The sequence below is a fragment of the Streptomyces sp. NBC_00414 genome (genome assembly GCF_036038375.1).
Lineage (GTDB): Bacteria > Actinomycetota > Actinomycetes > Streptomycetales > Streptomycetaceae > Streptomyces.
Map to the genome: position 1 here is coordinate 3,040,818 of NZ_CP107935.1, position 57,671 is coordinate 3,098,488.

48 protein-coding genes (2 of these 48 cut by a window edge) are annotated in these 57,671 nt (G+C 70.6%); 16 read left to right on the top strand and 32 right to left on the bottom strand.

Annotated features, from left to right (window positions below):
* Together OHS59_RS12985 and OHS59_RS12990 are read right to left on the bottom strand one after the other, a co-directional pair.
* Nucleotides 1–568 carry the start of an IucA/IucC family protein gene (locus OHS59_RS12985; protein WP_443061430.1) on the bottom strand. The gene continues 1,439 nt to the left of window position 1, outside the view, so the window shows 568 of its 2,007 coding nt (coding positions 1–568); it begins with the start codon at nt 566–568; the stop codon falls past the left edge of the window.
* A gap of 189 nt (nt 569–757) precedes the next feature.
* Complete coding sequence (locus OHS59_RS12990; protein WP_443061431.1) at nt 758–2,365, bottom strand: diaminobutyrate--2-oxoglutarate transaminase family protein; 1,608 nt, start codon at nt 2,363–2,365, stop codon at nt 758–760.
* A 337-nt stretch (nt 2,366–2,702) separates the two neighbouring features.
* Between OHS59_RS12990 and OHS59_RS12995 the strand changes: the two genes are divergently transcribed.
* Nucleotides 2,703–3,932, top strand: a complete 1,230-nt coding sequence (locus OHS59_RS12995) for a trypsin-like serine peptidase (protein WP_328493571.1) — start codon at nt 2,703–2,705, stop codon at nt 3,930–3,932.
* A gap of 204 nt (nt 3,933–4,136) precedes the next feature.
* Complete coding sequence (locus OHS59_RS13000) at nt 4,137–5,336, top strand: trypsin-like serine peptidase (protein ID WP_328493572.1); 1,200 nt, start codon at nt 4,137–4,139, stop codon at nt 5,334–5,336.
* Nucleotides 5,337–5,428: 92 nt separating this feature from the next.
* On the opposite strand, the gene hflX is transcribed toward OHS59_RS13000, so the two are convergent.
* The 6 genes from hflX to miaA all read right to left on the bottom strand — a co-directional run bounded on the left by hflX (nt 5,429) and on the right by miaA (nt 13,824).
* Complete coding sequence (hflX, locus tag OHS59_RS13005) at nt 5,429–6,922, bottom strand: GTPase HflX (RefSeq protein WP_328493573.1); 1,494 nt, start codon at nt 6,920–6,922, stop codon at nt 5,429–5,431.
* 189 nt (nt 6,923–7,111) lie between these two features.
* Entirely contained in the window at nt 7,112–8,644 is a 1,533-nt protein-coding gene (locus tag OHS59_RS13010; RefSeq protein ID WP_328493574.1) for a M1 family metallopeptidase, read from the bottom strand.
* Nucleotides 8,645–8,951: 307 nt separating this feature from the next.
* A complete protein-coding gene (locus OHS59_RS13015) occupies nt 8,952–11,093 on the bottom strand; it encodes a RelA/SpoT family protein (RefSeq protein WP_328493575.1) in 2,142 nt (713 codons plus the stop codon).
* 169 nt (nt 11,094–11,262) lie between these two features.
* Complete coding sequence (gene dapF / locus OHS59_RS13020) at nt 11,263–12,132, bottom strand: diaminopimelate epimerase (RefSeq protein ID WP_328493576.1); 870 nt, start codon at nt 12,130–12,132, stop codon at nt 11,263–11,265.
* Nucleotides 12,133–12,255: 123 nt separating this feature from the next.
* Entirely contained in the window at nt 12,256–12,777 is a 522-nt protein-coding gene (locus OHS59_RS13025; RefSeq protein ID WP_328499182.1) for a hypothetical protein, read from the bottom strand.
* A gap of 108 nt (nt 12,778–12,885) precedes the next feature.
* Entirely contained in the window at nt 12,886–13,824 is a 939-nt protein-coding gene (miaA, locus tag OHS59_RS13030) for a tRNA (adenosine(37)-N6)-dimethylallyltransferase MiaA (RefSeq protein WP_328493577.1), read from the bottom strand.
* Between the two features lie 276 nt (nt 13,825–14,100).
* On the opposite strand from miaA, the gene OHS59_RS13035 reads away from it, so the two are divergent.
* Complete coding sequence (locus OHS59_RS13035) at nt 14,101–14,445, top strand: hypothetical protein (RefSeq protein ID WP_328493578.1); 345 nt, start codon at nt 14,101–14,103, stop codon at nt 14,443–14,445.
* A gap of 228 nt (nt 14,446–14,673) precedes the next feature.
* On the opposite strand, the gene OHS59_RS13040 is transcribed toward OHS59_RS13035, so the two are convergent.
* From OHS59_RS13040 to miaB, 3 genes are read right to left on the bottom strand one after another with little or no spacing between them, the layout of a single operon-like run.
* Entirely contained in the window at nt 14,674–15,399 is a 726-nt protein-coding gene (locus OHS59_RS13040) for a class III extradiol dioxygenase subunit B-like domain-containing protein (RefSeq protein ID WP_328493579.1), read from the bottom strand.
* A 34-nt stretch (nt 15,400–15,433) separates the two neighbouring features.
* Entirely contained in the window at nt 15,434–15,703 is a 270-nt protein-coding gene (locus tag OHS59_RS13045; protein WP_328493580.1) for a hypothetical protein, read from the bottom strand.
* Nucleotides 15,704–15,738: 35 nt separating this feature from the next.
* Complete coding sequence (gene miaB, locus OHS59_RS13050; RefSeq protein ID WP_328493581.1) at nt 15,739–17,259, bottom strand: tRNA (N6-isopentenyl adenosine(37)-C2)-methylthiotransferase MiaB; 1,521 nt, start codon at nt 17,257–17,259, stop codon at nt 15,739–15,741.
* A gap of 110 nt (nt 17,260–17,369) precedes the next feature.
* On the opposite strand from miaB, the gene OHS59_RS13055 reads away from it, so the two are divergent.
* On the top strand, nt 17,370–18,368 hold the full coding sequence (locus OHS59_RS13055) for a TAXI family TRAP transporter solute-binding subunit (protein ID WP_328493582.1): 999 nt from the start codon (nt 17,370–17,372) through the stop codon (nt 18,366–18,368).
* Nucleotides 18,369–18,494: 126 nt separating this feature from the next.
* Here the strand turns inward: OHS59_RS13055 and OHS59_RS13060 are convergent, their stop codons facing one another.
* The gene (locus tag OHS59_RS13060) at nt 18,495–19,901 is read right to left on the bottom strand and encodes a sensor histidine kinase (RefSeq protein WP_328493583.1); all 1,407 of its coding nucleotides are present in this window, start codon (nt 19,899–19,901) and stop codon (nt 18,495–18,497) included.
* Nucleotides 19,902–19,910: 9 nt separating this feature from the next.
* Complete coding sequence (locus tag OHS59_RS13065; RefSeq protein WP_328493584.1) at nt 19,911–20,597, bottom strand: response regulator transcription factor; 687 nt, start codon at nt 20,595–20,597, stop codon at nt 19,911–19,913.
* A 302-nt stretch (nt 20,598–20,899) separates the two neighbouring features.
* Here OHS59_RS13065 and OHS59_RS13070 point away from each other — a divergent pair, with 302 nt between their 5' ends.
* The 8 genes from OHS59_RS13070 (at nt 20,900) to OHS59_RS13105 (ending at nt 27,285) form a co-directional block, all read left to right on the top strand.
* On the top strand, nt 20,900–21,676 hold the full coding sequence (locus OHS59_RS13070; protein ID WP_328493585.1) for an amino acid ABC transporter ATP-binding protein: 777 nt from the start codon (nt 20,900–20,902) through the stop codon (nt 21,674–21,676).
* A 58-nt stretch (nt 21,677–21,734) separates the two neighbouring features.
* The gene (locus OHS59_RS13075) at nt 21,735–22,580 is read left to right on the top strand and encodes a glutamate ABC transporter substrate-binding protein (RefSeq protein ID WP_328493586.1); all 846 of its coding nucleotides are present in this window, start codon (nt 21,735–21,737) and stop codon (nt 22,578–22,580) included.
* A gap of 89 nt (nt 22,581–22,669) precedes the next feature.
* Nucleotides 22,670–23,335 (top strand): amino acid ABC transporter permease, encoded by a 666-nt coding sequence (locus OHS59_RS13080; RefSeq protein WP_328493587.1) that lies wholly within the window; start codon nt 22,670–22,672, stop codon nt 23,333–23,335.
* Nucleotides 23,332–24,225 (top strand): amino acid ABC transporter permease, encoded by an 894-nt coding sequence (locus tag OHS59_RS13085; protein ID WP_328493588.1) that lies wholly within the window; start codon nt 23,332–23,334, stop codon nt 24,223–24,225. Before OHS59_RS13080 ends, OHS59_RS13085 begins: the two co-directional genes overlap by 4 nt.
* A gap of 203 nt (nt 24,226–24,428) precedes the next feature.
* Nucleotides 24,429–26,024 carry an FAD-dependent monooxygenase gene (locus OHS59_RS13090; RefSeq protein WP_328493589.1) on the top strand — a complete coding sequence of 532 codons (1,596 nt, stop codon included), beginning with the start codon at nt 24,429–24,431 and terminating at the stop codon, nt 26,022–26,024.
* 104 nt (nt 26,025–26,128) lie between these two features.
* Complete coding sequence (locus OHS59_RS13095; protein ID WP_328499183.1) at nt 26,129–26,200, top strand: putative leader peptide; 72 nt, start codon at nt 26,129–26,131, stop codon at nt 26,198–26,200.
* A gap of 78 nt (nt 26,201–26,278) precedes the next feature.
* Nucleotides 26,279–26,830 (top strand): cysteine dioxygenase, encoded by a 552-nt coding sequence (locus OHS59_RS13100; protein WP_328493590.1) that lies wholly within the window; start codon nt 26,279–26,281, stop codon nt 26,828–26,830.
* A gap of 35 nt (nt 26,831–26,865) precedes the next feature.
* Nucleotides 26,866–27,285, top strand: a complete 420-nt coding sequence (locus OHS59_RS13105; RefSeq protein ID WP_328493591.1) for a rhodanese-like domain-containing protein — start codon at nt 26,866–26,868, stop codon at nt 27,283–27,285.
* A 103-nt stretch (nt 27,286–27,388) separates the two neighbouring features.
* Here OHS59_RS13105 and OHS59_RS13110 read toward each other — a convergent pair whose 3' ends face one another.
* The 6 genes from OHS59_RS13110 to OHS59_RS13135 all read right to left on the bottom strand — a co-directional run bounded on the left by OHS59_RS13110 (nt 27,389) and on the right by OHS59_RS13135 (nt 34,708).
* Complete coding sequence (locus tag OHS59_RS13110; RefSeq protein WP_328493592.1) at nt 27,389–29,920, bottom strand: ABC transporter permease; 2,532 nt, start codon at nt 29,918–29,920, stop codon at nt 27,389–27,391.
* Entirely contained in the window at nt 29,917–30,621 is a 705-nt protein-coding gene (locus OHS59_RS13115; RefSeq protein WP_328493593.1) for an ArsR/SmtB family transcription factor, read from the bottom strand. The genes OHS59_RS13110 and OHS59_RS13115 overlap by 4 nt, the downstream gene beginning before the upstream one ends.
* A 298-nt stretch (nt 30,622–30,919) precedes the next feature.
* Nucleotides 30,920–31,783, bottom strand: coding sequence for a recombination regulator RecX (gene recX, locus OHS59_RS13120; RefSeq protein WP_328493594.1), 864 nt, complete (start codon nt 31,781–31,783; stop codon nt 30,920–30,922).
* A gap of 3 nt (nt 31,784–31,786) precedes the next feature.
* On the bottom strand, nt 31,787–32,917 hold the full coding sequence (gene recA, locus OHS59_RS13125) for a recombinase RecA (protein ID WP_328493595.1): 1,131 nt from the start codon (nt 32,915–32,917) through the stop codon (nt 31,787–31,789).
* Between the two features lie 272 nt (nt 32,918–33,189).
* On the bottom strand, nt 33,190–34,452 hold the full coding sequence (locus tag OHS59_RS13130; RefSeq protein WP_328493596.1) for an AI-2E family transporter: 1,263 nt from the start codon (nt 34,450–34,452) through the stop codon (nt 33,190–33,192).
* Nucleotides 34,453–34,513: 61 nt separating this feature from the next.
* The gene (locus tag OHS59_RS13135; protein ID WP_328493597.1) at nt 34,514–34,708 is read right to left on the bottom strand and encodes a DUF3046 domain-containing protein; all 195 of its coding nucleotides are present in this window, start codon (nt 34,706–34,708) and stop codon (nt 34,514–34,516) included.
* A gap of 80 nt (nt 34,709–34,788) precedes the next feature.
* Between OHS59_RS13135 and OHS59_RS13140 the strand changes: the two genes are divergently transcribed.
* Nucleotides 34,789–35,733, top strand: a complete 945-nt coding sequence (locus tag OHS59_RS13140; protein WP_328493598.1) for a hypothetical protein — start codon at nt 34,789–34,791, stop codon at nt 35,731–35,733.
* Between the two features lie 113 nt (nt 35,734–35,846).
* On the opposite strand, the gene OHS59_RS13145 is transcribed toward OHS59_RS13140, so the two are convergent.
* From OHS59_RS13145 to OHS59_RS13155, 3 genes are read right to left on the bottom strand one after another with little or no spacing between them, the layout of a single operon-like run.
* Entirely contained in the window at nt 35,847–36,155 is a 309-nt protein-coding gene (locus OHS59_RS13145; RefSeq protein WP_328493599.1) for an AzlD domain-containing protein, read from the bottom strand.
* Nucleotides 36,152–36,922, bottom strand: a complete 771-nt coding sequence (locus OHS59_RS13150; RefSeq protein ID WP_328493600.1) for an AzlC family ABC transporter permease — start codon at nt 36,920–36,922, stop codon at nt 36,152–36,154. The genes OHS59_RS13145 and OHS59_RS13150 overlap by 4 nt, the downstream gene beginning before the upstream one ends.
* Entirely contained in the window at nt 36,841–37,788 is a 948-nt protein-coding gene (locus tag OHS59_RS13155; protein ID WP_328493601.1) for an AraC family transcriptional regulator, read from the bottom strand. Before OHS59_RS13155 ends, OHS59_RS13150 begins: the two co-directional genes overlap by 82 nt.
* Before the next feature lie 358 nt (nt 37,789–38,146).
* Here OHS59_RS13155 and OHS59_RS13160 point away from each other — a divergent pair, with 358 nt between their 5' ends.
* From OHS59_RS13160 to OHS59_RS13170, 3 genes are all read left to right on the top strand, one after another.
* Nucleotides 38,147–43,099, top strand: coding sequence for an ATP-dependent helicase (locus OHS59_RS13160; protein WP_328493602.1), 4,953 nt, complete (start codon nt 38,147–38,149; stop codon nt 43,097–43,099).
* 156 nt (nt 43,100–43,255) lie between these two features.
* Complete coding sequence (locus tag OHS59_RS13165; protein WP_328493603.1) at nt 43,256–44,092, top strand: Fpg/Nei family DNA glycosylase; 837 nt, start codon at nt 43,256–43,258, stop codon at nt 44,090–44,092.
* 108 nt (nt 44,093–44,200) lie between these two features.
* Nucleotides 44,201–44,965, top strand: coding sequence for an SDR family NAD(P)-dependent oxidoreductase (locus OHS59_RS13170; RefSeq protein ID WP_328493604.1), 765 nt, complete (start codon nt 44,201–44,203; stop codon nt 44,963–44,965).
* Nucleotides 44,966–45,138: 173 nt separating this feature from the next.
* Here OHS59_RS13170 and OHS59_RS13175 read toward each other — a convergent pair whose 3' ends face one another.
* The 10 genes from OHS59_RS13175 to OHS59_RS13220 all read right to left on the bottom strand — a co-directional run.
* The gene (locus OHS59_RS13175; RefSeq protein WP_328499184.1) at nt 45,139–45,414 is read right to left on the bottom strand and encodes a hypothetical protein; all 276 of its coding nucleotides are present in this window, start codon (nt 45,412–45,414) and stop codon (nt 45,139–45,141) included.
* A 164-nt stretch (nt 45,415–45,578) separates the two neighbouring features.
* A complete protein-coding gene (locus tag OHS59_RS13180; protein WP_328493605.1) occupies nt 45,579–46,049 on the bottom strand; it encodes a Dps family protein in 471 nt (156 codons plus the stop codon).
* Between the two features lie 284 nt (nt 46,050–46,333).
* Nucleotides 46,334–46,708 carry a helix-turn-helix domain-containing protein gene (locus OHS59_RS13185; RefSeq protein ID WP_248777125.1) on the bottom strand — a complete coding sequence of 125 codons (375 nt, stop codon included), beginning with the start codon at nt 46,706–46,708 and terminating at the stop codon, nt 46,334–46,336.
* 109 nt (nt 46,709–46,817) lie between these two features.
* Nucleotides 46,818–47,363 carry a CinA family protein gene (locus OHS59_RS13190; protein ID WP_328493606.1) on the bottom strand — a complete coding sequence of 182 codons (546 nt, stop codon included), beginning with the start codon at nt 47,361–47,363 and terminating at the stop codon, nt 46,818–46,820.
* Nucleotides 47,360–48,169, bottom strand: a complete 810-nt coding sequence (gene pgsA, locus OHS59_RS13195) for a CDP-diacylglycerol--glycerol-3-phosphate 3-phosphatidyltransferase (protein WP_328493607.1) — start codon at nt 48,167–48,169, stop codon at nt 47,360–47,362. The genes OHS59_RS13190 and pgsA overlap by 4 nt, the downstream gene beginning before the upstream one ends.
* Nucleotides 48,166–49,647: a 30S ribosomal protein S12 methylthiotransferase RimO gene (gene rimO, locus OHS59_RS13200; protein WP_328493608.1), complete on the bottom strand. Its 1,482-nt coding sequence runs from the start codon at nt 49,645–49,647 to the stop codon at nt 48,166–48,168. Before rimO ends, pgsA begins: the two co-directional genes overlap by 4 nt.
* A 207-nt stretch (nt 49,648–49,854) precedes the next feature.
* Nucleotides 49,855–50,712 (bottom strand): helix-turn-helix domain-containing protein, encoded by an 858-nt coding sequence (locus OHS59_RS13205; RefSeq protein WP_328493609.1) that lies wholly within the window; start codon nt 50,710–50,712, stop codon nt 49,855–49,857.
* Between the two features lie 356 nt (nt 50,713–51,068).
* Nucleotides 51,069–53,831, bottom strand: a complete 2,763-nt coding sequence (locus tag OHS59_RS13210) for a DNA translocase FtsK (protein ID WP_328493610.1) — start codon at nt 53,829–53,831, stop codon at nt 51,069–51,071.
* Between the two features lie 209 nt (nt 53,832–54,040).
* The gene (locus OHS59_RS13215; RefSeq protein WP_107022506.1) at nt 54,041–54,727 is read right to left on the bottom strand and encodes a response regulator; all 687 of its coding nucleotides are present in this window, start codon (nt 54,725–54,727) and stop codon (nt 54,041–54,043) included.
* 315 nt (nt 54,728–55,042) lie between these two features.
* A protein-coding gene (locus OHS59_RS13220) for a HAMP domain-containing protein (protein WP_328493611.1) crosses the window boundary here: on the bottom strand, nt 55,043–57,671 show its end. It continues 2,858 nt past the right edge of the window; the window shows 2,629 of its 5,487 coding nt (coding positions 2,859–5,487); its start codon lies off the right edge, out of view — the gene reads right to left on this strand; the stop codon is at nt 55,043–55,045.

The window sequence follows — 57,671 nt, forward strand, 5'->3', positions numbered from 1 at the left end:
CCGCGACCCGGCCGACCAGGTCACCGCCGTCGATCGGGGCCTGGGGCCCGACGGCCGCCCCCGGGGCGACGGAGGTGGTCGCCTCAGTGGACACGTGCGCCGGGGCGGAGCCGGCGGGCGCTGTCGGGGGCCCCTGCATCGGGGTCTCGCGGCCCAGTAGGGCGGCGAGCGTGACGGCGTCGGTGGGAGGTGCCTGGTCCGGGGCGCCGGAGAGATGGGGAGGGCCCAGCCGGTGCCACCCCGTGGGGGACCAGTACTGGACCGGGACGACAAGGGCCGTGCCACTGGCCGGGAGGGGAATGCGCAGGGCGCCGTCGGCAGGAGCGGCGAGGTCGTGCTCGCGTACCCAGCAGCGCAGCAGGTTCTCCACGGCCGCGGCCTGGGCGGCGGTGTGCGGGTCGGGGTGTTCCAGCAGATCGGTGGTGGCGCCGAACAGCGCTTCGGATTTCCCGGACCCTCCCTTCTGCCGGGGGACCGATTCGGCCTCCTGCCCTTGCGAGACCTGCGTGCGGCGGGCTGCTCGCTCGTGGGCGTGGGGGCTGCCGTCGGGTGCGGGGCTAGCGTTCAAGAGGGTTCCTCGGGGGTGGTTCAGGTTCGTACGGCGACGAAACGCGGCTGTTCCGGCATAGGTGGTACCTGTTCGTTTCCTGGTCGGGGCGGGGAGGCGGTGGGTGCGGCCCGGTGATGCCTGGCGGTTGCGGCCGGGGAGACGTCCACCTCCGGACCCCGGCCCAGGCCCTCCAACGAGCAGGCCGCCCTACCCGGCGCGCTCGCCCTGTTCGACATGCTCGGTCCGCTCCGGGTGCTCAGTCCGGTCGGGATACGCGGTGCGCTCGGTCCGTACGAGGTGCTCGGACGGCGGTCGTCGGGCGTCCGTGACGCGTGGGCCGGTGGGCGCCTTCGCCCTCTCCGCTGTCGCCTCCGTCGCCGGCACCACCTGCGTCGCCGCCACCTCCGCCACCGCGTCCGCGAGCCGGTCGAGCACCGCCGTCGCCTGCTCGTCGGTGATCGTGAGCGGTGGGAGCAGCCGCACCACGCTGGAGTGCCGACCGCCCAGTTCCACGATCAGTCCGCGCCGCAGGCATTCGCGCTGGACCGCGGCCGCCGGCGCGGGCGCGGCGGGAGGAGGTCCTCCGGGATCCGCGGACGGCTTCTCGGGGTCCACGAACTCGACGCCGATCATCAGGCCTCGGCCACGCACCTCCCCGACGCAGCCGAAGTCGGTCTCCAGGGTCCGGAGTTGGGTGATCATGCGGTCGCCCAGCGCGGCGGCGCGCTCGGCGAGTCCGTTCTCCCGGACGTACGCGAGGGTCGCGGCGCCCGCGGCCATGGCGAGTTGGTTGCCGCGGAACGTGCCGGCGTGGGCGCCCGGTTCCCATACGTCGAGGTCGTCGCGGTAGACGACGACGGCCAGCGGCAGACTGCCGCCGATGGCCTTGGACAGGACCATCACGTCGGGTGTGACGCCGCTGTGCCCGACCGCCCAGAAGGTGCCGGTCCGCCCGACCCCCGTCTGCACCTCGTCGGCGATCAGCGGAATGGAGCGTGCCTCGGTGATCTCCCGCATCCGCCGCATCCAGTCGTCGCGGGCCGGAATCACTCCGCCCTCGCCCTGCACCGGTTCGAGGATCATGCCCGCGGGTCTCGGCACCCCGGATCTCGGGTCGTCGAGGACGGACCGCGTCCAGCGCGCGGCGAGTTCGGCCCCATGGCCGCCCCCGACGCCGAACGGGCAGCGGTAGTCCTGCGGATAGGGCAGGCGCGTCACCCGTACGTCGGGGGCGCCTCCGGATACCGCGAGCGCCCCCGCGGTCATCCCGTGGTAGGCGCCGGTGAAGGCGAGAATCCCGCTGCGGCCGGTCGCGGTGCGCACCAGTTTCAGCGCGGCCTCCACGGCGTCCGTACCGGCGGGACCGCAGAACTGCACGCGCGCGCGGTCGGCGAGGCCGGGCGGCAGGGTGCGGAACAGTTCGGTGGTGAAGGCGTCCTTGACGGGTGTGGCCAGGTCGAGGACGTGCAGCGGGGCCCCCGAGTCGAGGACCTTCCGGATGGCCTCCAGGACGACCGGGTGGTTGTGGCCGAGGGCCAGCGTGCCCGCGCCCGAGAGGCAGTCGAGATAGCGGCTTCCGTCGGCGCCCTCGATCGTCAGTCCGCGCGCCCGCACGGGGACGATCGGCAGGGCGCGCGCGTAGGTGCGCGCCGCCGACTCGCGCGCCGACTGCCGCCGCAGGATGCCCTCTTGCGCCGCGCGCGCTCGCGCGTTCTCGTGCGCCGTGCGCGCCGTCCCGTTCTCATGCCGCGTGCGCGCGCCCGCCGCTTCCTGCGTCGCGGGCGCCGCCTCGGGCGCGGACTCCGTCACAGCCACGTCTGTCGTCCTCCCGCTGTCCACGCTGTCCAGGGGCGAGTTGCCGGTCCGCCCGATGGGAGGCGGCAGAGGGATGAACGCAGCCGGAACGTCCCCCGTACGTACCAACGACGAGGACCGCGCGGGGCAACGGCGGACTTGAGATCCACGCCGTGACGGAACCGTTGCGGGCCCGTCGGAAGTCCCCCACAGCAACGGCATAGTCTGTGGTGCCGTTCGGCGGTCCTCGCTGATCAGCGCCCGCGGTCCACATCGGGTACGTACGGGTCCCCGGATCCGTGCGAAGTCCCATGTGGCAGCACAGAGTTGTTCGTTCACCTCCAGGGGGAGTCACACCATGCGACCGATACGCCCGCTCTTCACCGCCCGTCGAGGGGGGAGCCCGCGCCGCAGAACCTCCCCCGTGTTCGCCGCGGTCGGGCTGGCCACCGTGCTCGCGCTGACCGCCACCGCATGCGACTCCGGTGGGGACGCCGACGCCGCCGCCCAGACATCGGCCGCCTCGGTCGGCGACGGCAAGATCCAGATCCCGGACGACATCAAGGACCGGCTCAAGGAGCGCGGGATCGACATCGACAAGTGGAAGGGCGGTGAGTGGAAGAACTGGGACAAGGACGACTGGCTGCGCGAGGCAGGCGACTACATCAACCCGATCATCAAGGACCTGTGGGACCCGGACCGTATGCGCGAGGCCGAGGACCCGGACCAGGGCAAGGGTGTCGACGAGAACGACCTGTCGGGTGACCAGGGCGTGACCGACCCCGAGCCGGCGCCCGTGGAGGCGCAGGCCGTTCCGGCGGGTTACCACGAGAACGTGCCCGAGGCGGGCAAGGTGTTCTTCGACTCCCCCGAGGGCACGATGGTCTGCTCGGCGACCGTGGTCGAGGACCCGGCCCACCCGGGCAAGTCCAACCTCGTGTGGACCGCGGGCCACTGTGTGCACGCCGGCGCGAAGGGCGGCTGGTACCGCAACATCGCCTTCGTGCCCTCGTACAACGACAGCGCCATGTCGGCCACCGAGATCGCGGGCGCGACCAAGGAGCAGGTAGCTCCGTACGGTGTCTGGTGGGGCAACTGGGCGCAGACCTCGGACCAGTGGATCGAGCAGGGCGGCCCGACGGGCGGCGACGGTGCCTCGCACGACTTCGCCGTCATCCATGTGACGCCGGAGAAGGGCGGGGACGGCAAGTCCCTGGAGGAGACGGTCGGTTCGGCGCTCCCGGTCGATTTCAACGCCCCGGCCGTGTCCGAGGTCGGGGACATCACCGCGACCGGTTACCCGGCGGCGAAGCCGTTCGACGGGGAGACCATGTACCAGTGCACGGACAAGCCGGGCCGGCTCTCGATCGTCAGGTCCAACCCGACGATGTACCGCATCGGATGCACCATGACCGGTGGTTCCTCGGGCGGCGGCTGGGTCGCCACGGGCTCGGACGGCGCTCCCGCGCTGGTCTCCAACACCTCGATCGGCCCGGTGACCGCGGGCTGGCTGGCGGGTCCGCACCTGGGCTCGGAGGCCAAGGGGATCTACGACGCGGTGAGCAAGAAGTACGCGGCGCAGCGGTAGCGGCAGGGGGACGGACGGCGGCAGGGTGGGCCTCACGGAAATTTTCACCGCTCGGCCGCCGTTCGTCCCCGACTCCCCGGGCATAGTGGGATGTCGCGGTGGCACGGGCACCGCGGAGCGCCTCATCGGTGTTCTCCGCGGCCGACCCGTATGTGCCTGAGCCGCATGAGAGAGAAGCACGTTCTATCGGGGGTAGACAACACCATGCGTTCCACACGTCCGTCCTTCGCGGAAAGTCGCGGGCGGGGCCGCTTCATCGCCGCCGCCGGACTCGCCGCGGCCCTGGCACTGACCGGCACCGCCTGTGACTCGGAGGACGACAAGGCCGCCGACAAGCCGGCTGCCACGGGTTCCGAGTCCTCCGGTTCCGACAAGATCGAAATTCCGGCCGACATCGCCGACAGGCTCAAGGAGCACGGCATCGATGTCGACGACTGGAAGGACGGCGAGTGGAAGAACTGGGACAGGGACAAGTGGCTCAGTGAGGCCCAGGACTTCGTCAACCCGGTGATCGAGGGCCTCTGGAAGCCCGAGCGGATGACGTCCGCCGAGGACCCGGCCAAGACGATCTCCACGAAGGACGCGGCGGCCGAGCAGGGCGTCAGCGACCCGGCGCCCGCCCCGGTCACCGCGGCGCGTGAGAAGACTCCGTACCACGACAACGCCGCCCCGGTCGGGAAGGTCTTCTTCGACTCCCCCGAGGGCTCGATGGTCTGCTCCGGGACGGTCGTGAAGGATCCGCGCAACCCGGGCAAGTCCAACCTCGTGTGGACCGCGGGCCACTGTGTGCACGCCGGCGGTGGCGGCGGCTGGTACCGCAACATCGCCTTCGTGCCCGCCTACAACGACCTCGGCAAGACCGAGGCCGAGCTGGGCGACGCCACGCAGGAGGAGATCGCCCCGTACGGCCAGTTCTGGGCGGACTGGGCCTCGACCTCCGACGAATGGATCGCGGGCGGCTCTGAGTCGGGCGGCGAGGGTGCCCCGTACGACTACGCGGTACTGCACGTGAAGCCGGAGTCCGGCTCCAAGTCCCTTGAGGAGACGGTCGGCACCGCGCTGGACGTCGACTTCTCCACGCCCGCCGTCGCGAACGCGGGCACGATGGGAGCCTGGGGCTACCCGGCCGCGCAACCGTTCGACGGTCTGATCATGCACAGGTGCGTCGACCGGCCGGGCCGGCTCTCGCTCAGCCCGGCGCTGCCGACCATGTACCGCATCGGGTGCACGATGACCGGTGGTTCGTCCGGCGGCGGCTGGTTCCGCGTCGTCGACGGCAGGACCGTGCTCGTCTCGAACACGTCGATCGGCCCGACCGACAGCACCTGGCTGGCGGGCCCGCAGCTGGGCAAGGGCGCGAAGGCCATCTACGACAACATGAGCGAGGAGTACGGCGCCAAGTAGCCGCCGTACCTGCCCGCACCGCACGCGTCAGCACGTACGACGAAGGCCCGCCCCCTGCGAGAGGGGGCGGGCCTTCTGTCGGCTTGCGGTGATCAGGCCGCGGGAGCCGGGACGTACGGAGCGAGCTCCGCCGCCAGTTCCTCGTGCACCCGCACCTTCAGCAGGGTGCCCTCCGGGGTGTGCTCCTCGGAGAGGACCTCACCGTCGGAGTGGGCCCGCGCGACGAGCCGGCCGAGCGTGTAGGGCACGAGGGCCTCCAGCTCGACCGAGGGGTGCGGCAGTTCGACGTCGATGAGCGCGAGCAGCTCCGCGATGCCCTGGCCGGTACGGGCCGAGACCGCGATGGAACGCTTCTCGTTGCGCATCAGCCGCTGGAGCACCAGCGGGTCGGCCGCGTCCGCCTTGTTGATCACCACGATCTCGGGCACCTTGGTGGCGCCCACGTCACGGACGACCTCGCGCACGGCGGCCAGCTGCTCCTCCGGCGCCGGGTGCGAACCGTCCACCACGTGCAGGATCAGGTCGGAGTCGCCGACCTCCTCCATCGTGGAGCGGAACGCCTCGACGAGGTGGTGCGGCAGATGCCGTACGAAGCCGACGGTGTCCGCCAGCGTGTACAGCCGCCCGCTCGGGGTCTCGGCCCGGCGCACGGTCGGGTCGAGGGTCGCGAACAGCGAGTTCTCGACGAGTACGCCCGCGCCCGTGAGGCGGTTGAGCAGCGAGGACTTGCCGGCATTGGTGTAGCCGGCGATCGCGACCGAGGGCACCTTGTTGCGACGGCGCTCCTGGCGCTTGATGTCGCGGCCGGTCTTCATGTCCGCGATCTCCCGGCGCATCTTCGCCATCTTCTCGCGGATACGGCGCCGGTCCGTCTCGATCTTGGTCTCACCGGGACCACGGGTGGCGAGACCGCCGCCCGCGCCGCCGCCCATCTGACGGGACAGCGACTGACCCCAGCCGCGGAGCCTCGGCAGCATGTACTGCATCTGCGCGAGAGCGACCTGCGCCTTGCCCTCCCGGGACTTGGCGTGCTGGGCGAAGATGTCGAGGATCAGGGCCGTACGGTCGATGACCTTGACCTTGACGACGTCTTCGAGGTGGATGAGCTGGCCCGGCGAGAGCTCACCGTCACAGATGACGGTGTCCGCGCCGGTTTCGAGCACGATGTCCCGCAGCTCGTTGGCCTTGCCGGAACCGATGTACGTGGCCGCGTCCGGCTTGTCCCGGCGCTGGATGACTCCGTCGAGCACGAGCGCTCCCGCGGTCTCCGCGAGGGCGGCCAGCTCGGCCAGTGAGTTGTCCGCGTCGGTCGCGGTCCCTGAGGTCCACACACCGACGAGGACCACCCGCTCCAGACGGAGCTGTCGGTACTCGACCTCGGTGACGTCCTCAAGCTCGGTGGAGAGTCCCGCGACGCGGCGCAGGGCCGCACGCTCGGAACGGTCGAGCTGGTCGCCGTCCCGCTCTCCGTCGACCTCGTGGCTCCAGGCGACGTCCTCTTCCATCAGGGCATCGGCCCGAAGACCGTCGGGGTGGTTCTGCTCAACGCTCTGGGTGTCCTGGGAAGGGGAAGAAGAGGAGGTCATTGGGTCCTTACGTCGATGGGTTACCGAGGTGACGGACTCCGCCCGTCACTCAGCAGAACGTCCGGGGCCGCCGGGAGATTCCCGCCCGGGGCCAAAGGGCCGTGCCGCCGACCTGAAGTGTCGTCGACGTGAAGATGTTCGCACGGCACGCCCCGTCTCGTCACTCGAATTCCCGGGCCTTGCCGGGGGCTACCGGGCGCGCTTCGCGCTCTTCCCGGCGGGCGCCGAACTGCGCCAGTCGGGGTGTCCCGGCATGGGCGGGGTCTTCTCCGCGTAGAGCCATTCCTTGAAGAAGCCGCTCAGGTCGCGGCCGGCGATGCCCGTGGCGAGGCGCTCGAAGTCCGCCGTGTCGGCGACACCGTCGTGGTGGGTGCTCACCCAGGCGCGCTCCAGCCGCTCGAAGGCGGGCCGGCCGATCTCCTCGCGCAGCGCGTACAGGACGAGGGCGCTGCCGTCGTAGACGTTCGGCCGGAAGATGCTGAGCTTCTCGCCGGGCTCGGCCGCCTTCGGGGCGGCGGGCGGGCCGCCGGCCCTGCGCCAGGTGTCGGACGACCGGTAGGCGGCCTTCATCCGGGCCTCCATGGGCCGGTCGGCCTTCTCCTCGGCGTGGAGGGCCTCGTACCAGGTGGCGTGTCCTTCGTTGAGCCACAGGTCGGACCAGGTGCGCGGGGAGACGCTGTCGCCGAACCACTGGTGGGCCAGCTCGTGCACCATGATCGACTCGACGTACCACTTCGGGTACTCGGACCGGGTGAAGAGCTCCCTCTCGAAGAGGGACAGGGTCTGTGTCTCCAGTTCGAATCCGGTACGTGCCTCGGCGATGAGCAGCCCGTACGTCTCGAAGGGGTAGTCGCCGACCTTCTCCTGCATCCAGGCGATCTGGTCGGGCGTCTTCGCGAGCCACGGTTCCAGCACCTTGCGGTCCTTGGTGGGCACCACGTCGCGTACGGGCAGGCCGTCGGGGCCGTTCCGGCGCACCACGGAGGAGCGGCCGATGGACACCTGGGCCAGTTCGGTGGCCATGGGGTGCTCGGTGCGGTAGGTCCAGGTGGTGCCCGCGGCGCGGCGGGTCTGTCCTACGGGGAGACCGTTGGCGACGGCCGTGTAGCCGTCGGGGGCGGTGACCCGGATGGTGAACATCGCCTTGTCCGAGGGGTGGTCGTTGCCGGGGAAGACGCGGTGTCCGGCGTCGGCCTGGTTGGCCATCGCGAGCCCGTCCTTGGTGGGCACCCAGCCGCTCTGCTGGTCCTTCGTGGAGACCGGGTTGCTGTCGTGGCGCACGGTGATCCGCACCGGGATGCCCGGCGGCAGGGATTCGTCGGGTGTGACGACCAGGTCCTCGCCGGCGCTCCGGAACTCCGCGGGCTCACCGTCCACCTCGACGGATCGCACCGTTCCGTGCGAGTAGTCAAGATTGATCTGCTCCAGCCAGTCCGTCGTGCGGGCGTCGATGACGGTGACGGCCGGCAGGGGCTCGGTGTTGCTGCCGGAATAGGTGAAGGCCAGGTCGTACGCCGTGACGTCGTACCCGGGGTTGCCCAGGTGGGGGAAGAGGCGGTCGCCGATACCGAGCGGTGAGGGGGCGGGGGCGCTCGCGGCGATGAGGCAGACGGACGCGGCGGAGGCGATGAGTGCGGTCCTGAGCCGTCGTCGCCGGGAGGCGTCGGGGCCGGGGGGCCCGGTGTGGGGGGTTGCGGGGGGCGTTGTGCGGGTGCGCAGCATGGACCACGGCTATCAGCGCGTGGGGGGTCGGCGGTGCCGACTCGCATGGGGGCCACTCGGACGGCCCCTTCGTGTGACTATTTGGGGCCACCAGTCCCCTGGCCGGGGGCGGTTGGTTGTCGGGTGCGGGTTCGTCGTGGCTGGTCGCGCCGTTCCCCGCGCCCCTTGAAGGCAACCGATTGCGCCGTTCCCCGCGCCCCTAAAGACGAAAGACTGCGCCGTTCCCCGCGCCCCTAAAGACAAAAGATTGCGCCGTTCCCCGCGCCCCTAGGGCCTACGGCCCATGGGTGCGAGGGGTGATGGGGCTCTACGGAGTCGTCGACTGGTGGTGGGCTCGGCTTACGTCGAAGACTCCCGGGACGTTGCGCATCGCTCGCATGAGGGCGGGGAGGTGTGCGGCGTCCGGGAGCTGGAGCGTGTACGTGTGGCGTACGCGCTGCTGGCTGGGCGGTTCGACGGTCGCCGAGACGATGGCGACGCCCTCAAGGGCGATGGCTTCGGTGAGGTCGGCGAGCAGATGGGGCCGGCCGAAGGACTCGGCGAAGAGCGTGACGCGGCACTCGCTGGTGTCACCCCAGCGCACGTCGACCTCCGCGCGCCCCGCGCTCTTCATACGCTCCACCGCGGCGCACTCGACGCGGTGCACGGTCACCACTCCCCCGCGTACGGAGAACCCGGTGATCGCGTCGGGCGGTACGGGCGTACAACAGCCCGCGACGCGTACGGTCGCGCCGGGCCGGTCGACGACGACGTCCGCGGCGGCCGGACGGGCGGCGGGCCCGTCCGCGGACGGGCGGCGGGTCTCGGCGGGGGCCTCGGACGCGGTGTCCGACGCCGGGTGCGCGGCCAGCCAGCGGGTGATGGCGATCCGCGCGACGGGCGTGTGCGCGTGCTCCAGCCACTCCCTGGAGGGCTCCGAGGCCGGGTCCTGGCCCATCAGCAGCTGGACCGTGTCGCCGTCCTTCAGGACCGTGCTCAGCCTCGCCAGGCGGCCGTTGACCCGGACGCCGATACAGGCGTGCGCGTCCTCGCCGTACTGGGCGTAGGCGGCGTCCACACAGCTGGCGCCCGCGGGCAGCCCGAGCGTGCCCCCGTCGGGGCGGAAGACGGTGATCTCCCGGTCCTGGGCGAGGTCGTCGCGGAGCGTGGACCAGAACGTGTCGGGGTCCGGCGCGGCCTCCTGCCAGTCGAGGAGACGGGACAGCCAGCCGGGACGGGTGGGGTCGGCGCGCTCCCCGTCGGCGGGACGGGAGCCGTCGCCGTCGGTCTGCTCCTCGGCGGGATCCGCGGGAGTGGCGTACGGATTGCCGAGCGCGATGACACCGGCCTCGGCGACCTTGTGCATCTGGTGCGTACGGATGAGGACCTCGGCGACCTGCCCGTCGGGGCGGGCCACGGCGGTGTGCAGCGACTGGTACAGGTTGAACTTGGGAACGGCGATGAAGTCCTTGAACTCCGAGACCACCGGGGTGAGGCAGGTGTGCAGTTCGCCGAGGACCCCGTAACAGTCGGCGTCCTCGTTGACGAGGACCAGCAGGCGGCCGAAGTCGGCGCCGCGCATCTCGCCGCGCTTGCGCGAGACGCGGTGCACGGACACGAAGTGCCGTGGCCTGATGAGGACTTCGGCCTGCAGGCCGGCCTCGCGCAGGACCCCGCGCACCTCTTCGGCGATCTCGGCCAGGGGGTCGTCGGTGCGCGAGGAGTTCTTGACGATGAGCTCGCGGGTGTGGGCGTACTCCTCGGGGCGCAGGATCGCGAAGACGAGATCCTCCAGCTCGGTCTTGAGCGCCTGGACGCCCAGGCGCTCGGCGAGCGGGATCAGGACGTCCTTGGTGACCTTGGCGATGCGCTCCTGCTTCTCGGGACGCATGACTCCGAGGGTGCGCATGTTGTGCAGCCGGTCGGCGAGCTTGATCGACATCACGCGCACGTCACTGCCGGTGGCGACGAGCATCTTGCGGAAGGTCTCGGGCTCGGCCGCCGCCCCGTAGTCGACCTTCTCCAGCTTCGTCACGCCGTCGACGAGATAGCGGACCTCCTCGCCGAACTCCTCGCGCACCTGGTCGAGCGTCACCTCCGTGTCCTCGACGGTGTCGTGGAGCAGGGAGGCGGTCAACGTCGTGGTCTCCGCGCCGAGTTCGGCGAGGATCAGCGTCACGGCGAGCGGGTGCGTGATGTACGGCTCGCCGCTCTTGCGCATCTGGCCGCGGTGCGAGGACTCGGCGAGGACGTAGGCGCGGCGCAGCGGGTCCAGGTCGGCGTCGGGGTAGTGGGCCCGGTGGGCCTCGACCACATGGCCGATCGCGTCGGGCAGCCGGTCGCGGGCCGTGGGCCCCAGGAGAGCGGCCCGGCCGAGGCGCCGCAGATCGATCCGGGGGCGGCCCCGCCTGCGCTGTACCGCGGGCGTGATGGGGCCGGGCGTCGCGGGGTTCGTGGCCTCCGCACTCATGGGCACCTCCGGCTGCGTTGACCGGCGGACGGGGCGCCCCATGGCGTACGCGGCTCTGGGGATGGCGTCGTTCCCCCGTCCGGGCCGGTCCTTGATGCTACCGAGCCCATCACGCCCGACCGACCGCCTCTCGCCGAGCGTGAAACGGATCACCCATTCGAGCGAAGGTTCAGGGGGTCGTGTTTTCGAGCCATTCGGTGTCGATCTCACCCTCTGCGACGATCACCGCGGGCCCGGTCATCTCGATCTCGCCGTCGGGGCGCTCGGTGATCACGAGCCGGCCACCGGGCACATCGACGGTGTATGTGGCCGGGGTGCCGGTCACAGTGGGGTCGGCGCCGTCCCTGCGTGCCGCCGCCACGGCCACGGCACACGCGCCCGTGCCGCACGAGCGGGTCTCGCCCGAGCCCCGCTCGTGGACACGCAGAGCAACGTGATGAAGGCCACGGTCGACGACGAACTCGACGTTCACGCCGTCCGGGTACGCGGACAGTGGGCTGAACGGCGGTGGGGTGTACAGATTTCCGGCGTGGTCGAGATCCTCCACGAAAGCGACGGCGTGGGGATTGCCCATGTTCACGTTGCGCGCGGGCCAGCTGCGCTCGCCGACGGTCACGGTGACGTCGCCCTCGGGGAGGATCGCCCTGCCCATGCCGACGGTGACGTCGCCCTCCTTGGCGAGGTGGACGCTCTTCACGCCCGCGCGTGTGGCGACCGTGATGTCACCTTCGGCCACATGTCCGGCGCGCTGGAGGTAGCGGGCGAACACACGCACTCCGTTGCCGCACATCTCCGCGATCGAGCCGTCGCCGTTGCGGTAGTCCATGAACCATTCCGCTTCGGCCGCCATCGACCGGGCCTCGGGATGCGCGGCGGACCGTACGACGTGCAGCAGGCCGTCCCCGCCGATGCCCGCGCGGCGGTCGCACAGGGCGGCGGCGGTGGCCGGGGGCAGGTCGACGGTGTTCTCGGGATCCGGAATGATCACGAAGTCGTTCTCGGTCCCGTGCCCCTTGAGGAAGGCGATCCGCGTGCTCATCGTTCGATCGTAAGGGGTCGGTACGACGGTCCGGCGAGCGTGTCGGGGCGACAGCCCGGCCGCCGATCCGGCGGGCCGACCGTACGGGGGCACGACGCGCACCGCGCGGGCCCTCGGAGCGCCTCAGCGCAGGCGGGCCACGCGCCACACGGCGAGCACCACGACCGCGCCGACGAGGACGGCGTACGCGATCGCGACGCGCCAGTCGGGGCGGCGGCCGGAACCGCGCTGCGGCAGCCCGGGCCACGTGTAACCCACGCGGCGGGCGGCCATCATTCCCCAGCCGGCGGCGCAGGAGCAGATCAGCAGGCCGAGCATGGCGATCATGGCTCCGCTGTCGCCGAAGTCGAAGGCCAGCGGGAAGGCGAACATCAGGGAGCCGAGGGCGGCGAGGCTCACGATGGGAGCGAGCTGCCAGATGCGCATGCGGCGCTGCGGACGCAGCTCCACCTCGACCTCGGGCCCCGGGAACATCTCATCGGGCTCGGGACCGTCCGCGGTGACACCGCCGCTGATCTCGTCGGGGCCGTCCGGGCTCAGCCGGTCCCCGTCGGGGTCCTGCTGGTCCTGTGCGGCGTCGTGCACCCCACTGGTGACGGTGCTCTGCTCCGCGCCTGGTGCGGTGTCACGAGGGCCGGCCTCCATCGCCACGCGCCCTCCCCACTCGGACTCCACTTGGTCGATCGAAGCTCGATGATGGCACGGCCTCAGAGGCCCGGATGACGGCCGGAGCGTCCCGATGCCAGGACGTGATCAGGCTGTGACCGGTCGTTCGACCAACGCCAGCGCGAGCTGCGGAAGTTCTGTGAGATCCGCCGCGGCCCCACTGAGCCAATGCACCCGTGGATCGCGTCTGAACCAGGAATCCTGACGGCGCGCGAAGCGCTTGGTGGCACGTACGGTCTCGGCCCGTGCCTCGTCGTCGGTGCACTCCCCGGAGAGCGCCGTGAGCATCTGCTGGTAGCCGAGCGCGCGCGACGCCGTACGCCCTTCGCGCAACCCCTGCGCCTCCAGTGCGCTCACTTCCTCGCCGAGGCCGCCCTCCCACATGCGGTCCACGCGGCGGGCGATGCGCTCGTCGAGCTCGGGGCGCGCCACGTCGACGCCGATCTGCAGGGTGTCGTAGACGGAGTCGTGGCCCGGGAGGTTGGCGGTGAAGGGTCTGCCGGTGATCTCGATGACTTCGAGGGCCCGGACGATACGGCGGCCGTTGCTCGGCAGGATCGCGTGGGCGGCCTCGGGGTCGGCGACGGCCAGCCGGGCGTGCAGGGCGCCGGAGCCCCGCAGGGTGAGCTCCTCCTCAAGACGGGCTCGTACCTCGGGATCCGTACCGGGGAATTCGAGGTTGTCGACGGCACCGCGGACGTACAGACCCGAACCGCCGACGAGGACGGGCCAGCGGCCCTCCGCGAGCAGCGCGTCGATGCGGGCGCGCGCGAGCCGCTGGTACTCGGCGACGCTCGCCGTCACCGTCACGTCCCAGATGTCGAGGAGGTGATGGGGAACACCGCCGCGCTCCTCGGGCGTCAGCTTGGCGGTGCCGATGTCCATCCCCCGGTAGAGCTGCATCGAGTCTGCGTTGACGACCTCACCACCGAGACGCTGGGCCAGGTGGACGCCGAGATCGGACTTTCCGGCCGCGGTGGGACCCACGACGGCGATGACCCGCGGAGCGGGAGCTGCTCTACTCACCGTCACAGTCTCGCAAACCTCGGGGCCACTTCTCGAACGAGCTACGTGACGGCACAGGTCCGGGGTCGTTGCCTGTTGCGAGGTTCCAGCCGCCGGTTTCGAGGACCGGTGACCCCGGGCGACGCAATGGGACGCACCGGGCGACGCGGAATTTCGCCCACACGAGCAGGTTATGGAGACGAAATGGGCGTTTTTGCATGGCTTCTTGGCAAAGAGAGGTCTGAGTCCAAAGGATCGGAGTCCGCGGGGGCTTCCGCGGAGGCGTCGGCCGCCGAGGTGCGGAGCGACGGCCTGAAGGCCGATTCCGAAGCGGGGACGCGGGCGGGGGCCGGATCGGCGACGGAGTCGACGTCGGAGTCGGAGTCCGGGGAAGCGGCGGCCGCAGCGGCGGCCGCGACCGGAGCCGAGGCCGTCGACACCTCCGCCGACGTCGACGCCGGGCCGGGCGACGGGTCCGAGGCCGCCCCCTCGACCGCGACCGCGGATGCCACCGCGGATGCGGCTGCGTCGAAGGAGTCCGCCGGATCCGGTGAGGCCGGGTCGGAGGCCGTCGAGATCCCCAAGCAGCAGTCCAGCGAGAAGGCGGCCGACAGCGAGGTCGGCGAGGGCGCACGCAAGTGACGGGTGGCGTGACGCCGCTGTCGCCCCCGCCGGCGCCGTCCTCGGTGTCCTGAGCGACCACACTTCGGCGGACCGGCCCGGAGCGATTGCGGCTCCGGGCCGTCCGCCGTGTTCTCACGGACGTGGGCGGCCGGCGCGGGCCGCGATGCGGGTCACCAGGGGTCGTTCGTCGGCGCGGGTCCGTCGTGGCTGATCGCGCCGTTCCCCGCGGCCCTTGAGGGGGCCGGGCTACGACCAGGTCGCCACCATGTAGCCGACGCCGTACGGCGCGTCCTCGTACAGCAGGGTGCCGGTGAGGCCGGCTCCCTGTGCCGCGCCCGCGAGCACCTGCCAGGGTGCGCGGCCGGAGGCCTTGAGTTCGTACGCCGGCTCGGCGTCCAGGGCCTTGAGGGCGGCCACGTCCGCCGTGCCCAGGGCCCGCGCGACCTCCGCGTCGAAGCCCGCCGCCCGCTCGTCGAGGTAGCCCGGCGCCTTGAGCGTGCGGCACGCGCTGGAGTCGCCCATCACCAGCAGCGCCACCCTCCTCGCGCGGGCGGCGATCTGCTCCCCGGCTTCGATACACCGCTCGGCGGCGAGCGGTTCCCCCACGCCGAGGCCCTCGACGGGGGCGTGGGACCAGTCCGTACGGCCGAGCAGCCAGGCGGCGACCGCCAGCGAGGGCGGCAGGACGGGTCCGGAGGGCACGGAGGTGGACTCGGTCCCGTTCCCGCCGAGCCGCACGTCGAGGTCGACGCCGAAGCCGCGGAACGAACCGCGGGCGCCCTCGGGATGCGGTCCGCGCCCGCTCTCCCCGGCGGGTCCCACGACCACCAGCAGGTCCGGGCGGGCGGCGGCCAGTACCCCCAGGGCGTCCGTACAGGCGGCACGTGCCGCGTCCAGTTCGGGCGCGGCCCCCGCGGCCACGTCGGGCACGAGCAGGGGCGGGCAGGGGCACACGGCGGCGGCGACAAGCATGATCGGCAGCGTAACCCCGCGCGGCGGCCGGGTGTCAGTCCTCGATCAGCACGTCGGTGAGGTCGATGACGGTGAGGACCAGAACGACCAGTTTGCCGTCGCTGATCACGTACTCGACGAACAGGTTGCGCGACAACGCGATCTCACGTGTCGACTCGTCGCCGCGAACGGAGTGGGAGAGCTTGTGCCGCGGCTCGGTCACCAGTATGGCCAGGCCACGCTCCAGCACGTCACGCCGGTCGGCGGGCAGGCTGTCACGTACCTGGGCAGCCTCTTCGGTGAACGCAACTCTGTAGGGCAACACGTGATGCTCCTTCCCGCCCGTAATGTGCCAGGCCGTCAGTCCACACCGCAACCACTGCCCGTGGCGACCGGCAGCGGCTCCGGGACGCCGATCTGCGGCAGTCCCAGCATGACGCCGACGGGCTTCGCGGCCTCGGCCGCGTTGCGCTTCTCCCAGGCGTCCCCCGCGCGGGTGCGGCGCACGTCCAGGGCGGCGCCTTCGGCGAGAAGGTGGTGCGGAGCGGCGTACGTGATCTCGACGGTGACGACGTCGCCGGGACGCACCTCGGCGTCGGGCTTGGTGAAGTGCACCAGGCGGTTGTCGGGGGCGCGCCCGGAGAGGCGGTGCGTGGCGCCGTCCTTGCGGCCCTCGCCCTCGGCGACCATGAGCTCCAGCGTGCGGCCGACCTGCTTCTTGTTCTCGTCCCAGGAGATCTCCTCCTGGAGGGCCGACAGGCGCATGTAGCGCTCCTGCACGACCTCCTTGGGGATCTGCCCCTCCATGGTGGCCGCGGGGGTCCCGGGCCGCTTGGAGTACTGGAACGTGAACGCCTGCGCGAAGCGGGCCTCGCGGACCGCGTGGAGGGTCTGCTCGAAGTCCTCCTCGGTCTCGCCGGGGAAGCCCACGATGATGTCGGTGGTGATCGCGGCGTGCGGGATCGAGGCACGGACCTTGTCGATGATCCCGAGGTACCGGTCCTGGCGGTACGAGCGGCGCATCGCCTTCAGGACGGTGTCCGAACCGGACTGCATCGGCATGTGCAGCTGCGGCATGACGTTCGGGGTCTCGGCCATCGCGGCGATGACGTCGTCCGTGAAGTCGCGCGGGTGCGGCGAGGTGAAGCGCACGCGCTCCAGGCCGTCGATCTTCCCGCAGGCCCGCAGGAGCTTGCTGAAGGCCTCACGGTCGCCGATGTCGGACCCGTAGGCGTTGACGTTCTGCCCGAGCAGGGTGATCTCGGAGACGCCCTCGCCGACGAGGGCCTCGATCTCGGCGAGGATGTCGCCGGTCCTGCGGTCCTTCTCCTTGCCGCGCAGCGCCGGGACGATGCAGAAGGTGCACGTGTTGTTGCAGCCGACGGAGATGGAGACCCAGGCCGCGTACGCGCTCTCGCGTCGGGTCGGCAGCGTCGAAGGGAACGCCTCCAGGGACTCGGCGATCTCGACCTGCGCCTCCTCCTGGACGCGGGCGCGCTCCAGGAGGACGGGGAGCTTGCCGATGTTGTGCGTCCCGAAGACGACGTCCACCCAGGGCGCCCTCTTCACGATGGTGTCGCGGTCCTTCTGGGCGAGGCAGCCGCCGACGGCGATCTGCATGCCGGGACGCTTCGTCTTCATCGGCGCGAGCCTGCCGAGGTTCCCGTAGAGACGGTTGTCGGCGTTCTCCCGCACCGCGCACGTGTTGAAGACGACGACGTCGGCGTCACCGTCGGAGCCTTCGGGAGCGCGTACGTAGCCGGCGTCCTCCAGCAGCCCGGAGAGCCGCTCGGAGTCGTGGACGTTCATCTGACATCCGTAAGTGCGCACTTCATACGTTCTGGTCAGGTCCACTGCCCGGCTCCGGTCGCTGCTGCTCATGTGACAAGGGTAGGCGGTGCCCGGAGTACGTCCCGCCCCATGGGGCCCCTGGCGCACCCCCTGGGCCCGGTCCTGGTCATCCGGACCCGTGAGCTGGCAGGATCGCGCACATGTTCCAGGCACTCCCCCGTATCGGCAGACGCCGGGCCCTGCAGGGTTCGGCCGCCGCCTTCGTGGCCTTCGGGCTGCTCCTGTGGTGGCTGCTGCCCCTGGGCGAGAGCTCGCCGGGCGGCAGGGTCGTCATCAGCACGGGGACACCGACCGGCGTGTACCAGCTGTACGGAGATCTGCTGAAGGAGGAGCTCGCCAAGGACATGCCGCGCCTGGACGTGGACCTGCGCCAGAGCGAGGGCTCGCAGGAGAACGTGCGGCGGGTGGCCACCGGCGAGGCCGACTTCACCATCGCGGCGGCCGACGCGGTCGAGAAGTACCAGAACGACCGCGCTCCCGGCGCGGACCTGCTGCGCGGCTGCGCGCGGCTCTACGACGACTACGTGCACGTGGTCGTCCCCCGTAGCTCCACCGTGGACTCCATCGCGGCGCTGAAGGGCAAGCGGGTGGCGGTGGGGCCGACGGGTTCCGGGGTGCGCCTGATCGCGGAGCACGTGCTGGCGGCGGCCGACCTCGACCCGAAGACGGACATCAAGCCGGTGTCCGCCGGAATCGCGGAGGCGCCGAACCTGCTCGAAAAGAACAGGATCGACGCGTTCTTCTGGTCCGGCGGTCTCCCGACAGGCGCCGTCGCGGAACTCTCGAAACGTTTCGACATCAAGCTGGTCCCGATCACCGCCGACCTGGTCACGAAGCTGCACGAGCCGGGCGCGGGGTCCAGTTACTACCGGTCGGCCCTCATGCCGGCGAACACCTATCGCGGGGACCGCGACGATGCCGCCGTACCGACCGTGGCGGTGGCGAACCTGCTGGTGACGCGGGCCGGGACGGACGCGACGCTCACCGAGGGGATGACCCGGACCGTGATCAGGAGCCGCGACCGCATCGGCAGCGAGGTGCACGCCGCACAACGCGTGGACCTGAGGACCGCCATCTACACCGACCCTCTGGAGCTGCACGAGGGCGCGCAGCGCTACTACCGCTCGGTCAAGCCCTAGGCGGTCGGCCCCGGAGGACGGGGGCGCCTCCACCGGGGCGGGCCCCGACCGACCAACGACAGACCGAGGCGGGCCCGACCGGCCGACGGCCTGGGACCGGGCCCCGCAGGGGCCCTGTACGCCCGCTCAGGCCCCTGGCATCGTCCGGGGGACCTGCACCGTCACCTTCAGGCCGTGCGGCTCGTGGTGGGCGTAAGCGATGGAGCCGCCGCCCGCGGAGAGCAGGGCCCGGGAGATCGACAGCCCGAGGCCCGAACCCTTGATGTTCTGGTGGCCGGTGGAGCGCCAGAAGCGGTCGCCGACCCGGGTCAGCTCCTCGTCGCTCAGGCCGGGTCCGCGGTCGGCGACGACGATCGTCGAGACCTCGCCGTTGGAGGCCACCCCGACCTCGACGGACTCTCCCTCGGGTGTGAACTTGAGCGCGTTGTCGATGACCGCGTCCAGGGCGCTGGAGAGTGCGACGGGGTCGACCCAGGCGGTCGTGGCGGGGCAGGTCCCGACGAGCCGTACGCCCTTGTCGTCGGCGACCGGCGACCAGGACGCCACGCGTTCGGCGGTGAGCTCTCCGATGTCGGTGAGCCGCAGATCCACCTCGGCGTGCTCGGCGAGGGCGAGGTCCAGGAGATTGTCCAGGACCTCGGCGAGGCGCTTGCCCTCCGTACGGACCGAGGCGATCTCCTCGTTGCCCTCGGGCAGTTCCAGGGAGAGCAGCTCGATACGCAGCATCAGCGCGGACAGGGGATTGCGCAGCTGGTGGGAGGCGTCGGCGACGAAGGCGCGCTGCTGCTCCAGGACGTCCTCGACGTTGTCGGCCATCTCGTTGAACGACCGGGCCAGGCGTCTCAGTTCCGGTGGTCCGCCGGCGACGGCGACCCGGGACTTCAGACGGCCGGTCGCGATGTCGTGCGTGGTGGCGTCGAGGACGCGGACGGGCAGGAGCACCCAGCCGGTCAGCCGCAGCGCGGCGCCCAGCGCGAGGAACATCGCGGCCGCCTCTCCGGCGCCGATGACGAGCCAGCCGTGCAGGATCCTCGAACGCATCTGCCCGGTGGGCGAGTCGGTGACCACGACCGCGACCACGTCACCGTCCCGTACGACGGGGGACGCGACGACGAGCCGGTCCCGCTGCCACGGCCAGACCTGCGCCGGGTCATGGCTGCGGCGGCTCTGGAGCGCTTCGTCGAAGGCGGCGCGCACCTCGCCCTTCCCGGGGATGTTCCAGTCCCCCGGCGCGTTGGCCATGATGCCGTGGTCGCGGTAGAAGACGCCCGCCTTGATCCCGTACAGCTTGTGGTAGGTGCCGACTTCCTGCTGGAGCGTCTCGCGGCGCTGTTCCGTGGTGCTGATCCGTGACCCCTCCGGGCGGTCGGCCACGAACTGGGCCAGGGACGCGAAGCGTGCCGTGTCGTCGATGCGGTCGACGACCACGTTCTGCTGCTGGGCGGCCGCCAGGCTCACGGCGAGGGGGATGCCCAGAGCGAGCAGGATGGCCGCCATCAGGACGATGAGCAGCGGAAGAAGGCGTGTACGCACGTGGACCCGCTAGGCGGCAGGCGCGACGAGCCGGTATCCGACGCCCCGCACGGTCTCGATCAGGGCCGGCATGCGCAGCTTGGAGCGCAGCGAGGCGACATGCACCTCCAGGGTGCGGCCGGTCCCCTCCCAGCTGGTGCGCCAGACCTCGCTGATGATCTGTTCCCGCCGGAACACCACTCCGGGCCGCTGGGCGAGGAGCGCCAGCAGGTCGAACTCCTTGCGGGTCAGCTGGACGACCGACCCGTCGACGCTGACCTGGCGGGTGGGCAGCTCGATGCGCACGGGCCCGAGGTGCAGCGCGTCGTCGCCGGGGGTCGCCGCGTCGTCGGGGACGGTGCGCCGGGCGACGGCGTGGATACGGGCGAGGAGTTCCCCGGTGTCGTAGGGCTTCACCACGTAGTCGTCGGCGCCGAGGTTGAGGCCGTGGATCCGGGAGCGTACGTCCGCGCGCGCGGTGACCATGATCACGGGTGTACTGGTGCGCTTGCGGATCTTGCCGCAGACCTCGTATCCGTCCTGGTCGGGCAGTCCGAGGTCGAGGAGCACCACCCCGAAGCCGTCGCTCTCCGGGACGAGTGCCTGGAGCGCCTCCTCGCCGCTGCGGGCGTGCGTGACGGCGAAGCCGTGGCGGGCGAGGACCGCGGACAGAGCGGCTGCGACGTGGTTGTCGTCCTCGACGAGGAGCAGTCTCATTACGGCCCCCTTCAGTTCATCGTTCGTACGTTCTCGGTGGATAGACATGCGTTCTCGGTGGCTGGTCATGGCCACGCGCGCGTGTCCCCTGGCAGTCAGGCCGATGGACGCGGACGGCGTCAAGCATGTTCGGGGCGCGGCCCACTTCCGTTACGCAGCCGGTACGCGCCCGAGGCGGCCTTCACGAAGAGTGTCTGTTTGCCGCCGGATCGTTATGCTCAATTTCCCCTCAGATGTAATGACGCTGATCGTGCGGCGTTACTACTGTCCTCCGCAACCGAGGAGGACGGAGCTAGAGGCCGATGACCGAAGTATCGGTGACCAAGGACGCCCTGCCCGCGACCGATGATCTGGTCGTACTGAAGAACGTCAACAAGCACTTCGGTGCGTTGCATGTACTTCAGGACATCGATCTGACCATCGCCCGCGGTGAGGTTGTCGTGGTCATCGGACCCTCCGGGTCCGGAAAGTCCACCCTGTGTCGCGCGATCAACCGCCTGGAGTCGATCGAGTCCGGGACCATCACGATCGACGGAAAGCCGCTGCCCGAGGAGGGCAAGGCACTCGCCCGTCTGCGAGCCGACGTCGGCATGGTCTTCCAGTCGTTCAACCTGTTCGCGCACAAGACGGTGCTCGAAAACGTGATGCTGGGCCAGCTCAAGGTCCGCAAGGCGGACAAGAAGGCCGCTGAGGAGAAGGCACGCGGGCTGCTCGACCGTGTGGGCGTCACCGCCCAGGCGGACAAGTACCCGGCGCAGCTCTCCGGCGGACAGCAGCAGCGTGTCGCGATCGCCCGGGCGCTGGCGATGGACCCCAAGGTCATGCTCTTCGACGAGCCGACGTCGGCTCTCGACCCGGAGATGATCAACGAGGTCCTGGAAGTCATGCAGCAGCTCGCGCGTGACGGAATGACGATGGTCGTAGTCACCCACGAGATGGGATTCGCCCGTTCGGCGGCCAACCGCGTCGTCTTCATGGCGGACGGACGCATCGTCGAAGAGGCTGTGCCGGACCAGTTCTTCAGCAACCCGCGTAGCGACCGGGCGAAGGACTTTCTGTCGAAGATCCTGCACCACTGACGACCTACGGCACCCGCACGCCGGATCGCACTTCTTCACCACTCAAAGGATGTTCACCATGAAGCTTCGCAGGGTCACCGCCGCCTCGGCCGCCGTCCTCGCACTCGCCGTCGCCGCCACCGCGTGCGGTTCCGACGACAAGGACGACAGCAGCAGCTCCTCCTCCGGGGGCGGCGACAAGAAGATCACCATCGGCATCAAGTTCGACCAGCCCGGCATCGGCCAGAAGACGCCGGACGGCTACGCGGGCTTCGACGTGGACGTCGCGACGTACATCGCCAAGGATCTCGGCTACAGCGAGGACCAGATCCAGTGGAAAGAGGCGAAGAGCGCCGACCGCGAGACCATGCTCCAGCGTGGTGACGTCGACTTCATCGCCGCCTCCTACTCGATCAACGACGAGCGCGCCGCGAAGGTCGACTTCGCCGGCCCGTACCTCCTCGCCCACCAGGACGTGCTGGTCCGCGCCGACGACAAGGACATCAAGACGCCGGAGGACCTCAACAGCAAGAAGCTGTGTTCGGTCACCGGCTCGACCTCGGCGCAGAACGTCAAGGACAAGCTCGCTCCGAAGGCCCAGCTGCAGCAGTACCCGACGTACTCCGCGTGTCTGACCGGTCTGCAGAGCGGCGCCATCGACGCGCTGACCACGGACGACTCGATCCTCGCGGGTTACGCCTCGCAGTCGAACTTCAAGGGCAAGTTCAAGCTCGGCGGCTTCAAGATGACCAACGAGAACTACGGGATCGGCGTCAAGAAGGGCAGCGACCTCAAGGCGAAGATCGACAGCGCCCTGGAGAAGATGGTCTCCGACAAGTCGTGGGACAAGGCCGTCGAGGCCAACTTCGGTCCGGCCGGCTACAAGAACGAGCCCGCCCCGAAGATCGGCAACGTCGTCAAGTAAAGCGGGATCCGACCTGACCGGTGCGTCGTCCTCGTGGGGCGGCGCACCCGTCAGGAGGGCCCTCCCCACACGCGGAAGCACGGGAGATCGTGTTCGATTTTCTTGAAGGTTACAACCTGTGGGAAGCCTTCTGGACGACGGTGCAACTGACCGTCCTGTCCGCCGTCGGCTCCCTGATCTGGGGAACTCTGCTGGCCGCCATGCGGGTCGGTCCAGTGCCTCTGATGCGCGGTTTCGGTACCGCCTACGTCAACATCGTGCGGAACATTCCGCTTACGGTGATCATCCTGTTCGCGTCCTTGGGTCTCAATCAGACGTTCGGCGCCACCCTCGGCTCGAACGAGATCGACACCACCAACTTCCGGCTCGCGGTGCTCGGCCTGATCCTCTACACCTCGGCGTTCGTGTGTGAGGCGCTGCGGTCCGGCATCAACACGGTGCCCGTGGGCCAGGCCGAGGCGGCACGTGCCCTCGGTCTGAACTTCACGCAGGTGCTGAGCCTGGTCGTACTGCCGCAGGCGTTCCGTTCCGTCGTCGGTCCGCTGGCCAACGTCCTGATCGCGCTGACGAAGAACACCACGGTGGCCGCCGCCATCGGCGTCGCCGAGGCCGCGCTGCTGATGAAGGAGATGATCGAGAACGAGGCGCAACTCGTTCTGATCTCCGCGGTCTTCGCATTCGGATTCGTCTGTCTGACACTGCCGACCGGTCTGATCCTCGGCTGGGTGAGCAAGAAGGTGGCGGTGAAACGATGAGTTCCGTCCTCTATGACTCCCAGGGCCCGAGGGCCAAGCGGCGGAACCTCGTCATCTCCGTGGGGTTCGTCGTCGCCATAGCCGCGCTGCTGTGGTGGATGTACGGCGTGCTGGACGAGAAGGGCCAGCTGAAGTGGGCGCTGTGGGAGCCCTTCTTCCACGGGGAGGCCTGGAGCACGTACCTGTGGCCCGGTCTGCTGAACACCCTGAAGGCCGCGGCGCTCGCCATGGTCATCGCGCTTCCGCTCGGTGCCGTCCTCGGTATCGCGCGGCTGTCCGACCATGTATGGGTGCGGGTCCCGGCCGGTGTGGTGGTGGAATTCTTCCGATCCATCCCGGTGCTGGTCCTGATGATCTTCGGCCTGGCACTGTTCTCCGAGTACACGAGCGTCAGCACGGACGACCGTCCGCTGTACGCGGTCGTCACGGGTCTGGTGCTGTACAACGCCTCCGTCCTCGCCGAGATCGTCCGGGCGGGCATCCTGTCGCTGCCCAGGGGACAGGCCGAGGCCGCGTCGGCCATCGGTCTGCGCAAGAACCAGATCATGCGGTTCATCCTGCTGCCGCAGGCGGTCACGGCGATGCTGCCGGCGATCGTCAGCCAGCTCGTGGTGATCGTGAAGGACACCGCACTCGGCGGCGCGGTCCTCACCTTCTCCGAGCTGATGGCCTCCGTCAGCCCGATGAGCGCGTACTACGGCGCCAACACCCTCGCCAGCTTCACGGTCGTGGCGCTGATCTTCATCGCGATCAACTTCTCGCTGACGAGCTTCGCGAGCTGGCTGGAACGCCGGCTGCGCCAGGCCAAGAAGTCCACCGGTGCGGTCGTCACCGCGGACGCGGTGGAGGAGCTCAGCACGCCGGGTGAACACGTGGACGGCCAGAAGTAGGCAAGTCCTGCTAACAGGGCACGTCCGGCGTAGAACTGACGAGATGTGAGCAACCGGAGGCAGTGGCGTGGTCGCCACTGCCTCCGTCACTTGACGCAAGCACCGGCAATAGGTTGCATACGTTCTGTGATCGTGTACCCCGCTCCACCTGCAAGTCCCGGTAGGACACTCAGTACGCCGCTCCGGGCAGGGGGCACCGCGCCGTGGACCCGGTGATCATCGTCGGAGCGGGGCCCGTAGGACTCACGCTCGCACTGGCGCTGGCGCGCCAGGAGGTCCCGTCGGTCGTCCTGGACGAGGGCCCCGGCAAGGACGAACAGCGACTCGCTCGTACGGCCGTCCTGCGCGAGGACACGGCCGCGCTGGTCGAGCGGCTGACGGGCTTCCCCGTGACCGAGGCCGGTTTCCGTTGGGCCGGATGGCGGTCGATGCGGCGCAAGCAGGTGATGCGGGAGATCACGTTCACCGAGGACGATCCCATGCTCCTGCACGTCCCCCAGCACGTTCTGACGGCCGCCCTGCGAGAGGCGATCGGGACCGAACGCCTGGTCAAGGTCGCCGTGGAGAGCCGCCTGGACTCCCTTGAGCAGGAGACCGCGGGCGTCACGGCGCACACACGGGGCCCCAAGGGCACCTGGTGGCGCGGCAGCTACCTGGTCGGCTGCGACGGACCGCGCTCGACGGTACGAAAGCTCCAGGACATCCGCTTCCCGGGGCGCACGGCCGTGGAACGCCACGCCGTCGCCGCGCTGCGTGCGGAACTCCCGTGGCCCGGCGAGGCGTTGCTGCACCGCACACCCCCGTGGCGGTCCTCGGGCCCCCCGGTCTCCGAAGTGACCGCGCGGCCCCTCGCCGAGGACGTGTGGCGCATGGACTGGCTGCTGCCGCCGGGCAAGGACCTGGTCACACCGGACCTGCTGGTGGCACGCGTCCGGGAGACCCTCGCGGGCTGGAGCGGGGGCACCACCCCGCCGTACGAGCTGCTCGACACCGGAGTCCACACGGTCCACCACCGGCTGGCGCGGCGCTGGCGGGCCGGCCGGGTCTTCCTCGCCGGGGACTCGGCGCATCTGCTCGGCGCACTCGGCACCCAGGGCCTCGACGAGGGGCTGCGGGACGCCGACAACCTGGCGTGGAAGCTGGCTCTCGCCTGGCACCACGGCCCGCACGAGGCACTGCTCGACAGCTACCAGGTGGAGCGGCGCGCGATCGTCGCCGCCCGACTGCGCGCCGCCGACCAGTCACTGCCGCTGCTGCGCGGCGGAGGACTGCGGTCCGCGGTGCCCGGGGCGGCCCGCGGCCATGACGCCCTGCTCACCGACGGTCACCTGGGGCGCGGCCCGCTGGGTGCGCCGGGAGCGTACGCCGATTCGCCGCTCGCGCCTCCGTACGCCGAGTCGGCCGTCGAGGTCGACACGGCTGCGGGCGCCGCGGTCGCCGATGTCCTGGTGACGGCGGAGGACGGTTCGTCCGTGGCGCTGCGGGACCGGCTGGGCCGGGGGGCGCTGCTCGTGCTGCTCATCGCGCCCGGAACCGTGGTGTGGGACCGCAAGCACTGGGTGACGGCCGGGATCATGCCGCGGTTGGCCGCCGCCGTGACCGCGTTGCCGCACCGGGCCGAGCTGCTGGTCGCCGAGAGCTACCCGGGCGCGGCCGCGCACACCGTGCTGCTGATCCGCCCGGACGGGCACCTGGTCACGGCGTTCGGCGGGGTGCGCCCCGCGGACCTGTACGAGGCCGCGGAGGCAGCGCTGGGCGGCCCCCGGTCGACGGCCGGGGCGCCCGCGGGCAAGTCCTGAGGAGAGCGTGCGCCCCTTGGTGAAGGGGCGCCTGTCCAACCCCTGACACCGAGTTGACCGGCCTGCACCGCCATGGTGTACTCCGGATCGTGACCGACACCTGTGTGCGCCTGTGGCGGAGGGTCCATATGGACCTCGTCCGCTATTCGGGCTGCCTGTGTCGCCCGTCCTGCTGAATTCGCATCCCTCTGAAATCCCGCGCGTGAGGCCTCTGAGCTGCCGCGCACCCGCGAACGCTTGTCAGGACGGTACCCGTGTCTGTGTCACCCTCTGCTCCCGCTTCCGCCGGTTCCGCCGCCTCCACCGAGGCCCGCACTCCCACCCAGGCCGAGCTGCTGGACTTCGTGCGCCGTACGGCCGCCGACGCCGAGCTGATCGCCTCCCTGCCGCTCGACCCCGAGGGCCGTACGTGGGTACGCCTCGAAGGTCCCGGCGGTAGCGAGGCCTGGCTCATCGGCTGGCCGCCCGGCACGGGCACCGGCTGGCACGACCATGCCGAGTCGGTGGGCGCTTTCCTCACCGCGTCCGGCGAACTCAAGGAGAACTCGCTCGTCGCACGGCTGCCCACCGACGGCTGGAAGACCCTCGAACTCAACGAGGGAATCGACCGTGAGCGGCGGTTGTCGGCCGGCAAGGGCCGCTCCTTCGGCCAGCACCATGTGCACGAGGTGCTCAACGAGTCCACCGAGGAGCACGCAGTCTCCGTTCACGCGTACTACCCGCCGCTGCCGCGGATCAGCCGCTACAGCCGCACCGGCCAGATCCTGCGCCTGGAGCAGGTCGAGCGCCCCGCGGACTGGCAGTGACGGCCGGAGGTCCCGTGACAACCGGGACTCCCACGGTGACCGGAGATCCCGTGGTGACCGAACACCCGGTGGGCATCGACGAGTTGCTGGAGCGCGTCCGTGCCGGTCTGGACCGGATCGAGGCGGAAGCCGCGCACGACGCCGCACGGGCGGGCGACGCCCTGCTCGTCGACATCCGGTACGCGGCTTTGCGTGAGCGCGACGGTCTGATTCCCGGGGCGCTCGTCGTCGAGCGCAACGAACTGGAGTGGCGGCTCGACCCGCAGGGCAGCCATCGCGCCCCCGAGGCCACGAGCCACGACCTGCGCGTCGTGGTCGTCTGCAACGAGGGCTACGCGTCGAGCCTCGCGGCCGTCTCCCTGCGGCAGTTGGGACTTCACCGGGCCACGGACCTGGTGGGAGGCTTCCAGGCCTGGCGAACGGCCGGGCTGCCGGTGGGCACGGCTCCGTCATAGCCACTTGGCCACAGTCAATGGTGGGGGCCCCTTGAAGTAAGGGGCCCCCACCATTGCGTACCGCCCCTTACTCTCCGGACTCCCGGCCGTCACTCCTTGGCCGTCACTCCTTGGCCGTCGCCGCCGTGACGGGGCGGACCCTGAGCGCCGCGCGGCCGGGCAGTGAGCTGGCGACCAGGGCGAGCAGGCCGGCGGACGCCACCACCGCGACGTACACCAGGGGCGTGACGGCCGGGGCCGCGCTGCCCGTCATCCCGACGCTGAAGGCCGTGAGGACGGCGAGCGCGATGCCGCTGCCGAGGGCCGTGGCCAGCAGCAGGACCGACAACGCCTCGGTCCGCAGCATGCGCAGCACTTGGCGGCGGGTTGCGCCGGCGAGGCGGAGCAGCGCGAACTCCCGGACGCGTTCCGAGACCGACATGGCGAGCGTGTTGACGACCGCGATGGCGGTGAAGGCGAGTACGAGGCCCATGGCGAAGTAGTTGACCTCGGCGTTCGCCTGCTGACGCTCGGCCTGCAACGAGTCCGCGGTGGCCGGAGAGACCACCCGCACTCCCGGGAACTTCCGCACAGCCGTCGCCAGTTCGCCCTGTGAACGGTGAGTGGAGACGAGGACCGTGGCCGCGAGCGGGTTGTCGACGTGCCGGGCGATCAGGTCGTGGGCCATGGTGAGGTCGCCGAAACCGAGTCCCTTGGCGTAGACGGCGGCGACGGTGAGCGTGACGGGCGTGCCGTCGCCGAGGGTGAGCTTCAGCGTGCTGCCGGGCTTCAAGTGCAACTGGTCCGCAGCGAGTTCACTGACCGCGATGGTGTCCTTCGTGAGCCCGGCGAGGGACCCTTCGGTGACATCGGGGTCCCAGGTACGGGCCAGCCCCTGGGTGGTGACGCCCTGGGCGGCGTACTTGGAGAGCCCGACACGGACGGTCGTGCGGACGACCTCGGTGGCGACGTCGTGGCCCGTACGCAACTGTCGTGCGGCCTGCGCCGGGACGCCGGGCCCCTGTGCGGCGAGGACCCAGTCCGCGCGGATGCCCTCGCGGGCCTGGCCTCGGGCGGCGTCCCCCAGGGTCGGCTGGACGAAGAGGACCGTGCAGGTCATACCGATGAGGAGGGTGAGCGGGGTGACGACGGAGGCCATGCGGACGGCGTTGCCGCGCAGGTTGGCGGTGGCGAGCCTGCCGCCCGGCCCGGTGAGCCGCAGTGGAGTGCCCAGGACCGCCACGGCCGCCCGCACCAGCAGCGGACCGAGCAGGGCGACGGCGGAGGCGAGGACCACAACGGTCAGGAAGGTCACGGGAGTCGAGGCCGGCTCGGTACGCAGCACGCTGAGTACGACGACGAGAACCGTGCCTCCGGCCAGCAGCACGAGCCCCGCGAGGATGCGGCCCCAGGCGGGCCGGGTGAGTGCCGCGCCGGTCTCGGAGAGTGCCTCGGCCGGGCGCATACGGGCGATCCGACGGGACGAGACCCGCGCGGCGGCCCAGGCACCGACGAGAGTGGCGGCGACAGCGGCGAACAGCGGGAACACGCTGACCGTGTGCTGAAGCGTGGCAGGGACGGCCCCGAGGTCGACGAACCGTCCGTGCAGCCAGGCACCCAGCGGCAGTCCGACGAGCGCTCCGACGACGCCCGCCGCGGCGCCGACCAGCAGCGCCTCCCGGCCGAGAAGCTTGCGGATCTGCCCCGACGTGGCGGCGACGGCACGCAGCAGGGCGAGTTCGCGGTGCCGCTGCTGGACGGAGAGCGCGAAGGTGCCGACGACCACGAGGACGGCGACGAGGAGGGAGGTGCCGCCCATCGCGCCCCCCATGCTGACGAGTTTGATCCGGGCGGCGGCAGCGTCCAGGAACTCGACGGGGCCCCGCTCGTCCCCCGAACTGACCTGCGCCGTGGTGCCGTGCAGCGCCTTGGCCACGGCTGCTTCGAGAGTGGCGGTGTCGGTGCCCTCGGCCGGTACGACGCCGAAGGCCGTGACCTTGCCGGGGTGGGCGGCGAGGCGCCGGGCTTCGGCGGCCGAGAAGAAGAGGGAGGTCTGGTGGCGCACACGGTCTCCCGCGGGCACCGCGATACCGGTGACACGGTACGTGCGCGGGCTCTGCGTGGACTGGACGGTGAGGCGGTCTCCGAGGTCGATCCGGGCGCGGTCGGCGAGGTAGCGGTCCACGACCAGATCGCCCGGCGCGCTGGGCGCAACGCCGGTGGCGAGGGTGTACGGAGTCAGAGCCGCCGAGTCCCACGAGTGGCCGTAGGCCGTCCGGTCGCCGGTGCCGGTGGGTGTCAGGGGCTGGGCGAGGAAGGTCAGTTCGGGAATGACGCGCTCGACGCCGGGGGCCGCACCGAGCCGTGCTGTGAGGTTCTCCGGCAACCAGGCCCGTTCGGCGATGGGCTTGGCCTTGTGCTTGGTCTTGGTCTTGCCCTTCTTGTGCTTGACGGTGGTCTTGTGGACGTTCTGGTCGGCGGAGACCACGACGGGGGTGGCGGCGTAGCGCTCGGTACTGATGGTGCCGCGCAACCCGGTTTCGAGGAGGGTGCCGCAGGCCGCGATGAGGGCCGCCGCGCACATCAGGGCGAGGAAGGCGCCGAGGAAGCCGCCTTTGCGGTGCCGGACGGTCCGCAGTGCATAGCGCAGCATCATGGCGTCTGGGCCTCTCTTCTGTTGTGTTCGTCTGTGTCGCCCGCGGCGTCGGCCTGGGCGGGGAAGGCGAGGAACCGGGTGAGTACCGTGCGCGCGTCGGCCGGGGTGTCGGCCTCGGGCCGCTTGTACCGGTTGAGGAGGGCGATGTACTCCTCGAAGAACGCGCGGAGTTCGGGGAGCGTCAGCCGGATCGTGCCGCGTGAGTACGGGAAGGCGTCGGCCCAGGGCCCGTCGACCGCGTGCTGCTGGAGCTGCTCGAAGAGTTCGAGGTCGGCGGCGTAGGCATGGTGGTTGAGCTCGTCCATGACGAGCCGCATCTCGGGGCTCTGGCGGCTGCGGGGCGGAAAGCGGCGGTCGCCGGGAACGGCCCGCCACCAGCGCTCCCGGCCCTGCCCTTGGGCGCCCGTCTCCTCGACGAAGCCGTAGCGCGCGAGTTCACGCAGGTGGTAGCTGGTGGCCCCGGTGTTGAGCCCGAGGGCCCTGGCCAGTGTCGCGGAGGTGGCGGGGCCGTGCACGGTGAGGTGCTGCAGCATCCGCTGTCGGCGGGGCTGGGCGAGTGCTTTGAGCGTGGCAAGGTCGGAGAGCTCGACCGGGGCGCGGCCGGCTTCCTCGGATGCGGTCTTCTCGGACGCGGTCTCCTCGGATGCGGGAGACGCGCGCCCTGGTTCCGTGGGGTCCGCGGCGCCGGGTGTCTGTGCCATGCGTACACAGTCGCCTGTGCACAGGTACCTGTGCACTGCGGTCGCCCGGCGTCCTGGACAGGGGGTTAACCCCACCCTCGACCACGACAACAGGGTCTCTCAGCCGAGGAGTTGACACCCGAGCGGACCGAAGCCCCCATGACTGCGGCCCGCCGTACGACTCCGGGCCCGACACAGCCACCGGCTCCGGCTCCGGCTCCGAGCCCGAACGCGATGGGCGCCCCCGCGCGTCCACCGTGCCCAAAGCCCAGAGCCCAAAGCCACCGGCCACCTCGCAGGGAATCCCTCCCTGCCCCCCTCAGAACCCCTCGTCGCCGAGGAACTCCGTGTCCTCGCCCTCTTCCTCAAGCGCCTTGCGGACCACGCTCAGGGCAGTGCCCTGTGAGTAGCCCTTGCGGGCGAGCATGCCCGCGAGGCGCCGTATGCGCTTGTCGCGGTCGAGGCCGCGAGTGGAACGCAGCTTGCGCGCCACCAGTTCGCGTGCGGTCGCCTCCTCCTGGTCGGAGTCGAGTTGCGCGACCGCCTCGTCGATCAGCGTGGAGTCCACTCCCTTGGTCCTCAGCTCCTGGGCGAGTGCCCGCCGGGCGAGACCCCGCCCGTGGTGGCGGGACTCCACCCAGGCTTCCGCGAAGGCGCCGTCGTTGATCAGCCCGACCTCTTCGTAGCGGGACAGCACCTCGTCCGCCACGTCGTCCGGGATCTCTCGCTTGCGCAACGCGTCCGCCAGCTGCTTTCGCGTGCGCGCGGTCCCGGTGAGCAGGCGCAGACAGATCGCCCGCGCCTGCTCAGCCGGGTCCCTCGGTGGCTCCCCCTTCTCGGCCCTCGACGAGCGAGGGGTGCCTCCGTCCTGTGTGTCGCCGGACGACTCCCCGAAGCCGCTCCGCCGACCGCGCGCCCGTCGAGCCCGGCCCCCGCGACCCGGGGCACCCTCGCCCCGAGCCCCGCCGCCCCGCTCTCCGTCGTCCCCGTACGGCCAGTCACCGGCGCCGCGCCCTGAACCGGCGCCCGATGAACCGCCACCTTCCCGCGAACCCTCGCCGTCCCCCGGAGCACCGCCTTCGTGCACGCCGCCCCCGTCGGCGGAGCCGAAGTCTCCCCCGTGGCCCTGCCCTCGGGAGGCAACGGGGTAGACGTACTCGGACCAGTCCGTTCGTCGTGTCACGGACTAGCTCTTGGCCGCCGCGGCCTTGGGCTTGACGGTCTTGGCCGCGGGAGCGGGAACCGTCTTCGCCGCCTCTCCGGGAGCACCCGGCACCGCCGCGTCCGCGCCCGGCTCGACCGCAGACTTCTCCGCCTCCGGCTTCACACCGACGCCCAGCTTCTCCAGGATCTTCTTCTCGATCTCGTTGGCCAGGTCGGGGTTGTCCTTCAGGAAGTTGCGCGCGTTCTCCTTGCCCTGGCCGAGCTGGTCGCCCTCGTACGTGTACCAGGCGCCGGCCTTGCGGACGAAGCCGTTCTCCACGCCCATGTCGATCAGGCCGCCCTCACGGCTGATGCCCTGCCCGTAGAGGATGTCGAACTCGGCCTGCTTGAAGGGCGGTGCGACCTTGTTCTTGACGACCTTCACGCGGGTGCGGTTGCCGACCGCGTCGGTGCCGTCCTTCAGGGTCTCGATACGACGGATGTCGAGGCGCACCGAGGCGTAGAACTTCAGCGCCCGGCCACCGGTCGTGGTCTCCGGCGAGCCGAACATCACACCGATCTTCTCGCGCAGCTGGTTGATGAAGATCGCGGTGGTCTTCGACTGGTTGAGCGCGCTGGTGATCTTCCGCAGTGCCTGGCTCATCAGACGGGCCTGCAGACCCACGTGCGAGTCGCCCATCTCGCCCTCGATCTCCGCGCGCGGCACGAGGGCGGCGACGGAGTCGATGACGATGAGGTCGAGCGCGCCGGAGCGGATCAGCATGTCCACGATCTCCAGAGCCTGCTCGCCGTTGTCCGGCTGCGACAGGATGAGGTTCTCGATGTCGACGCCGAGCTTCTTCGCGTACTCGGGGTCGAGGGCGTGCTCCGCGTCGATGAAGGCCACCTGACCGCCGGCCTTCTGCGCGTTCGCCACGGCGTGCAGGGTCAGGGTCGTCTTGCCGGAGGACTCCGGCCCGTACACCTCCACCACCCGGCCACGCGGCAGGCCGCCGACACCGAGTGCGACGTCGAGTGCCGTCGAGCCGGTGGGGATGACCTCGATGGGCTCGTTCGGCCGCTCGCCGAGGCGCATCACCGCACCCTTGCCGAATTGCCGTTCAATTTGTGCGAGCGCGGCGTCGAGCGCCTTCTCGCGGTCGGTTCCTGCCATGGGTTCCACCCGATTTGCTTGTGTCGATCGCTTCACGTCAAAGACGCTAACGCCTGCCACTGACAATGCGCCCCGACGCCCGTCCAGCCTGTGGATAACTCGGGCACTTCCGCATGAAATCCCCGCCCGCATCCCGTTTCGGGCTTCGCCGGAGCCTCCATAAGAATGGATGTTCGATTTTGATGTCAAGCGCATCAGGTGCTTCGGCGAGAGCGTGTCGCAGCCTCCACTGCCCGGCTGTTCCGGAGCCGCGGGGCGCATGCGGAACGGTGCTAGGAGGAGGCCCGGGGCCCGTCGTCCTCCACCGGCACGGACTCCCTGGGGCTACCCCGCAGCAGGCGTCGTATGCGCTTGAGGAAGGTGCCTGAGCCCCGCTTCCTGCGCCCGTGCACCCGCGGGTCGTCCGTGACGTCGTACCGCTTCACGTACGCCCCCAGGAAGGCCTGCAGCGTGGCGACCGCCGGGATGGCGATCAGCGCGCCGACGGCTCCGAGCAGGGCGGTGCCCGCGATGACCGACCCGAAGGCGACCGCCGGGTGGATGTCCACGGTCTTCGCGGTCAGCTTGGGCTGCAGCACGTAGTTCTCGAACTGCTGGTAGATCACGACGAAGACCAGCACCCACAGCGCGTACCAGGGGTTGACCGTGAAGGCGATCAGCATCGGCAGGGCGCCCGCGAGATACGTACCGATGGTGGGGATGAACTGCGAGACCAGTCCCACCCAGACGGCGAGCACGGGCGCGTAGTCCACGCCGAGGGACTCCAGCAGGATGTAGTGCGCCAGGCCGGAGACGAGGGCCATCAGGCCGCGTGAGTACAGGTAGCCGCCGGTCTTGTTGACGGCGATCTCCCACGCGCGCAGGACCTCCGCCTGCCGGGCCGGCGGCAGCACCGAGCACAGCGCGCGCCTCAGCCGCGGGCCGTCGGCGGCGAAGTAGAACGCGAACAGGGTGACCGTCAGGAGCTGGAAGAGGCCGCCCAGCACCTGCGCGGACACGTCCAGAACCCCGGTGGCGCTGTTCTGCACGTACTTCCGGAGCCAGTCGGAGCGCAGCAGGCTGTCCTGGATGTCGACGCGGCTGAGCTCCGTGTGGAAGGTGGTGTTGATCCAGCTGATCACCGAGTCGACGTACTTCGGGAAGTCCTCGACGATGTCGATGATCTGCCCGGCCAGCATCGAGCCGAGCAACGCCACGAAGCCCGCGCTCACGACCATCACGATGAGAAACACGAGACCGGTGGCGAGTCCCCGCCGCATGCCGAACGAGGACAACCAGCTCACCGCGGGCTCTATCGCCAGAGCCAGGAAGAACGCGATGAGGATGTTGATCAGCAGCCCGGTCAGCTGGTGGAAGGCCCAACTGCCCAGCTGGAAACAGGCGATGAGAGCGAGCGCGAGCACCATGGCCCGCGGCAGCCAGCGCGGCATGCCGCTGCCTCCCTCGGCCGCGCCCCGGGCCGGGGGGCTGGGAGGTGTCGTGCCGAGCGGGGACGCGTGCTGTCCGACCTGCGCTGTCTCGTCTGTCGATGCCACGGGCCAAGTCTCGCCCACGCCACCGGCAATCGTCCCCACTCCCCCGGATCTTCGTGGTCGCTCAGCGCGATTCGTGGGGAACGTTCACCGCCGTACACACCGCGCGCCACACGTCCTTCGCCTCCCAGCCTGCGTCCAGCGCCTGCTGCACCGTCCGTCCGCCGAGTTCCGACATCACGTGATCGCGCGCGAACGTGTCGGCGTACTCCGTACCGAAGTGCTCCGACATCCGCTCCCAGAAGACCGTCAACCGCATGACTCCAGTATCCCGCCCCTGAGAGTGGGCCCGAGCCGGGACCGCTTGCCGAGAACGCTTTCCGCCCTACGGTCTGACCCATGGCCGAAACAGGAGCATCCCCACTCCCCCCGACGCCCCCGGCGCACACTCCCCTCGCGCGTGCCGAGCATTTCGTCTGGCTCACCGCGCGCGTACTGGAGCAGCGGCGTTTCGCGTACCACTTCCTGGGGGGCGGCGCGGACGCGGTCGAGACCGCGCTGTCCGCCTACCGCAACGAGGACGACGGGTACGGCCACGCGCTGGAACCCGATCTGCGCGGCCCGGTCAGCCAGCCCCTGCACGTCGGGCACGCGCTGCGCGTCCTGGACTCGATCGGGCGCTGCGGCGGACAGCGGGTGGAACGCGTGTGCCGCTATCTGACCTCCGTGTCGACGCAGGACGGCGCGCTGCCGGCGGTGCATCCCAGCCAGCGTGGCTACCCGTCGGCGCCCTTCGTACCGATCGTGGACGACCCGCCGAGCGAGCTGCTGTCCACCGGCCCGGTGGTGGGTCTGCTGCACCGCAACGAGGTGTGGCACGCCTGGCTGTTCCGGGCAACCGACTTCTGCTGGCAGGCGGTGGAGTCCCTGGAGAAGACACATCCGTACGAGATCGAGGCCGCCGTGGCCTTCCTGGACGCCGTACCCGACCGACCGCGCGCGGAGGCGGCCGCCGACCGGCTCGGCCGTCTGATGCGCGAGCAGCGGCTCGCGGTGCTGGACCCGGAACACCTCGACGCGTTCCCCGTGGCACCCGGTTACGCGCCGGGGGAACGCCATCTGCCGCACGACTACGCGAAGACCCCGGCTTCCCTCGCGCGCGCGTGGTTCACCGACGACGAGATGACCCGCTCCCTGGGCTTCCTGAGAACTCAGCAGCAGGAGGACGGCGGCTGGCCGATCCGCTGGCGCCAGTGGGCTCCGGGCACCGCCCTGGAGGCCCGCCCGATCGTCACGATCGAGGCACTGCGCACCCTGCGGGCGTACGGGCTCCCCGTCACTTGACACCAGGCACCCGAAGTCACGAGCAGCCACCACCACACCCCCACCGCAGCCCGCCACCACCCACCCACAACCAGCGTCCGCGCACCACCATCCATGCTCACCACCACCGCTGCTCAGCCAGTCATGGCCCGCACTCCTGCCGTGACCAGCACGGCCGCGGCCACGACCAGCAGGAAGGGCGCGCGGAGAAGCAGCGCCACGCCGGCCGCGGCGAGCCCCGCGGCCTTCGCGTCCAGCACCAGGACGCGGCCGTCGGCGAAGGTCTGCTGGGCCGTCAGGGCGGCCAGCAGGGCGACGGGCAGCAGGGCGGCCAGCCGCTGGACGAGCGGCCGCTCCAGCACACCCGCGGGAATCAGCAGCCCGATGAGTTTCACGGCGTAGCAGCCGACAGCGGTCACACCGATCGCGATCCAGATGTTCAACGCTTCTCCTCCACCGCATCGGGCTCACCGAGGGTCTCCGTACGCCCTCTGCGACGGCCGTGCACCCAAAGGGCGACCGGGGCGGCCAGCGCGGCCACCAGGACGGGAACACCGGCAGGCAGTACGGGCAGCAGTCCGAGCCCGAGAACGATCGCGAGCCCCGCGACAACGCGTTCCAGCGTGGTCACGACCATCGGCGCGAGCAGTGCCAGGAAGACCGCCGGTCCGGCCGCGTCGAGGCCCCACGCGTCGGTGTCGCCGATGGCTTCGGCGCCCAGCGCGCCGAGCAGCGTGGTCAGGTTCCACAGCACGTAGAGCGACAGGCCGGTGACGGTGAACCCGATCCGCACGGCGCGCCGCGAGGGCTGGGCGAGGGCCACGGCCGTGGTCTCGTCGATGACCCACTGGGCGGCGAACGGGCGCACCGCGCGCGGGAGGGCCAGCAACTGCGACAGACGCAGTCCGTAGAAGGCGTTGCGCACCCCCAGGAAGAACGCGCCCGCCGCGGCCGTCAACGGGTTGCCTCCGCCGGCCAGCGCCCCCACGAGGGCGAACTGCGAGGCGCCGGTGAACACCAGAAGGCTGAGCGCACAGGTCTGCAGCACCGTGAGCCCACTGCCCGCCGAGGTCACCCCGAAGGCGAACCCGGAAAGCCCGACGGCCACCCCGACACCGAGGGCGTCCCTCACGACGGCGGCATCGGGTTTTCCGCCGTCTTCATCTCGCAGGCCCGTTCGTATGTCCGCTTGAACTGTTTCTTCTGCCACGCCTGGGACGGTAGGCCGGTCCCGGGCCTCGGGTCTTGTACGTTCTTGCGCTCGCGCTGATAGGCACCCGGCGGCACGCCCACGATCCGGGTGAAGTGCCGGTTGAGATGCGGCTGGTCGGTGAAGCCCACGGTGAGTGCCACCTCGGCAGGCACGACTCCGGCATCCAGCAGCCGACGTGCGCGCCGCACACGGACGTCGGTGAGCCACGCGTGGGGAGGCATGCCGTAGGCGTCCCGAAAGGCGCGCAGCAACGCGAAGGGGCTGGTCCCGAGATCACCGGCGAGCCGTTCCAGCGTGGGCGGGTGCGCGATCCGCTCTTCGAGAATCGCACGCGCGCGTGCCGCCGCCCGGGCCCCCGCCGTCCGCGGGACCCGCTGCGGCAGCGTTCCGCCGTTCAACTTCAGCAGCCGGGTCACGGCCACCCGCAACAGCGTGTCGGCGGCGAGCGCGTTGCCCTCGTCGGCGGCGCGCAGCACCTGGTGGACCAGCCCCACGGTGTACGGATCGTCGACCACCGGGCTCATGAAGCCGGGCGCGCCACGGAGGACGGTGGTCTCGGCGGCGATCTCCGCCACCAGCTCGGGCGACGGATAGACCGCCCCGTACCGCCAGCCCTCGGGAACGCCGGCACGCCCCGTGTGCGAGGTGTCGGGATTGACCAGCGCGAGAGCCCCGGCCCCGGCATACTGATCGGCGCCCCCGTGGTGGAAGACCTCCACCCCGTCGGAGATGGCGGCGATGACGAAGTTCTCGTGCGTGTGCCGGACAAAGGTCTTCTGGACATACCGGGCGCGCAGCAGATCGACACCGGGCAGCTCCGCGTACTGCCAGTGCCGAGCCCGCTCCTTCCCCACACCCGCCATGCCTCCATTCTCCGCCATCACCAAACCCAAGATGAGCATGCACATGCCCCGCCCGCCCAACCAGCCACAGCCACAGCCACAGCCACAGCCGTGGACGTGGCCGTACCGCAGCCGCAGCCGCAGCCGCAGCCGCCCGACAACAGGAGGGGCCGGTCCGGGGGTGTCCGCCCGCAGCGGATGGCGCGTAACCCGCAGCACCTCCGCAAGCATCCGATCCGCGCCAGACCGAGGACGGACACCCCCGGACCGGCCCCGCCCCACCCACCGGGCAGACGCGCCCGCGAAGCCCTCCCCCCTCCCCCCGCTCGTCCCCTCGCAGGTCAGCGCCATTGTCAGTGCCCGGGTGCAGGATGGACACATGGTCAGCTCCGCACACCGAGCCCTGGACGGCTTCTCCCCCGCGACCCGCGCCTGGTTCGCGGGGGCCTTCGACGCGCCCACCGAAGCCCAGGCAGGCGCGTGGAAGGCCATCGGCGAGGGCTCGGACGTGCTGGTGGTAGCCCCGACCGGCTCCGGCAAGACCCTGGCCGCGTTCCTGGCCGCACTGGACCAGCTGGCCTCGACCCCACCCCCGGCCGATCCCAAGAAGCGCTGCCGAGTCCTGTACGTATCACCACTCAAAGCCCTCGCGGTGGACGTGGAGCGCAACCTCCGCAGCCCTCTGACCGGCATCCGTCAAGAAGCCGTGCGCCTGGGCCGGCCCGAGCCCGAGGTGAAAGTCGGCATCCGCTCGGGTGACACCCCACCGGCCGAGCGCCGCACCCTGGCCACCCGCCCCCCGGACATCCTGATCACGACACCCGAGTCACTGTTCCTGATGCTCACCTCGGCCACGCGCGAGGCACTGACGGGCATCGAGACGGTGATCCTGGACGAGGTGCACGCAGTCGCGGGCACCAAGCGCGGAGCCCACCTCGCCCTGACCCTGGAGCGGCTCGACGAACTGCTGCCGAAACCGGCCCGCCGTATCGGTCTCTCCGCCACGGTCCGCCCGGTGGACGAGGTGGCCCGCTACCTCTCCCCGCAGCGCAAGGTGGAGATCGTCCAGCCTCCCTCCGGCAAGGAATTCGACCTCTCCGTGGTCGTGCCCGTCGAGGACCTGGGCGAGCTGGGCGGCTCCCCGGTGGCGGACTCCAACGAAGGCGCGGAGAAACCCTCCATCTGGCCGCACGTAGAGGAAAAGATCGCCGACCTGGTCCAGTCCCACCGCTCGACGATCGTCTTCGCCAACTCCCGCCGCCTGGCGGAGCGCCTCTGCAACCGGCTCAACGAGATCGCGTACGAGAGGGCGACGGGCGAGCCCCTGGACGAGCACCACTCGCCGGCGGAGCTGATGGGCGGCTCGGGCGCCGCTCAGGGCGCCCCGCAGGTCATCGCCCGTGCCCACCACGGCTCGGTCTCCAAGGAGCAGCGCGCCCTCGTCGAAGAGGACCTCAAAGCAGGCCGCCTGCCCGCGGTGGTGGCCACCTCCAGCCTGGAGCTCGGCATCGACATGGGCGCGGTGGACCTCGTCATCCAGGTCGAGTCCCCGCCCTCCGTGGCATCCGGCCTCCAGCGCGTGGGCCGCGCGGGCCACCAGGTCGGGGCGGTCTCCACGGGCGTGGTCTTCCCCAAGTACCGGGGCGACCTCGTACAGGCCGCGGTGGTCACCGAACGGATGCGCACAGGCTCCATCGAGTCCCTCCGCGTCCCGGCGAACCCCCTCGACGTCCTGGCCCAGCAGATCGTCGCGATGACAGCGCTCGACACCTGGCAGTACGACGACCTGCTCACCACGGTCCGCCGCGCGGCCCCGTTCGCCTCACTGCCCGAGTCGGCGTTCACAGCGGTCCTGGACATGCTCGCGGGCCGATACCCGTCCGACGCCTTCGCCGAATTGCGCCCGCGCGTGGTGTGGGACCGGGTCGCGGGCACGATCACGGGCCGCCCCGGCGCACAGCGTCTCGCCGTCACCTCCGGGGGCACGATCCCGGACCGCGGCCTCTTCGGAGTGTTCCTGGCCGGCTCCGACCCGAAGAAGGGCGGCGGCCGGGTCGGCGAGCTCGACGAGGAGATGGTCTACGAGTCCCGGGTCGGGGACGTCTTCACCCTGGGCACCAGCTCCTGGCGCATCGAGGACATCACCCGCGACCGCGTCCTGGTCTCCCCCGCGCCCGGCGTACCGGGCAGGCTGCCGTTCTGGAAGGGCGACCAGCTGGGGCGCCCGCTGGAACTGGGCCGCGCGCTCGGCGCGTTCCTGCGCGAGGTCGGCTCGATGCCCAAGGACGACGCCCGGCTGCGGCTCCTGACCGCGGGCCTGGACGCCTGGGCCGCGGAGAACGTCCTTTCCTACCTGGCCGAGCAGCGGGAGGCCTGCGGCCACATCCCGGACGACCGCACCATCGTCGTCGAGCGGTTCCGCGACGAACTGGGCGACTGGCGGGTCGTCGTGCACTCCCCCTTCGGCGCCCAGGTCCACGCCCCCTGGGCGCTCGCACTGGGTGCCCGTCTCTCCGAGCGGTACGGCATGGACGCACAGGTCATGCACGCCGACGACGGCATCGTGCTGCGGCTCCCGGACGCCGACCTGATGAGCCTGGACCTGCTCGACCAGGAGCCCGTGAAGCTGGGCAGCGAGTACGACGCCGAGCAGGCCCCGGTCGGCGCGGCGGACATCGCGTTCGACAAGGGCGAGGTCAACCAGATCGTCACGGACCAGGTAGGCGGCTCGGCCCTGTTCGCGTCCCGCTTCCGCGAGTGCGCGGCCCGCGCGCTGCTCCTGCCGCGCCGCAGCCCGGGCAAGCGCACCCCCCTGTGGCAGCAGCGCCAGCGCGCCGCGCAACTGCTCCAGGTGGCCAGCGAGTTCGGTTCCTTCCCGATCGTCCTGGAAGCGATCCGCGAATGCCTCCAGGACGTCTTCGACGTACCCGGCCTCGTCGAGCTGATGGGCGACCTGGAGTCCCGCAAGGTCCGCCTCGTCGAGGTCACGACACCCGAGCCGTCCCCGTTCGCCCGCTCACTGCTGTTCGGCTATGTCGCCCAGTTCCTGTACGAGGGCGACTCGCCCCTGGCAGAGCGGCGCGCCGCGGCCCTGTCGCTGGACTCACGCCTGCTCTCCGAACTGCTCGGCCAGGCGGAGCTGCGCGAGCTCCTGGACGCGGACGTCCTGACGGAGCTGGAGCGCGAGCTGCAGTGGCTGACCGAGGACCGCCGCGTCAAGGACGCCGAAGGTGTCGCGGACCGGCTGCGGATGCTCGGCCCGCTCACGGACGAGGAACTGGCCGAGCGCGGAGCCGAGCCGGAGTGGGTCCGCGAGCTGGCCGCGGACCGCCGGGTCATCCGCGTCCGGATCGCCGGGGCCGACCACTGGGCGACGATCGAGGACGCGGGCCGCCTCCGCGACGCGCTGGGCACCGCACTGCCCGTCGGCGTCCCCGAGGCCTTCACGGAGCCGGTCAAGGACCCGCTCGGCGATCTCCTCGCCCGGTACGCGCGCACGCACGGCCCGTTCACATCGACCGCCGCGGCAGCCCGCTTCGGCCTCGGTACCGCCGTCACCGAGGGCGTCCTGCAGCGGCTCGCGGGCAGCGGCCGTGTCGTACAGGGCGAGTTCCATCCGGCGGGGATCGGCCAGGAGTGGTGCGACGCGACGGTGCTGCGCAGACTGCGGCGCCGTTCGCTGGCCGCGCTGCGCCACGAGCTGGAGCCGGTGCCGCCCGCCGCACTCGCACAGTTCCTGCCGCAGTGGCAGCACCTGGGCAGCGGGCACGGCCTGCGCGGCCTCGACGGACTCGTGCGCGCGGTCGAGCAGTTGCAGGGTGCCTCAGTACCGGCCTCCGCGCTGGAGAAGCTGGTCCTGCCGTCCCGCGTCTCGCACTACGCCCCCGCGATGCTCGACGAACTGACCGCGGCCGGAGAGGTGGTGTGGGCCGGAGCCGGCGCACTGCCCGGCAAGGACGGCTGGGTCTCCCTCTATCTGGCGGACGCGGCACCGCTCCTCCTGGCACCGCCGCACCCGCTGGAGCTGACCCCGCTCCACCAGTCGGTCCTGGACGCCCTGTCCGGCGGCTACGGCCTCTTCTTCCGCCAGATCGCCGACCAGATCCGCGCGACCACACACCCGGGAGCCCTCGACCCCCAGCTCGCCGACGCCGTCTGGGACCTGGCCTGGTCGGGCCGCCTGACGAACGACACACTCGGCCCGATGCGCTCCCTCCTGGGCTCGGGCCGCACCGCGGGTTCCACCGCGCACCGCGCGAAGCGCACCATGCCCCGGGGACGGTACGGAACGCTCACGGCCGCCGCACGCCCCACCTCGCGCACGGGCCCGCCGACCGTCGCGGGCCGCTGGTCGCTGCTGCCCGACCGCGAGCCCGACGCCACGGTGCGCGCCCACGCCCTGGCCCGCACCCTGCTCGACCGGCACGGCGTGGTCACCCGGGGCGCGGTCGCCGCGGAGGGCGTGGAGGGCGGCTTCTCCGCCGTCTACCGCATCCTGTCCGTCTTCGAGGAGAGCGGCCAGGCCCGCCGCGGCTATGTGGTGGAAGGGCTGGGGGCCGCACAGTTCGCGATGGACGGTGCCGTGGACCGGCTCCGGGCGGCGGCCACCGCCCGCGAGCGGGGCGAGTCGCTGCCCGGCCCCGATGCTCCGGGCGCCGCCTCGTCCGGCCACTCCGGCGCGCACACGCCGAGCCCCTTCGACGACCTCCCCGGGCACCCCGACCCCTTCGCCGACGACGCGCACCTTGCAGACGGCGGCCCGAGACCGAACAGCGACCCGTACTCCCTCCGCTCCGGACCGTCCAGGGCGACCGGCCCCGACGGCTCACCCCCCGGCTCCGAACGGGGTTACGCGTCCCCCTTCGCCGACTCACCCCGTTCGGCCCCGCAGGCCTTCCCGGGAGGCCCTTCCACCCGGGACCGCACCCGCGCGAGCAACGCGAACCGCGCCATCGTGCTGGCCGCCGCCGACCCCGCGAACGCCTACGGCGCGGCCCTCCCCTGGCCCGAGCCCCCGACCGGCGCCGGCCACAAGCCCGGCCGCAAGGCAGGTTCCCTGGTCGTGCTGGTGGACGGCGAGCTGACCCTCTACATGGAGCGAGGCGGCAAGACGCTCCTGGCCTGGCCCTCCGCCCCGGACGAGACACCCCTGTACGACGCCCGCCTGCGCACGGCCGCCGAGTCGCTCGCCGCGGCGGCCGGCGCGGGTTCCCTCGGCACGGTCACCGTGGAACGGGTCAACGGCGCTTCCGCGCTGACGTCAGAGTTCGGCACCCTCCTGGAAGGAGCCGGTTTCCACGCGACCCCACGCGGACTGCGCCTACGCGCTTGAGCACCCGCCCACCAGAACCGCCCGCTCCGGCACCACACCGACGAAGCCCTACCGAATCTCCGACCCCACCGTCGCCGACCTCACCGTCACCGAACCCACCCACAGGACGCCCCACTCACAGGGACGCTCCGCCCACCCCGTGCCACATTGGATCCCATGCCCGAAGGAGACACCGTCTGGCAGGCCACCCGGCGCCTGCACAACGCCCTTGCGGGCCACGTCCTCACCCTCTCCGACCTCCGGGTCCCGAAGTACGCCCTGACCGACCTCACCGGGCGCACGGTCCTGGACGTCACCCCGCGCGGGAAGCACCTGCTCACCCGCCTCGAAGGCGGCCTCACCCTCCACTCGCACCTGCGCATGGACGGTTCCTGGAAGATCTACGCCCCCGGTGAGCGCTGGCGCGGTGGCCCCGGTCACCAGATCCGCGCGATCCTCGGCACCGAGGAGCGTACGGCCGTCGGATACCGGCTGCCCGTCCTCGAACTGCTCCACACCGCCGACGAGGACCGCGCGGTCGGACACCTCGGCCCCGACCTCCTGGGCCCCGACTGGGATCCCGACAAGGCCCTGGCGAACCTCCTGAGCGACCCCGACCGCGCCCTCGGCGAAGCCCTCCTCGACCAGCGCAATCTCGCCGGCATCGGCAACGTCTTCAAGAGCGAGATCTGCTTCCTGCTCCGCGTCACCCCCTGGATCCCCGTCGGCGGGCTCCCCGCCGAATACACCGTCTACCTGCCGACGCTCGCCAAGAAGCTCCTGGAGGTCAACCGCGAGCGCCCCACCCGCATCACCACCGGCCGCCGCGACCAGAACCTGTTCGTCTACGGCCGCGCGGGCCGCCCGTGCCTGCGCTGCGGCACCCGGATCCGCGTGGCGAACCAGGGCGACGGCTCCCGCGAACGCCCCACGTACTGGTGCCCGACCTGCCAGCCGGGCCCGTCCCCACAGCCAGGAGCACCCCAACGCCCCGGCCCCACCCCCACCCGGTGAGAACCACCCACGCCAGCCACGCCACCCGCACCCGCACCCGCACCCGCACCCGCACCCGCACCCGCAAAACTAATTGACGACCCGTCAGATGACTCGTACGGTCCCTGCATGCCCGTCACGGCGTACGACCTCACCGGACGCACCGCATTCGTCACCGGCGCGGCGAGCGGCATCGGCCGCGCCAGTGCCGTGCTGCTCGCGGAGGCGGGTGCGACCGTCCACTGTGCGGACCTCGACGCCCAGGGTCTCGACGAGACGGCCGCCCTGATCAAGGACGTGGACGGTACGGCCCGCACCCACACCCTCGACGTCACCGACAGCTCCCGGCTCGGCGAGGCGGTCGCGAGCTGCGCGCGCCTGGACGTCATGGCCGCCGTGGCCGGGATCATGCACAGCAGTCCGGTCCTGGAGACCCGCGACGAGGACGTCGACCGGGTCCTCGGAGTCAATTTCAAGGGCGTCCTGCACGCCTGCCAGGCGGCGGCCCGCTCGATGCTGGCGTCCGGCACGCACGGCAGCATCATCACGATGGCCTCGGGAGCCGTGGACACCGGCGGGCCGGGACTCCTCTGCTACGGAGCCGCGAAGGCGGCCGTCGTGCAGCTGACGAAGACCCTGGCGACCGAGATGGGTCCGCACGGCATCCGCGTCAACGCGGTCGCGCCGGGCTGGATCCGTACGCCGATGACCGACCGCCGCGGCGAGGAGGCCCAGGCGCGGACAGAGGCCTTCATGGCACGGATGTCACCGCTGGGCCGGGTCGGCGATCCCGAGGACATCGCCCACGCGGTCCTGTACCTCGCCTCCGACGCCTCGGCGTTCACGACGGGCCAGATCCTCCGCCCCAACGGAGGCGTGGCGATGCCTTGGTAGCACCGCGGCGAGAACCACCTCAGTCCCCGCCACCTCAGCCCCCGCCACTCAACATCGCAGACACCCCAGCCACCCCAGAAACCTCAACCAACCAAGACGCCCCAAGCACCTCAGGCACCCCAATCACTCCGGGAGCCCCAAATACCTCAGGCACCCCGGTCACCCCAGACACCTCAAAAGGGCTCACCCCGCCCCACCAGCGGCCCGCGCCGCCTCCGCCAAGCATCCGAAGCCCGCCGCATCCACCGGTCCGACCCGACCGCCCCAACGGCCCGCGCTTTGGGCACGCAGTGCACAGGAAGCAGGCTCAGCCCCCACCCGCCCGCCGCGACCGCCCCTTCCAGGACACCGGCGTCAGCGGCGAAGGCCAGCCGTATCACCGCCCACCACCACAGCCCTCCGGCGCCCAGAGCAAGCCCCCACCTGCCTATTCGCCCTGTCCGGCCCATCCGCCCAGTCATGGCACCGCCTCCAGCCCGACGCTAGACCGCCGCGTTCCCCCGTCGACAGGGCGCACCGGCACAACAGGAGCGCACCGGGCGCACCAACGGCTCCCACCCCACCGCGACGCGCCCGCCGCCACCCGCTGACCGTTCTCCGCCGGCCGTTCTCGCTACCCGTTCTCCGCCTGGAACATCCAGTGGTGCTTCTCAAGGTCGGCGGTGATCCCGATGAAGATGTCCTGGCTGACCGGATCAGCGTCCCCCGTAGCCCCCACCCGCTGCCGCATCCGCGTGATCACAGCTCCGAGGGCGCCCACCAGGGCCCCCACCGCGTCGGTGTCCTTCACCCATCCGTCCTTGACGGGGCCGATACCACTGCTGTTCGCGACGGTCACGGCACGCCCGTCCGGCGAGACACCCAGCGTGGAGGCACGTTCCGCCACGGTGTCGGAGTGCAGCCGGGCGGTGTCGACGACCTCGTCGAGCTGAAGGTGGACGGACCGGAAACGCGGCCCCACCACGTTCCAGTGGATCTGCTTCGCCACGAGCGACAGATCCACGAGATCGACCAGAGCGCCCTGCAGCGCCTCGGACACGGTCTTCAGATCGGCATCGGACAGCGGGCTCTTCACGACGTACATCGACATCCTCCGGTCAGCAGCGACCCCCGGCCTTGCCCTCCACCATCGCCGCCCCAGCCGATACCGGCAAACGCGATAAACCCCCCAGAACCGCCGGGCGATGCCTCGGCGCGACGCGAAAACCCCGACCGCACTCCTCCAGGTCTCCCCGGAGAAGCCCCGGCCGGGGCTCTCACACAGTTCTTCTCGAAGCTTCTTCGTTCCTCGCGGAGCTTCTTCGCAGGGCTTCTTCTCAGCGCCGCGAACAGCGCTTTTCCCAGCTCACAGCTGCGAGCCGATGAGCGTCACGCGGCGACGACGTCGACCGCCTCCGCAGGCGCCTTGATGGTCACCCGTTCCGGCGGCACACCGCTCACCGAGACGGAGTTGAGCCTCGGGCGTACCGGTGTGGGTACAGGCTCGGTGGCCGCTGCCGACTGGGCCAGTTCGGCCAGTGCGAGTTCGTCGCTCACTTCCCGCATGAGCTCGGACATCCGTACGTCCAGCGCGTCGCAGATCGCGGAGAGCAGTTCAGAGGAAGCCTCCTTCTGCCCCCGCTCCACCTCGGACAGATAACCAAGTGAGACTCGGGCGGACGAGGAGACTTCGCGCAGAGTACGGCCCTGGCGCTGGCGCTGCCGACGCAGCACGTCACCAAGCAGGCGACGGAGCAGAATCATCGGTGGCTCCCTCCTCGGACCGCGTAGCCGCATCCTTCACGCCCCACCGTACCGCCTCGCGCCGCGGTCGTGCGGGGAGCGATGTCGTGTTCACTCAGGGCTGCAAACATCAAAACCCCCCGTTCTGTTCCGTATCCTGTGCCCGATCATTCCCAGGGTGTTCGCCCACAAGCCGCTCCAGAAGCAGTGCGAGCACGCTCCGTACACTCTCCATACGGATTTCCGTCCGGGAGCCGTTCAACCGCAACGCGCACACTTTCCCGCCAAGAGCGCTTTCATGCATCGCCTCGGAGGGACCGTCCACGGCGACGAAAACCGTGCCGACCGGCTGCCCGTCCTGGGGCTCGGGGCCGGCGACTCCGGTGGTCGATATTCCCCAGTCCGCACCGAGGACTGTGCGTGCGCCGGCCGCCATCTGGGCCGCGACCTGCGGATCCACCGCTCCCCGCTGATCCAGCAGAGTGGCGTCGACCCCCAGGACGTCACGCTTGAGGTCGGTGGCGTACGCGGTCACCGAGCCGCGGAAGGCCTTCGAGGCCCCGGGCACCGCCGCGAGCTCCGCGGCCACCAGACCGCCGGTGAGCGACTCGGCGACAGCGAGGGTTTCACCCCTCACTGTGAGTAGTCGCAGCACTTCGGCGGCCGTGGACGTCACGCTTCCGCCTCCTCGGCGGCGGCCTTCCGCTCGGCCAGTCCCTCGCGCCGCAGCACAATGGCCTGTCTCACATAGTCGGCTCCGGTGACGACGGTGAGGGCGACCGCCACAGCCATCACCCAGAACCTCAGGGTCGCCAGCGGCCCCGTCAGCGCCAGGACGTACATGCCGACGGCCACGCCCTGGGTCAGCGTCTTCAGCTTGCCGCCGCGGCTGGCCGGGATCACGCCGTACCGGATCACCAGGAACCGCAGCAGGGTGATCCCGAGCTCACGCCCGAGGATCACCCCCGTCACCCACCACGGCAGATCGCCGAGGTAGGAGAGACAGATGAGCGCCGCTCCCATGATGGCCTTGTCGGCGATCGGGTCGGCGATCTTCCCGAAGTCGGTGACGAGGTTGTACGTGCGGGCCAGATGGCCGTCGAAGATGTCCGTGATCATGGCGACGGCGAAGGCCGCCCAGGCCCAGGCCCGCCAGACGGGGTCGTAGCCGCCGTCGGCCAGCATCAGTGCCACGAATCCCGGCACGAGCACGAGGCGGAGCATGGTGAGCAGATTGGCGACGTTCCACAGGCTGGCCTGGTTGACGGCCGCGGCGCCCAACTTGCTGCCGCCGAGCGGCGTCTTGGGGGCCTGCGCGCCGGCGGTTCCCGTACCGGAGGGTCCCGGCGCGGAGGCCCTCGTACCTGCGGGTGCCGGATGAGTGGGTCCCGTGGCGGCAGGGGCCGTACCGGCGGTTCCGGCAGCACCGCGGGTGCCGGGCGCACCGGGGCCGCCCGCCGCGGATGCCGGGACTCCGGTCATCTGGCTGCCTCCTCAGTACACACGAGCGAGCCCGGGAGCGGCTCGGCCACCAGGTCGACACCTTCGGTACCGACCACCTTCGCCTCGACCATACGGCCGACGGTCAGTCCTTCGCCGCTCGTGAACAGCACCTGGCCGTCGGTCTCGGGCGCCTGGTGCGCGGCGCGGCCGTACGCGGCCTCGTCCTCGGCGGCCGAGCCGGTGGACTCGACCAGCACCGTCAGGGTCTCGCCGATGCGCTCCTCCGCCCGCTGCGAGACCAGTTCCTCGGCGAGCCGGGACACGCGTGCGAGCCGCTCGGCGACGACGTCCTCGTCCAGCTTGTTCTCGTACGTGGCCGCTTCGGTGCCGTCCTCGTCCGAATACCCGAAGACGCCGATGGCGTCCAGGCGCGCGGCGGTCAGGAAGCGCTCCAGCTCCGCCAGGTCGTCCGCGGTCTCGCCGGGGAAGCCCACGATGAAGTTGGACCGGACACCGGCCTGCGGGGCCTTGGAGCGGATCGTGTCGAGGAGCCCCAGGAACTGCTCGGTGTTCCCGAACCGGCGCATCGCGCGCAGCACACCGGGAGCGGAGTGCTGGAAGGACAGGTCGAAGTAGGGGGCGATGTTCGGCGTGGAGGTCAGCACGTCGATGAGTCCGGGCCGCATCTCGGCGGGCTGCAGGTAGCTGACCCGCACCCGCTCGATGCCCTCGACCTCGGCGAGCTCGGGCAGCAGCGTCTCCAGGAGGCGGATGTCGCCGAGGTCCTTGCCGTACGACGTGTTGTTCTCGGAGACCAGCATGACCTCCTTCACGCCCTGCTCGGCGAGCCAGCGCGTCTCGCCCAGTACGTCACTGGGGCGGCGCGAGATGAAGGAGCCGCGGAAGGACGGGATGGCGCAGAAGGAGCAGCGCCGGTCGCAGCCGGAGGCCAGCTTCACGGAGGCCACCGGGGAGCCGTCCAGCCGCCGGCGCAGGGGCGCACGGGGGCCCGAGTCGGGGGCGAGTCCTTCGGGAAGGTCGACAGGGCCGTGGCCCGGAAGGGCGACCGCCGCTCCGGCGTCCTGCCGCTCGGCGGGGCTGATCGGCAGCAGCTTGCGCCGGTCGCGCGGGGTGTGGGCGGCGTGGATCCCGCCGTTCAGGATGGTCTGGAGCCGGTCGGAGATGTCGGCGTAGTCGTCGAAGCCGAGCACGCCGTCGGCCTCGGGCAGGGCTTCGGCCAGTTCCTTGCCGTACCTCTCGGCCATGCAGCCGACGGCGACGACCGCCTGGGTTCTGCCATGACCCTTGAGGTCATTGGCTTCCAGGAGGGCGTCGACGGAGTCCTTCTTGGCGGCCTCGACGAAGCCACAGGTGTTGACGACGGCGACGTCCGCGTTCTCGGCGTCCTCCACGAGGTGCCAGCCGTCCGCCTCCAAGCGGCCTGCGAGCTCCTCCGAGTCCACCTCGTTACGGGCGCAGCCAAGAGTGACGAGTGCGACGGTACGGCGTTCAGGCATGGGCTCAAGACTACTTCGTCCCACCGACAGCCCATGTCGACGGGGTTGGCCGATCCTGGCCAACCCCGTTCCCGCCTGCCCGGGAGGCCGGGCGGATCATGAACTCGCGTCCGCCGGCACGTACCGGCGGAGCCGCTCGGGCGAGCCGATCCCGGTGCCGCTCGGCCCCGCCGGGGCCAGGTGGCGCCCGGCCGAGCCCGGCGTCGCTCAGCCGACCTCGGGGTCGCCCTTCGTGTACGTCAGGCGCTCCACCTGGCCGGGCTGGAACTCGTCGTCGATCTTCTTGCCGTTCACGTACAGCTGGATGGCGCCCGCGTCACCGAGGACGAGGTCGACCTTCTCCTTGTCCTGGAAGGTCTTGGAGTCGCCCTGTTCCAGCAGGCCGTCGAAGAGCAGCCGGCCGTTGTGGTCCTTGGCCGAGATCCAGCTGCGGCCGTCGGGGGCGCTGACCTGGACGGTGACCTTGTCCTGAGGCGCGGCCGCGATGGCGTCGGACGGGTCCGACTTCGGGGTGTCCGGCTTGGTCGGCGTCGGCTTGGTCTTGACGGGCTTGCTGGCGGTGGGCGTGGATCCTTCGGCGACCTGCGTCTTCTTGCCGTCCCCGTCATCGCCGCTGAACATCGTGAAGCCGACGAAGCCGATCACGGCGACGATCGCCGCGACCATGGCCGCGGTCCAGTTGGGGCCGCGGCGTTCGGGACGGATCCGCTCCGCCTCGAACATGGGTGCGGCCGGCGTCGGCGCCGGCCGTCCGCCGTGGGCCGCGTCGTAGCGATCGAGGAGCGGGACCGGGTCGAGGTCGACGGCGCGGGCGAGCGTCTTGATGTGCCCGCGTGCGTAGACGTCGCCGCCACAGGGGCCGAAGTCGTCCTGCTCGATCGCGTGCACGATGGCGATACGGACCCGGGTGGCGTTACTGACGTCGTCGACGGTCAGCCCCGCCGCGATGCGCGCCTGCCGCAGGGCGTCGCCGACCGAAGGCTGATCGTCCGCCACGGAGGGACGCTCGTCCTGAGGGGAGTTGTCGTCGGAGGAGTTGTCGTCAGAGGAGTTGCCGATGGACACGGGGGCGCCTTTCGAGCGTAAAGCCACCTGTGCTGAGGGTTCAGTCTAGGGGGGGTGCGAAAGGGTGGGGCAACCGGGCGGTAGGACTTTGTACGCCATCAGAATGGCCGGTCATCCTGATGCCGGGACATGACTCTGTCCCTTCCCTCAACTTGACGTGCGACGAAGGGAAACGGTTGCTCACCGTTTCCTTACGGGTGAGTCACGTTCCGATCACCCCGGCAACCCGACCGGGTCACCCGGGTGGCCCGACCCACCGCACAGAGGGACGCGGTCCACTCTCGTGGAAGGGAAACGGCCCGCTCTCCCGGAAGGCCGGTCCGCTCCCGTCCGGGAAAGCGGCCCGTCCTGTCTCCCTAGCCTTCCGCCTGCCCCCGGATGACCGCGAGCACTCCGTCCAGCTCGTCAGCCTTCACAAGAACGTCACGAGCCTTGGATCCCTCGCTGGGTCCGACGATGTTGCGGGACTCCATGAGGTCCATCAGCCGACCGGCCTTGGCGAAGCCGACGCGCAGCTTGCGCTGGAGCATCGAGGTGGACCCGAACTGCGTGGAGACGACCAGCTCGGCGGCCTGGCACAGCAGGTCGAGGTCGTCGCCGATGTCCTCGTCGATCTCCTTCTTCTGCTTGGTCCCCACGGTGACGTCGTCCCGGAAGACCGGCGCCATCTGGTCCTTGCAGTGCTGCACGACGGCGGCGACCTCGTCCTCGGTGACGAAGGCGCCCTGCATACGGGTGGGCTTGTTCGCCCCCATCGGCAGGAAGAGCCCGTCGCCCTTGCCGATCAGCTTCTCGGCGCCGGGCTGGTCGAGGATGACGCGGCTGTCGGCGAGCGAGGAGGTGGCGAAGGCGAGCCGGGAGGGCACGTTCGCCTTGATCAGACCGGTGACGACGTCGACGGAAGGCCGCTGGGTGGCGAGCACCAGGTGAATACCGGCCGCACGCGCGAGCTGCGTGATGCGCACGATGGAGTCCTCGACATCGCGCGGCGCGACCATCATCAGGTCCGCGAGCTCGTCGACGATCACCAGCAGGTACGGGTACGGGGACAGCTCCCGCTCGCTGCCCTCGGGCAGCTTGACCTTGCCCTTCCTTATGGCGGCGTTGAAGTCGTCGATGTGCCGGTATCCGAAGGCCGCCAGGTCGTCGTACCGCAGGTCCATCTCGCGTACGACCCACTGCAGGGCCTCGGCGGCCCGCTTCGGGTTGGTGATGATGGGCGTGATCAGGTGCGGGATGCCCTCGTACGCGGTCAGCTCGACGCGCTTGGGGTCGACGAGGACCATGCGAACGTCCTCGGGGGTGGCCCGCACCATGACCGAGGTGATCAGGCAGTTGATGCACGAGGACTTTCCGGAACCGGTCGCTCCGGCCACCAGGACGTGCGGCATCTTCGCGAGGTTGGCCATCTCGTAGCCGCCCTCGACGTTCTTGCCGAGCGCGACGAGCATCGGATGGTCGTCCTCGGCGGCGTCCGCGAGCCGCAGCACGTCGCCCAGATTGACCATCTCGCGGTCGGAGTTCGGGATCTCGATGCCGACCGCCGACTTGCCGGGGATCGGGCTGATGATCCGCACATCGGGGCTGGCGACGGCGTACGCGATGTTCTTCGCGAGCGCCGTGATCCGCTCGACCTTCACGGCGGGGCCGAGCTCGACCTCGTACCGGGTGACCGTCGGACCCCGTGTGAAGCCGGTGACGGACGCGTCGACCTTGAACTCCTTGAAGACGTTCTGGAGCGAGGCGACCACCGCGTCGTTGGCGGCGCTGCGGGTCTTGCCGGGGCCTCCGCGCTCCAGGAGGTCGAGCGACGGCAGGGAGTAGGTGATGTCGCCGCGGAGCTGGAGCTGTTCGGCCCGCGCCGGCAGATCCCGGGACGTGTCGGGAGCGGGTTTGGTGAGATCGGCGACCTCGGGCTTCAGCATCTCCTGCTTGGGCCTGGCGTTCTTGGCCCGCGCGGCGGGCACCGGAGTCGTCTCTTCCCTCCGGCCGGCGTCCTCGCCGACGCCCGAGTCCTCACGCTCGCCCCGGTCGGTGCCGACGCCCTGCGTGAGGTCGGCCACCAGGGGCGAGGGCGGCATCCCGTGCATCACCGCACCGTCGAGCGCCGCGGCGGCGGCAGCGGCCACGTCCACGGCGTCCATGGGCCGGTCCAGCGAGGGCTGCTGCACGGCGGGCCGCCTGCGGCGGCTCCGGCGCTCGGAGAGGGCCTCCTGCTCGGCGTCGTCCGGGTCGTACGCCTCGGGCGCCGCCCGGCGCCTCCGGGGGCTCTCGGGCAGCGCCTCGCGCCACTGCTCGTCGTAGCGCTCGTCGTCGTCCTCGGCGAACACGTCGTCGCTCGCCCGCGGCTGCAGGACGCCCAGCCGGACGCCCAGCATCCGCAGCCGGTGCGGAATCGCGTTGACCGGCGTCGCGGTGACCACCAGCAGCCCGAAGACCGTGAGCAGCACGAGGAGCGGCACAGCGAGGACATCACCCATCGTGTACGTCAGCGGAGTCGCCGCACCCCAGCCGATGAGTCCGCCCGCGTCCCTTATCGCCTGCATGCCGTCGCTGCGGGCGGGCGCCCCACAGGCGATGTGGACCTGGCCCAGCACGCCGACGGCGAGCGCGGACAGCCCGATGACGATGCGTCCGTTGGCATCGGGCTTCTCGGGGTGCCGGATGAGCCGGGCGGCGACGACCGCCAGCAGTATCGGCACGAGCAGGTCGAGGCGGCCGAAGGCGCCGGTCACCAGCATCTCGACGAGATCGCCCACCGGGCCGCGGAGGTTGGACCAGGTTCCCGCGGCGGTGATCAGCGTGAGACCGAGCAGTAGGAGCGCGAGCCCGTCCTTGCGGTGCGCCGGGTCGAGCCCCTTCGCGCCCCTCCCTATGCCGCGGAACACGGCACCGACGGCGTGCGCGACACCGAGCCAGAGGGCGCGTACGAGCCTGTATACGCCCCCTGTCGGGCTGGGCGCCGGCCTCGGGGGCACGGCTTTCCTGACTGCGGCCTTCTTCGCGGGCGCCCTTTTCGCGGGAGCTTTCTTCGCGGGGGCCTTCTTCGCCACAGCCTTCGTCGGAGCGACCGCCTTCTTCGCGGGCGGCTTCTTGGCTGCGGGCTGACGTGAGGCCATGGGTGTGAGGTTACCGGTGGAGACCACTGCGGACACGTGTGCCTACTGCTTCACCCGTTCGTGTCGCCCACCCGTGGCGCCGAACTGACGCCGACTCGACTCCAACCCCGGCCGTCCGGAACGCCGTTCGACCCACCGACAGCCATGGGACACGGGAAGACCGAGAAGCCGACGGCCGCCTCGCGACCGGCGGCCGAGCGCCCCTGGGCTCAGTTCTGGGACGGCAGCGAAGCCGCCCCGCTCCCGGTGCCCGGCTCCAGCGCGTCGAGCGCGCGCCGCAGTCCTGTGAGCTTGCGTTCGAGATGGGCGGCGGTGGCCACCGCCGCCGCGTCCGCCGAATCGTCGTCCAGCTGCTTGGACAGAGCCTCGGCCTGTTCCTCGACGGCCGCCAGACGCGCGGAGAGTTCGGCGAGCAGTCCGGCCGGCTCCTTGGTGTCGCCGAGCACCGACTTGCCGCCGCCGCCCTCCAGCTGCAGGCGCAGCAGTGCCGCCTGTTCCCGGAGCTGGCAGTTCTTCATGTAGAGCTCGACGAAGACCGAGACCTTCGCGCGCAGCACCCACGGATCGAACGGCTTGGAGATGTAGTCCACCGCACCGGCCGCATACCCGCGGAAGGTGTGGTGCGGGCCGTGGTTGATCGCGGTGAGGAAGATGATCGGGATGTCCCGGGTCCGCTCTCGCCTCTTGATGTGCGCGGCGGTCTCGAAACCGTCCATACCCGGCATCTGGACGTCCAGCAGAATGACCGCGAAGTCGTCCGTGAGCAGCGCTTTGAGCGCTTCCTCCCCGGAAGATGCCCGTACCAGTGTCTGATCGAGCGCAGAGAGGATGGCCTCCAGCGCCAGCAGATTCTCCGGCCGGTCATCGACCAGGAGGATCTTGGCCTTCTGCACCATGGCCCGCCCTCCTCGTCCCGGCAGTGCACCGGGCGCCGCCCCAGGGGACGGCTTCTGAGCGCCGCCCGTCCTTGTGCCGGTCATGGTAGCCGCACCCCGCCTGTCGCCACACCCTGTCACCGCGATGTCACTGTGCACGTAGCAGAAACGTAGCGGGAGACCAGAAGGTTCCCCGAATCCCGGGTTTCTACACGGCTCCGGGCACAGTCAGTCAGCAACTCGGCATACCGGACCGCCGGCCGACCGTCCCGTGGACGCGATCATTTCCCTCCCACTCAATCATCCCCGGCCGCCCGATCAAACCCCGCCTTCCGATCACTGCCCCCGCATCCACTGCTGCATGACCGAGAGCAGGTGATCGGGATCGACCGGCTTCGTCACGTAGTCGGAGGCACCCGACTCGATGGCCTTCTCCCGGTCGCCCTTCATCGCCTTCGCGGTGAGCGCGATGATCGGCAGCCCGGCGAACTGGGGCATCCTGCGGATCGCCGTCGTGGTCGCGTATCCGTCCATCTCCGGCATCATGATGTCCATCAGGACGACCGTCACGTCGTCGTGCTGTTCCAGGACCTCGATGCCCTCGCGGCCGTTCTCGGCGTACAGCACCGAAAGACCGTGCTGCTCCAGAACGCTGGTGAGCGCGAAGACGTTGCGGATGTCGTCGTCGACGATCAGCACCTTCTCGCCCTCGAAGCGGAAGACGGCACGCGCCCTCGGGGCGACCTCCTCGTCACCCGGGTCCCAGGCCTCCGGGGCCTGCGTCCGTGACCCCTGCAGCGCGGGCCGGGGCTCGGCCGCGGACACCGCCCTGCGACGCCGCCTGAAGAGCGCGGCGGGCCCGTTCTGGGTCTCCTGGTACGACTTGACCTCCGCCGGTGTCTCCACGCCGCCCTCGGACTCGTGGTCCGAGCCCACCGGCAGCGCCCCGTTCTCCATCGGGGAGGAGAGCTGCGGGTAGCCCTGCGGCGGCAGTTCGCTCGGGTGCAGCGGCAGGTACAGCGTGAACGTCGACCCGCGTCCCGGCTCGCTCTGCGCGTGGATCTCGCCGCCGAGCAGCCGCGCGATCTCCCGCGAGATGGACAGACCCAGTCCCGTACCACCGTACTTACGGCTCGTCGTACCGTCCGCCTGCTTGAACGCCTCGAAGATCACCCGCATCTTGCTGGCCGCGATCCCGATGCCCGTGTCGGTCACGGAGAACGCGATCAGATCGGCGTCCGCGTCCCGCAGCGAGCCCGCCTCCAGCAACTGCTCCCGGATGGCGACCGGCACCTCCGCGCCCGCGGGCCTGATGACCAGCTCGACCGCTCCGGTGTCGGTGAACTTCACCGCGTTCGACAGCAGGTTGCGCAGCACCTGGAGGAGCCGCTGCTCGTCCGTGTGCAGCGTGGCGGGCAGCTCCGGCGACACCCGTACGGAGAAGTCGAGGCCCTTCTCCGCCGTCAGCGGACGGAACGTGGCCTCTACGTAGTCGACGAGTTGGACCAGCGCGATACGCGTCGGCGACACGTCCATCTTGCCCGCCTCGACCTTCGACAGATCGAGGATGTCGTTGATCAGCTGGAGCAGGTCGGAACCCGCCCCGTGGATCGTCTCGGCGAACTCGACCTGCTTGGGGGTGAGATTGGTGTCCGCGTTGTCGGCGAGCAGCTTGGCGAGGATCAGCAGGGAGTTGAGCGGTGTCCGCAGCTCGTGGGACATGTTCGCCAGGAACTCGCTCTTGTAGCGCATGGAGACCGCGAGTTGCTCGGCGCGCTCCTCCAGGACCTGCCGCGCCTCCTCGATCTCGGTGTTCTTGACCTCGATGTCACGGTTCTGCTGGGCCAGCAGCTCGGCCTTCTCCTCCAGCTCGGCGTTGGACGCCTGGAGGGCCTTCTGCCGGTTCTCCAGCTCCGCCGACCGCTCCCGCAGCTGCTCGGTCAGCTCCTGCGACTGCTTGAGCAGCACCTCGGTCTTGGTGTTGACCGCGATCGTGTTGACGCTCGTCGCGATCATCTCGGCGATCTGGCTGAGGAAGTCCTTCTGGATGTGCGTGAACGAGTGGAACGACGCCAGCTCGATCACTCCGAGGACGGTCCCCTCGAAGAGCACCGGCAGCACGATGACATGCGCCGGAGGCGCCTCCCCCAGGCCGGACGCGATCTTCAGATACCCCGGCGGAACGTTCTCCACGAGAATCGTGCGCTTCTCCTTGGCGGCCGTCCCGATCAGCGTCTCACCGGGCCGGAACGACGTCGGCATGGAGCCCATGGAGTAGCCGTACGACCCGAGCATCCGAAGTTCGTACGAATCGTCGTTCGCGGCTCCCACGTGCTTGCCGTCGTCCAGTGGCATCGCCATGAAGAACGCGCCGTGCTGCGCGGAGACCACCGGAGTCAGCTCGCCCATGATGAGCGAGGCCACGTCCGCGAGGTCCCGGCGGCCCTGCATCAGACCGGAGATCCGGGCGAGGTTGCCCTTCAGCCAGTCCTGCTCCTTGTTGGCGATGGTGGTGTCGCGGAGGTTCGCGATCATCTTGTTGATGTAGTCCTGAAGTTCCTGGATCTCGCCCGAGGCGTCCACGTCGATCTTCAGGTTGAGGTCGCCGCGGGTCACGGCGGTCGCCACGCGCGCGATGGCGCGCACCTGCCGGGTCAGGTTCCCGGCCATCTCGTTCACCGACTCGGTGAGGTCGCGCCAGGTGCCGTCGACGTCACGCACGCGGGCCTGGCCGCCCAACTGCCCCTCGGTGCCCACCTCGCGGGCGACCCGGGTGACCTCCTCGGCGAACGACGACAGCTGGTCGACCATCGTGTTGATGGTGGTCTTCAGCTCCAGGATCTCGCCGCGCGCGTCGATGTCGATCTTCTTGGTCAGATCACCCTTGGCGATGGCCGTGGTGACCATCGCGATGTTGCGCACCTGTCCGGTCAGGTTGGACGCCATGCCGTTCACGGACTCGGTG

Bases quoted from the DNA above. Each gene is read 5' to 3' on its own strand.
- OHS59_RS13065 (WP_328493584.1), bottom strand. From the start codon at position 20,597: ATGAGACTGCTCCTCGTCGAGGACGACAACCACGTCGCAGCCGCTCTG.
- OHS59_RS13155 (WP_328493601.1), bottom strand. From the start codon at position 37,788: ATGGCGGGTGTGGGGAAGGAGCGGGCTCGGCACTGGCAGTACGCGGAG.
- OHS59_RS13210 (WP_328493610.1), bottom strand. From the start codon at position 53,831: ATGGCCTCACGTCAGCCCGCAGCCAAGAAGCCGCCCGCGAAGAAGGCG.
- OHS59_RS13000 (WP_328493572.1), top strand. From the start codon at position 4,137: ATGCGTTCCACACGTCCGTCCTTCGCGGAAAGTCGCGGGCGGGGCCGC.
- OHS59_RS13165 (WP_328493603.1), top strand. From the start codon at position 43,256: ATGCCCGAAGGAGACACCGTCTGGCAGGCCACCCGGCGCCTGCACAAC.
- OHS59_RS13160 (WP_328493602.1), top strand. From the start codon at position 38,147: ATGGTCAGCTCCGCACACCGAGCCCTGGACGGCTTCTCCCCCGCGACC.
- pgsA (WP_328493607.1), bottom strand. From the start codon at position 48,169: ATGACCGGAGTCCCGGCATCCGCGGCGGGCGGCCCCGGTGCGCCCGGC.
- dapF (WP_328493576.1), bottom strand. From the start codon at position 12,132: ATGAGCACGCGGATCGCCTTCCTCAAGGGGCACGGGACCGAGAACGAC.
- OHS59_RS13110 (WP_328493592.1), bottom strand. From the start codon at position 29,920: ATGATGCTGCGCTATGCACTGCGGACCGTCCGGCACCGCAAAGGCGGC.
- rimO (WP_328493608.1), bottom strand. From the start codon at position 49,647: ATGCCTGAACGCCGTACCGTCGCACTCGTCACTCTTGGCTGCGCCCGT.
- hflX (WP_328493573.1), bottom strand. From the start codon at position 6,922: ATGACCTCCTCTTCTTCCCCTTCCCAGGACACCCAGAGCGTTGAGCAG.
- OHS59_RS13085 (WP_328493588.1), top strand. From the start codon at position 23,332: ATGAGTTCCGTCCTCTATGACTCCCAGGGCCCGAGGGCCAAGCGGCGG.
- OHS59_RS13055 (WP_328493582.1), top strand. From the start codon at position 17,370: ATGTTCCAGGCACTCCCCCGTATCGGCAGACGCCGGGCCCTGCAGGGT.
- OHS59_RS13040 (WP_328493579.1), bottom strand. From the start codon at position 15,399: ATGCTTGTCGCCGCCGCCGTGTGCCCCTGCCCGCCCCTGCTCGTGCCC.
- OHS59_RS13180 (WP_328493605.1), bottom strand. From the start codon at position 46,049: ATGTACGTCGTGAAGAGCCCGCTGTCCGATGCCGATCTGAAGACCGTG.
- OHS59_RS13215 (WP_107022506.1), bottom strand. From the start codon at position 54,727: ATGGTGCAGAAGGCCAAGATCCTCCTGGTCGATGACCGGCCGGAGAAT.
- OHS59_RS13010 (WP_328493574.1), bottom strand. From the start codon at position 8,644: ATGCTGCGCACCCGCACAACGCCCCCCGCAACCCCCCACACCGGGCCC.
- OHS59_RS12995 (WP_328493571.1), top strand. From the start codon at position 2,703: ATGCGACCGATACGCCCGCTCTTCACCGCCCGTCGAGGGGGGAGCCCG.
- OHS59_RS13025 (WP_328499182.1), bottom strand. From the start codon at position 12,777: ATGGAGGCCGGCCCTCGTGACACCGCACCAGGCGCGGAGCAGAGCACC.
- miaB (WP_328493581.1), bottom strand. From the start codon at position 17,259: ATGAGCAGCAGCGACCGGAGCCGGGCAGTGGACCTGACCAGAACGTAT.
- OHS59_RS13075 (WP_328493586.1), top strand. From the start codon at position 21,735: ATGAAGCTTCGCAGGGTCACCGCCGCCTCGGCCGCCGTCCTCGCACTC.
- OHS59_RS13170 (WP_328493604.1), top strand. From the start codon at position 44,201: ATGCCCGTCACGGCGTACGACCTCACCGGACGCACCGCATTCGTCACC.
- recA (WP_328493595.1), bottom strand. From the start codon at position 32,917: ATGGCAGGAACCGACCGCGAGAAGGCGCTCGACGCCGCGCTCGCACAA.
- OHS59_RS13015 (WP_328493575.1), bottom strand. From the start codon at position 11,093: ATGAGTGCGGAGGCCACGAACCCCGCGACGCCCGGCCCCATCACGCCC.
- OHS59_RS13135 (WP_328493597.1), bottom strand. From the start codon at position 34,708: ATGCGGTTGACGGTCTTCTGGGAGCGGATGTCGGAGCACTTCGGTACG.
- OHS59_RS13140 (WP_328493598.1), top strand. From the start codon at position 34,789: ATGGCCGAAACAGGAGCATCCCCACTCCCCCCGACGCCCCCGGCGCAC.
- OHS59_RS13070 (WP_328493585.1), top strand. From the start codon at position 20,900: ATGACCGAAGTATCGGTGACCAAGGACGCCCTGCCCGCGACCGATGAT.
- OHS59_RS13115 (WP_328493593.1), bottom strand. From the start codon at position 30,621: ATGGCACAGACACCCGGCGCCGCGGACCCCACGGAACCAGGGCGCGCG.
- OHS59_RS13185 (WP_248777125.1), bottom strand. From the start codon at position 46,708: ATGATTCTGCTCCGTCGCCTGCTTGGTGACGTGCTGCGTCGGCAGCGC.
- OHS59_RS13175 (WP_328499184.1), bottom strand. From the start codon at position 45,414: ATGGGCCGGACAGGGCGAATAGGCAGGTGGGGGCTTGCTCTGGGCGCC.